This window comes from Cupriavidus phytorum, assembly GCF_003254285.1.
Classification (GTDB): Bacteria; Pseudomonadota; Gammaproteobacteria; order Burkholderiales; family Burkholderiaceae; genus Cupriavidus; species Cupriavidus phytorum.
Genome location: NZ_QKZN01000001.1, coordinates 169,028 through 223,637, shown reverse-complemented (window position 1 = coordinate 223,637; position 54,610 = coordinate 169,028). Strand labels below are relative to the sequence as shown.

General features: G+C 68.9%; 54 protein-coding genes (2 of these 54 cut by a window edge). 34 read left to right on the top strand and 20 right to left on the bottom strand.

Features of this window, described 5'->3' with window-relative positions; translation table 11 throughout:
- On the bottom strand, window positions 1-685 hold the 5' portion of the coding sequence (locus tag C7416_RS01060; RefSeq protein WP_111516716.1) for an IclR family transcriptional regulator. The gene continues 68 nt to the left of window position 1, outside the view; only the first 685 of its 753 coding nucleotides appear in the window; it begins with the start codon at window positions 683-685; its stop codon lies off the left edge, out of view.
- A gap of 418 nt (window positions 686-1,103) precedes the next feature.
- Here C7416_RS01060 and C7416_RS01055 point away from each other — a divergent pair, with 418 nt between their 5' ends.
- The gene (locus tag C7416_RS01055; protein ID WP_231942684.1) at window positions 1,104-1,337 is read left to right on the top strand and encodes an IclR family transcriptional regulator; all 234 of its coding nucleotides are present in this window, start codon (window positions 1,104-1,106) and stop codon (window positions 1,335-1,337) included.
- 162 nt (window positions 1,338-1,499) lie between these two features.
- Entirely contained in the window at window positions 1,500-1,865 is a 366-nt protein-coding gene (locus C7416_RS01050; protein WP_111517445.1) for a helix-turn-helix domain-containing protein, read from the top strand.
- A gap of 1 nt (window position 1,866) precedes the next feature.
- Here C7416_RS01050 and C7416_RS01045 read toward each other — a convergent pair whose 3' ends face one another.
- The 7 genes from C7416_RS01045 to soxC form a co-directional block, all read right to left on the bottom strand.
- The gene (locus C7416_RS01045; RefSeq protein WP_111516714.1) at window positions 1,867-2,637 is read right to left on the bottom strand and encodes a class I SAM-dependent methyltransferase; all 771 of its coding nucleotides are present in this window, start codon (window positions 2,635-2,637) and stop codon (window positions 1,867-1,869) included.
- A gap of 61 nt (window positions 2,638-2,698) precedes the next feature.
- Complete coding sequence (locus C7416_RS01040; protein ID WP_111516713.1) at window positions 2,699-3,580, bottom strand: ABC transporter permease; 882 nt, start codon at window positions 3,578-3,580, stop codon at window positions 2,699-2,701.
- 15 nt (window positions 3,581-3,595) lie between these two features.
- The gene (locus C7416_RS01035) at window positions 3,596-4,432 is read right to left on the bottom strand and encodes an ABC transporter ATP-binding protein (RefSeq protein ID WP_111516712.1); all 837 of its coding nucleotides are present in this window, start codon (window positions 4,430-4,432) and stop codon (window positions 3,596-3,598) included.
- Window positions 4,433-4,434: 2 nt separating this feature from the next.
- Entirely contained in the window at window positions 4,435-5,445 is a 1,011-nt protein-coding gene (locus tag C7416_RS01030) for an ABC transporter substrate-binding protein (protein WP_111516711.1), read from the bottom strand.
- Between the two features lie 81 nt (window positions 5,446-5,526).
- Window positions 5,527-6,456 (bottom strand): TauD/TfdA dioxygenase family protein, encoded by a 930-nt coding sequence (locus C7416_RS01025; protein ID WP_181461116.1) that lies wholly within the window; start codon window positions 6,454-6,456, stop codon window positions 5,527-5,529.
- A 153-nt stretch (window positions 6,457-6,609) separates the two neighbouring features.
- Window positions 6,610-7,197: a c-type cytochrome gene (locus C7416_RS01020; protein ID WP_111516709.1), complete on the bottom strand. Its 588-nt coding sequence runs from the start codon at window positions 7,195-7,197 to the stop codon at window positions 6,610-6,612.
- On the bottom strand, window positions 7,184-8,425 hold the full coding sequence (gene soxC, locus C7416_RS01015; RefSeq protein WP_111516708.1) for a sulfite dehydrogenase: 1,242 nt from the start codon (window positions 8,423-8,425) through the stop codon (window positions 7,184-7,186). The genes C7416_RS01020 and soxC overlap by 14 nt, the downstream gene beginning before the upstream one ends.
- A 215-nt stretch (window positions 8,426-8,640) precedes the next feature.
- Here soxC and C7416_RS01010 point away from each other — a divergent pair, with 215 nt between their 5' ends.
- From C7416_RS01010 to C7416_RS00980, 7 genes are all read left to right on the top strand, one after another.
- Complete coding sequence (locus C7416_RS01010) at window positions 8,641-9,771, top strand: ABC transporter substrate-binding protein (protein ID WP_111516707.1); 1,131 nt, start codon at window positions 8,641-8,643, stop codon at window positions 9,769-9,771.
- A gap of 4 nt (window positions 9,772-9,775) precedes the next feature.
- The gene (locus tag C7416_RS01005; protein ID WP_111516706.1) at window positions 9,776-10,612 is read left to right on the top strand and encodes an ABC transporter permease; all 837 of its coding nucleotides are present in this window, start codon (window positions 9,776-9,778) and stop codon (window positions 10,610-10,612) included.
- Between the two features lie 12 nt (window positions 10,613-10,624).
- Complete coding sequence (locus C7416_RS01000; RefSeq protein WP_111516705.1) at window positions 10,625-11,422, top strand: ABC transporter permease; 798 nt, start codon at window positions 10,625-10,627, stop codon at window positions 11,420-11,422.
- 33 nt (window positions 11,423-11,455) lie between these two features.
- A complete protein-coding gene (locus tag C7416_RS00995) occupies window positions 11,456-12,250 on the top strand; it encodes an ABC transporter ATP-binding protein (RefSeq protein ID WP_111516704.1) in 795 nt (264 codons plus the stop codon).
- A gap of 30 nt (window positions 12,251-12,280) precedes the next feature.
- On the top strand, window positions 12,281-13,243 hold the full coding sequence (locus C7416_RS00990) for a TauD/TfdA dioxygenase family protein (protein ID WP_111516703.1): 963 nt from the start codon (window positions 12,281-12,283) through the stop codon (window positions 13,241-13,243).
- A gap of 31 nt (window positions 13,244-13,274) precedes the next feature.
- Entirely contained in the window at window positions 13,275-14,648 is a 1,374-nt protein-coding gene (locus tag C7416_RS00985; protein WP_111516702.1) for an LLM class flavin-dependent oxidoreductase, read from the top strand.
- Window positions 14,649-14,864: 216 nt separating this feature from the next.
- Window positions 14,865-16,139 carry an O-acetylhomoserine aminocarboxypropyltransferase/cysteine synthase family protein gene (locus tag C7416_RS00980; RefSeq protein WP_111516701.1) on the top strand — a complete coding sequence of 425 codons (1,275 nt, stop codon included), beginning with the start codon at window positions 14,865-14,867 and terminating at the stop codon, window positions 16,137-16,139.
- 92 nt (window positions 16,140-16,231) lie between these two features.
- Here the strand turns inward: C7416_RS00980 and C7416_RS00975 are convergent, their stop codons facing one another.
- Genes C7416_RS00975 through C7416_RS00965 form a run of 3 tightly spaced genes read right to left on the bottom strand, consistent with a single transcriptional unit; the run spans window position 16,232 to window position 18,846 of the window.
- The gene (locus C7416_RS00975) at window positions 16,232-17,203 is read right to left on the bottom strand and encodes a lysylphosphatidylglycerol synthase domain-containing protein (protein ID WP_111516700.1); all 972 of its coding nucleotides are present in this window, start codon (window positions 17,201-17,203) and stop codon (window positions 16,232-16,234) included.
- The gene (gene clsB / locus C7416_RS00970; protein ID WP_111516699.1) at window positions 17,200-18,435 is read right to left on the bottom strand and encodes a cardiolipin synthase ClsB; all 1,236 of its coding nucleotides are present in this window, start codon (window positions 18,433-18,435) and stop codon (window positions 17,200-17,202) included. The genes C7416_RS00975 and clsB overlap by 4 nt, the downstream gene beginning before the upstream one ends.
- 54 nt (window positions 18,436-18,489) lie before the next feature.
- Window positions 18,490-18,846, bottom strand: a complete 357-nt coding sequence (locus tag C7416_RS00965; RefSeq protein ID WP_111516698.1) for a hypothetical protein — start codon at window positions 18,844-18,846, stop codon at window positions 18,490-18,492.
- A gap of 184 nt (window positions 18,847-19,030) precedes the next feature.
- On the opposite strand from C7416_RS00965, the gene C7416_RS00960 reads away from it, so the two are divergent.
- The 7 genes from C7416_RS00960 (at window position 19,031) to C7416_RS00930 (ending at window position 25,568) form a co-directional block, all read left to right on the top strand.
- Window positions 19,031-19,852, top strand: a complete 822-nt coding sequence (locus tag C7416_RS00960) for a MetQ/NlpA family ABC transporter substrate-binding protein (protein ID WP_111516697.1) — start codon at window positions 19,031-19,033, stop codon at window positions 19,850-19,852.
- A 116-nt stretch (window positions 19,853-19,968) separates the two neighbouring features.
- Window positions 19,969-20,742 carry an SDR family oxidoreductase gene (locus C7416_RS00955; RefSeq protein WP_111516696.1) on the top strand — a complete coding sequence of 258 codons (774 nt, stop codon included), beginning with the start codon at window positions 19,969-19,971 and terminating at the stop codon, window positions 20,740-20,742.
- A 66-nt stretch (window positions 20,743-20,808) separates the two neighbouring features.
- A complete protein-coding gene (locus tag C7416_RS00950) occupies window positions 20,809-21,717 on the top strand; it encodes a LysR family transcriptional regulator (protein ID WP_111516695.1) in 909 nt (302 codons plus the stop codon).
- 210 nt (window positions 21,718-21,927) lie between these two features.
- A complete protein-coding gene (gene pdhA / locus C7416_RS00945; protein WP_111516694.1) occupies window positions 21,928-23,013 on the top strand; it encodes a pyruvate dehydrogenase (acetyl-transferring) E1 component subunit alpha in 1,086 nt (361 codons plus the stop codon).
- 58 nt (window positions 23,014-23,071) lie between these two features.
- On the top strand, window positions 23,072-24,049 hold the full coding sequence (locus C7416_RS00940; protein WP_012356802.1) for an alpha-ketoacid dehydrogenase subunit beta: 978 nt from the start codon (window positions 23,072-23,074) through the stop codon (window positions 24,047-24,049).
- A 45-nt stretch (window positions 24,050-24,094) separates the two neighbouring features.
- Window positions 24,095-25,213, top strand: a complete 1,119-nt coding sequence (locus C7416_RS00935) for a dihydrolipoamide acetyltransferase family protein (RefSeq protein WP_111516693.1) — start codon at window positions 24,095-24,097, stop codon at window positions 25,211-25,213.
- A gap of 160 nt (window positions 25,214-25,373) precedes the next feature.
- Window positions 25,374-25,568, top strand: coding sequence for a ribbon-helix-helix domain-containing protein (locus tag C7416_RS00930; RefSeq protein ID WP_012356804.1), 195 nt, complete (start codon window positions 25,374-25,376; stop codon window positions 25,566-25,568).
- A 1-nt stretch (window position 25,569) separates the two neighbouring features.
- Here C7416_RS00930 and C7416_RS00925 read toward each other — a convergent pair whose 3' ends face one another.
- On the bottom strand, window positions 25,570-27,255 hold the full coding sequence (locus tag C7416_RS00925; RefSeq protein ID WP_111516692.1) for a SulP family inorganic anion transporter: 1,686 nt from the start codon (window positions 27,253-27,255) through the stop codon (window positions 25,570-25,572).
- 216 nt (window positions 27,256-27,471) lie between these two features.
- On the opposite strand from C7416_RS00925, the gene C7416_RS00920 reads away from it, so the two are divergent.
- On the top strand, window positions 27,472-27,909 hold the full coding sequence (locus C7416_RS00920; protein ID WP_012356807.1) for a universal stress protein: 438 nt from the start codon (window positions 27,472-27,474) through the stop codon (window positions 27,907-27,909).
- A 95-nt stretch (window positions 27,910-28,004) separates the two neighbouring features.
- The gene (locus C7416_RS00915; RefSeq protein WP_012356808.1) at window positions 28,005-28,661 is read left to right on the top strand and encodes a peroxiredoxin; all 657 of its coding nucleotides are present in this window, start codon (window positions 28,005-28,007) and stop codon (window positions 28,659-28,661) included.
- 328 nt (window positions 28,662-28,989) lie between these two features.
- Here the strand turns inward: C7416_RS00915 and C7416_RS00910 are convergent, their stop codons facing one another.
- A complete protein-coding gene (locus C7416_RS00910; protein WP_012356809.1) occupies window positions 28,990-29,958 on the bottom strand; it encodes a chemotaxis protein in 969 nt (322 codons plus the stop codon).
- A gap of 294 nt (window positions 29,959-30,252) precedes the next feature.
- Between C7416_RS00910 and C7416_RS00905 the strand changes: the two genes are divergently transcribed.
- From C7416_RS00905 to C7416_RS00870, 8 genes are read left to right on the top strand one after another with little or no spacing between them, the layout of a single operon-like run.
- The gene (locus tag C7416_RS00905; RefSeq protein ID WP_111517444.1) at window positions 30,253-31,056 is read left to right on the top strand and encodes a GntR family transcriptional regulator; all 804 of its coding nucleotides are present in this window, start codon (window positions 30,253-30,255) and stop codon (window positions 31,054-31,056) included.
- On the top strand, window positions 31,053-32,855 hold the full coding sequence (locus C7416_RS00900; protein WP_111516691.1) for a fumarate reductase/succinate dehydrogenase flavoprotein subunit: 1,803 nt from the start codon (window positions 31,053-31,055) through the stop codon (window positions 32,853-32,855). The genes C7416_RS00905 and C7416_RS00900 overlap by 4 nt, the downstream gene beginning before the upstream one ends.
- Before the next feature lie 13 nt (window positions 32,856-32,868).
- The gene (locus C7416_RS00895; protein WP_025584240.1) at window positions 32,869-33,114 is read left to right on the top strand and encodes a 4Fe-4S dicluster domain-containing protein; all 246 of its coding nucleotides are present in this window, start codon (window positions 32,869-32,871) and stop codon (window positions 33,112-33,114) included.
- A gap of 40 nt (window positions 33,115-33,154) precedes the next feature.
- On the top strand, window positions 33,155-34,576 hold the full coding sequence (locus C7416_RS00890; protein ID WP_111516690.1) for an ABC transporter substrate-binding protein: 1,422 nt from the start codon (window positions 33,155-33,157) through the stop codon (window positions 34,574-34,576).
- A gap of 16 nt (window positions 34,577-34,592) precedes the next feature.
- Complete coding sequence (locus C7416_RS00885; protein WP_012356814.1) at window positions 34,593-35,438, top strand: ABC transporter permease; 846 nt, start codon at window positions 34,593-34,595, stop codon at window positions 35,436-35,438.
- Window positions 35,435-36,241, top strand: coding sequence for an ABC transporter ATP-binding protein (locus tag C7416_RS00880; protein WP_111516689.1), 807 nt, complete (start codon window positions 35,435-35,437; stop codon window positions 36,239-36,241). The genes C7416_RS00885 and C7416_RS00880 overlap by 4 nt, the downstream gene beginning before the upstream one ends.
- Window positions 36,242-36,267: 26 nt before the next feature.
- On the top strand, window positions 36,268-37,266 hold the full coding sequence (locus C7416_RS00875) for a HEAT repeat domain-containing protein (protein ID WP_111516688.1): 999 nt from the start codon (window positions 36,268-36,270) through the stop codon (window positions 37,264-37,266).
- Between the two features lie 2 nt (window positions 37,267-37,268).
- Window positions 37,269-37,535, top strand: coding sequence for a DUF971 domain-containing protein (locus tag C7416_RS00870; RefSeq protein WP_050976530.1), 267 nt, complete (start codon window positions 37,269-37,271; stop codon window positions 37,533-37,535).
- A gap of 69 nt (window positions 37,536-37,604) precedes the next feature.
- Here the strand turns inward: C7416_RS00870 and C7416_RS00865 are convergent, their stop codons facing one another.
- Complete coding sequence (locus C7416_RS00865; RefSeq protein WP_012356818.1) at window positions 37,605-37,865, bottom strand: MoaD/ThiS family protein; 261 nt, start codon at window positions 37,863-37,865, stop codon at window positions 37,605-37,607.
- Window positions 37,866-37,894: 29 nt separating this feature from the next.
- The gene (locus C7416_RS00860) at window positions 37,895-39,052 is read right to left on the bottom strand and encodes a beta propeller repeat protein (protein WP_111516687.1); all 1,158 of its coding nucleotides are present in this window, start codon (window positions 39,050-39,052) and stop codon (window positions 37,895-37,897) included.
- A gap of 597 nt (window positions 39,053-39,649) precedes the next feature.
- Here C7416_RS00860 and C7416_RS00850 point away from each other — a divergent pair.
- Window positions 39,650-40,273 (top strand): N-acetyltransferase, encoded by a 624-nt coding sequence (locus tag C7416_RS00850; RefSeq protein WP_111516685.1) that lies wholly within the window; start codon window positions 39,650-39,652, stop codon window positions 40,271-40,273.
- Window positions 40,274-40,289: 16 nt separating this feature from the next.
- Here the strand turns inward: C7416_RS00850 and C7416_RS00845 are convergent, their stop codons facing one another.
- Window positions 40,290-40,499, bottom strand: coding sequence for a hypothetical protein (locus tag C7416_RS00845; RefSeq protein WP_111516684.1), 210 nt, complete (start codon window positions 40,497-40,499; stop codon window positions 40,290-40,292).
- 467 nt (window positions 40,500-40,966) lie between these two features.
- On the opposite strand from C7416_RS00845, the gene C7416_RS00840 reads away from it, so the two are divergent.
- Window positions 40,967-42,379, top strand: a complete 1,413-nt coding sequence (locus tag C7416_RS00840; protein ID WP_111516683.1) for an NCS2 family permease — start codon at window positions 40,967-40,969, stop codon at window positions 42,377-42,379.
- Window positions 42,380-42,525: 146 nt separating this feature from the next.
- On the opposite strand, the gene C7416_RS00835 is transcribed toward C7416_RS00840, so the two are convergent.
- Entirely contained in the window at window positions 42,526-42,936 is a 411-nt protein-coding gene (locus C7416_RS00835; RefSeq protein ID WP_111516682.1) for a VOC family protein, read from the bottom strand.
- Between the two features lie 339 nt (window positions 42,937-43,275).
- Here C7416_RS00835 and C7416_RS00830 point away from each other — a divergent pair, with 339 nt between their 5' ends.
- Window positions 43,276-43,584 carry an H-NS histone family protein gene (locus tag C7416_RS00830; protein WP_111516681.1) on the top strand — a complete coding sequence of 103 codons (309 nt, stop codon included), beginning with the start codon at window positions 43,276-43,278 and terminating at the stop codon, window positions 43,582-43,584.
- 88 nt (window positions 43,585-43,672) lie between these two features.
- On the opposite strand, the gene C7416_RS00825 is transcribed toward C7416_RS00830, so the two are convergent.
- Entirely contained in the window at window positions 43,673-44,158 is a 486-nt protein-coding gene (locus C7416_RS00825; protein ID WP_240988221.1) for a hypothetical protein, read from the bottom strand.
- Window positions 44,159-44,789: 631 nt separating this feature from the next.
- On the opposite strand from C7416_RS00825, the gene C7416_RS00820 reads away from it, so the two are divergent.
- Window positions 44,790-45,818: an AraC family transcriptional regulator gene (locus C7416_RS00820; RefSeq protein ID WP_240988222.1), complete on the top strand. Its 1,029-nt coding sequence runs from the start codon at window positions 44,790-44,792 to the stop codon at window positions 45,816-45,818.
- Between the two features lie 12 nt (window positions 45,819-45,830).
- Here the strand turns inward: C7416_RS00820 and C7416_RS00815 are convergent, their stop codons facing one another.
- A complete protein-coding gene (locus C7416_RS00815; protein WP_111516678.1) occupies window positions 45,831-46,751 on the bottom strand; it encodes a LysR family transcriptional regulator in 921 nt (306 codons plus the stop codon).
- A gap of 106 nt (window positions 46,752-46,857) precedes the next feature.
- Here C7416_RS00815 and C7416_RS00810 point away from each other — a divergent pair, with 106 nt between their 5' ends.
- The gene (locus C7416_RS00810) at window positions 46,858-48,087 is read left to right on the top strand and encodes an MFS transporter (RefSeq protein WP_111516677.1); all 1,230 of its coding nucleotides are present in this window, start codon (window positions 46,858-46,860) and stop codon (window positions 48,085-48,087) included.
- A 31-nt stretch (window positions 48,088-48,118) separates the two neighbouring features.
- On the opposite strand, the gene C7416_RS00805 is transcribed toward C7416_RS00810, so the two are convergent.
- The gene (locus C7416_RS00805) at window positions 48,119-49,345 is read right to left on the bottom strand and encodes an NnrS family protein (protein ID WP_111516676.1); all 1,227 of its coding nucleotides are present in this window, start codon (window positions 49,343-49,345) and stop codon (window positions 48,119-48,121) included.
- A 242-nt stretch (window positions 49,346-49,587) separates the two neighbouring features.
- Here C7416_RS00805 and C7416_RS00800 point away from each other — a divergent pair, with 242 nt between their 5' ends.
- The 3 genes from C7416_RS00800 to C7416_RS00790 form a co-directional block, all read left to right on the top strand.
- Entirely contained in the window at window positions 49,588-50,868 is a 1,281-nt protein-coding gene (locus C7416_RS00800; protein ID WP_111516675.1) for an MFS transporter, read from the top strand.
- A gap of 62 nt (window positions 50,869-50,930) precedes the next feature.
- Window positions 50,931-52,316 carry a NarK family nitrate/nitrite MFS transporter gene (locus C7416_RS00795; protein ID WP_111516674.1) on the top strand — a complete coding sequence of 462 codons (1,386 nt, stop codon included), beginning with the start codon at window positions 50,931-50,933 and terminating at the stop codon, window positions 52,314-52,316.
- A 189-nt stretch (window positions 52,317-52,505) separates the two neighbouring features.
- A protein-coding gene (locus C7416_RS00790; RefSeq protein WP_111516673.1) for a nitrate reductase subunit alpha crosses the window boundary here: on the top strand, window positions 52,506-54,610 show its 5' portion. 1,645 nt of this gene lie beyond the right edge of the window; only the first 2,105 of its 3,750 coding nucleotides appear in the window; it begins with the start codon at window positions 52,506-52,508; the stop codon falls past the right edge of the window.

Here is a 54,610-nt window from a genome sequence, read left to right as displayed (position 1 = left end):
AGCGCGCTGCCCGCAGCACATCGTCGCGGAAAGCGTCGCGGTAACGCGCCGCCGGGCAGGTCAGCGTCAGCGCGCCGGCCAGTACGCCGCCCGGGCCGAATACCGGCGCCGACACCCCGGCCAGATCGGGGCTGCGGTCGCCGACCAGCGCCGCCACGCCGTCTTGCCGGATCCGGTCATAGAGGTCGCCGGGCTCGCCGGCAAAGGCACGCAGCACGCGCGCCCCGGCGCCGCGGTCGCGCGGCAGCAGCTCGCCCGCGCGCACGTGGTCGCGCACCGGCTGTGGCGAATCGACGCGGTACAGGCACATCCGGTGCTCGCCCTGCTCGACATGAAAGGCCGCGCTCTCCCGCGTCACGTTGACCAGTTCGCGCAGCGCCGGCATCACCACCGCCTCGAGCGAGAACGACGCCGCGTAGACCGCGTGCAGCCGCGCCACCTCCGGCCCCAGCCCATAGCGGCCGTCGGCGTGGCGCAGCACAAGCCCGGCGTGTTCGAGCGATGCCAGCAGGCGCAGCAGCGTGCTCTTGTAGAGGCCGCTGCGCTGCGCCAGTTCGGCCAGCGCCAGCGCGCCATCGCCCAGCCGGAACACCGACAGCACGAACAGGGCGCGGTCCACGGCAATGGCGCCGCCGGCGGCGGCGTGCTTGTCGGCTTCGGAAACCTGTGCGGCTTTGCGTGGCATGGCGGGCGGCGGGCGATGAACCCGGAAGGCGTTGGGTCGAAACGATGCGCCACCGTATAGAACGGTCGGGGGGTTGTCAATCCGCGCTGCCGGACCGGGCCGTGTGCGGTGGAGTCAACGCCCGCACGCTGGCATGGTGGCGTTTTTCTGCAACACACATTCGCGGTGCCTGGCTCGATTGCGCGGTTGCGCAAGCGCGTTCTGCGCCCTTTGGACACCGCATGCGCCACATCGCGCGCCCCGCGCTTAGCCTATTCGCCACTCCTGGCTTTGCAAGCGGAATCAGCGGGGTAAATCGCCCCGGCTTTTGCTTTAGCGGCCGCTGCAGCGGATGGATAGAATCATGCGTTGCTCAACTCCGCACCATCCTGCTGTTTCCGCCGCAATGTCTCATCGCCGTGCTATTCCCGACCTTGGTATGACCGTTCCCGCACTCTCGCTTGGTGCCATCCTGGACGACCTGCGCAGCGCTCCGCGCCCGCTGACCTCCGCGGAATATGCATACCTGGCCCAGCTGCGGCAACGCATCGTCACCGGCGACGCCGACCTCTGGACCACGCTCGAAACCGCGGGGGTGCCGTGCAGCGAACGCCGCCTGTCGCCGGACGTGGTGCTGGCACTGACCGCGATCGGCCAGTTGCCGATGCACTGACTGCGGCGCTGCCGCACGCCTCGCCGGAAGATTCCGCGCTGCATTTCTGAATCCGGCTGCTCACCTGCCCCGTGCCGCCCCGCTACGATCGATCCACTTCGATCCGCCGGGGACCCGTAGCAGCGCGCGAGCGCAACACCGCCCCCCGGCCATGACATGGGCATGGCTTACCGACTCATCAACCGGCGCGTCTCTTTTCTCTCCCTGCGTGTCTTTGTCGCGCTGATGCAGCATCGCGACGCCGGCCGCGCCGCCCAGGCGCTCGGCATCCAGCCGCAACGGCTCCATTACCAGCTGCGCCAGCTCGAAGCCGCGCTCGGCATGCCGCTGTTCCAGCCTTGCGGCACGCGCTGGCTGCCGACCGCGGCCGGATTCAATGCCTTGCCCAAGATCCGCGCCATGCTCGAGATCTGGGAGCAGGTCCAGGCCAGCACCCGCGCGCACCGCCGTGCGGAAGCGGAGCGGCAGCGCGAGCGCTGCCCGGTGCGCGTCGGCGCGGCATTCTGGGTGCGGCAGGCGACCATGTAGCTCAGGCGAGCCGTTCGCAGTGATAGGCCTCGGTGCGGTACGGGAAGGCGACCTCGGTGCGGTCCGACAGCGCCGGATGCTGGTCGATGAGCGCGTGCAGGCGTGCGCGCACGCGCTCCTGTTCCGGCTCGGGCAGCGACGCAATGAAGCTGACCGACATCACGCGATCCACGATCACCTGCCGTGGCGACCCCACATGCGCGTAGGGCAGGCTGTGCAGCGCCAGCGGCCCGAAGCCCGCGGCGGGAAACACCCGCTTCCAGTCACCCTTGTAGAAGCGCGGCGCGTCGCCTTCATACTGCGCCATGATGGCAGTCAGCTGCGCCACCCAGTCCACGCTTTCATCCCGGACGTTCCATACCAGTCCGAGCCGGCCGCCGGGGCGCAGCACGCGCCGAATCTCCGCCAGCGCGCGCGCGTTGGCAAACCAGTGGAACGCCTGTGCGCAGACCACGGCGTCGACGCTGGCGTCTGGCAGCGGGATCGCCTCGGCGCTGCCCTCCAGGGCTTGCACCGGCGCCACCGCGTCCGCCAGCTGCGCACGCATCTGCGCCACCGGCTCCACCGCGATCACCGTGGCGCCGGTCTGCACCAGCCGGCGCGTGAACTTGCCGGTGCCAGCCCCGAGATCGAGCACGACGCGGCCGGCATGCAAACCCAGCGCATCGCGCAGCCAGGTGTCGATCTCGGCGGGGTAGTCGGGGCGTCCGCGCGCGTAGGTATCGGCCTGGCTGGCGAATCCCTGGGCGGCGGCTTGATGGATGGCGGTCATGGGCAGGCTCCGGTGCGTTACCGGAGCCGTAGCCTACGCGCCTGCGCGGCATCGGACAAGGCTAATGCTGCATGCCCCAGCGGCGCACCGTCAGCCGCTCCAGCGTGGTGAACACCAGTCCCTCGACCAGCAGCCCGATCAGGATTACCGCGGCCAGCCCGGCGAACACGCGGTCGGTATAGAGCTCATTGCGGTTCTGGAAGATGAACCAGCCCAGTCCGCCCTGCCCCGACGACGCGCCGAACACCAGTTCGGCGGCGATCAGCGTGCGCCAGGCAAAGGCCCAGCCGATCTTCAGGCCCGACAGGATCGCGGGCAGCGCCGCCGGCACCAGCACCAGCGCGACATAGCGCAGGCCCCGCAGGCCGTAGTTGCGCCCGGCCATGCGCAGCGTGGGCGGTACCGCGCGGAAGCCGGCGTACATGTTCAGCGCGAGCGGCCACAGCACCGAATGGATCAGCACGAACACCAGGCTGCCGGTGCCAAGCCCGAACCACAGCAGCGCCAGCGGCAACAGCGCAATCGCCGGCAGCGGGTTGAACATGGCGGTAAGCGTGTCCAGCAGGTCGCGTCCGACGCGCGTCGATACCGCCAGCGAGGTCAGCACGAACGCCAGCACGATGCCGGCGGCATAGCCGCGCAGCAGCACCGACAGGGAGCTTGCCGCCTTGCCCGGCAGCTCGCCGCTGGCCACCGCCTCGGCAAAGGCTCGCATCGTGGCCAGGCACGACGGCAGCAGCAGGTCGTTGTCCTGCACGCGCGCCACCGCTTCCCAGATCAGTCCCAGCGCCAGCAGGATCAGCGCCTTGCGCAGCCAGTCCTGCTGCCACGCGCGCTGGTGCCACGGCAACGCGCGCGCCAGCGGGGCATCGGTGAACGGCTCGGGCTCGCGCTCGTATTCGGGCCGCAGCGGGTCGGCGAGGGTCAGCGTCGTTTGCGTCATGATGCGATGTCGGTTTCAGCGTGCCGCCGCGCTGCGCGCCGGCGGCGGGTCGATGGTGGCCGGCGCGTCGAACAGCAGGCCGTGGATGCGTTGCGCGGCGGCCTGGAATTCGGCGCCGCCCTGGCTGGCCAGGCTGAACTGGTGGCTGTTGAGCTCCGCGCGCACGCGGCCCGGGTGCGGCGACAGCAGCAGGATGCGGCTGCCCACCACCAGCGCCTCTTCGATCGAATGCGTAACGAACATCAAGGTGAAGGCCGCGTCGTCCCACAGCGCCAGCAGCTCTTCCTGCATGCGCCGGCGCGTGAGCGCGTCCAGCGCGGCAAAGGGCTCGTCCATCAGCAGCACCTTGGGGCGCATGGCCAGCGCGCGCGCGATCGCCACGCGCTGCTTCATGCCGCCCGACAGCGTATGCGGGTAGGCATCGGCAAAATCGGCCAGCCCAACCTTGTGCAGGCTGTCCAGCGCCAGCTCGCGCGCCTCCGCCCGCGACAGCTTGCGCGCCTGCCGCAGCGGAAACATCACGTTCTGCACCACCGTTTTCCACGGCGGCAGCTGGTCGAACTCCTGGAACACCACGATGCGGTCCGGGCCGGGCTGCAGCACCCGCCGGCCTTCGAGCCGGATCTCGCCCTCGCTGGGCGGAACGAATCCGGCAACCGCCTTCAGTAGCGTGGACTTGCCGCAGCCGGACGGGCCCAGCAGCACGAAGCGGTCGCCGGCATGCACATCGAAGCTGACGCGATGGGTGGCGCGCACGATGCGCTCTGGCGTGCGGTACTCCAGCGACACGCCGTCGACCTGCAGCAACGGCGTGGCGCGCTCCGACACCACGCGCAGGTTATGCGTGGCCATGCTCAGCTCCCCTGCGCGGTGACCGGGTCCTGGAAGAAGTAGTCCTGCCAGGACTTGGGCTGGTTGCGGATCGCGCCCACGCGGTGCATGAAAGCGGCCAGCGCAAAGGTGTTCTGCGGCGCCACGCGGAACTGCACCTGCGGGTTCTTCAGCACGCGCAGCAGCAGCGCGCGGTCGGTCCTGGCCTTGCTCTGGCGCAGGTAGATGTCGGCGGCCGCTTCCGGATTGGCGGTGGCAAAGGCCGCGGCCTCGGCCAGCGCGTCGACGAAGGCGCGATAGGTCTTGGGGTTGTCGCTGCGGAACTTCTCGGTCGCGTACAGCACCGTGGAAGAACTCGGACCGCCCAGCACGTCATACGAATTCAGCACGATGCGCGCGTTGGGGTTGCCCGCCAGTTCCTGCTCCTGGAACGGCGGATTGCCGAAGTGCCCGGTGATCTCGGTGCCGCCGGAAATGATCGCCGCGGCCGCATCCGGGTGCGGCACCGCCACGGTCCACTTGTCGAGGCGGTTGTATTCCTTGTCGCCCCACTGCTTTGCCGCAGCCAGTTGCAGCACGCGCGACTGCACCGATACGCCCACCGCCGGCAGCGCAATGCGGTCCTTCTCGGTGAAATCGGCAATCGACTTCACCTTGGGGTTGTTGCTGACCAGGTAGTACGGGAAGTTGCCCAGCGACGCCACGCCGCGCACATTCTGCTTGCCGTGGGTGCGGTCCCACAGCGTCAGCAGCGGGCCCACGCCGGCGCCGGCGATATCGATGGCACCGGACAGCAGCGCGTCATTGACCGCGGCGCCGCCCGACAGTTGCGTCCATTCGACCTTGATGTCGACGCCCTGCTGCTTGCCGTGCTTTTCAATCAGCTGCTGGTCGCGCGCCACGTTGAGCAACAGGTAGACCACGCCGAACTGCTCGGCGATGCGCAGCTTGCCTTCGGCGTGCGCGCTGCCCGTGATGGCCAGGCCGGCGCTCAGCGCCAGCAGGCCGAGCTTGCGGGAAAAACGAGAAAACATGATCAGGACTCCGGAGGATACGGTGGATTGGCGCTCGCCGCTGCGAGCGCCCTGGGGTGACTTGCGCTACCGCTGCCGCCTTCAGCGCGGCACGTCGCCTTCGATGGTGGTGCGGTACATCACGCGCCGCAGCTCCGGCGGACAGCCCGCGGCAAGATGCAGCAGCGAGCGGTTGTCCCAGAACACCAGGTCATGTGGCTGCCACTGGTGGCGGTAGATATGGGCGGGCTTGACGCTGTGCGCGAACAACTGCTCCAGCAGGTCGCGGCCTTCATCCTCGGGCAGGCCGACGATGCGGGTGGTGAAGTGCTCGCTGACAAAGAGCGCCTTGCGTCCCGTTTCCGGATGGGTGCGCACCACCGGCTGCAACACCGGCCTGACCTGCGCGATCTGCTCCGGCGTCAGGTTGGGCCGCCACGGGCTGCGCTGCTGCAGCTCGGCGTAACGCGCCAGGTAGGTGTGCTCGGCCTGCAGGCCATCGACGGCGCGCTGCAGCGCCGCCGGCAGCGTGTCCCAGGCCAGGTGCATGTTGGCGAACAGCGTGTCGCCTCCCTCGGCAGGCAGTTCGCGCGCATGCAGCAGCGAACCGAGGCTGGGCTTTTCCTTGTACGACAGGTCCGAATGCCAGAAGTGGCCGGCATCGCCCAGGCCGATCGGCTTGCCGTTCTCGACCACGTTGGACACCACCAGCACTTCCGCATGGCCCGGCAGCTGGAACTGGTGCAGCACGTGTATCTGCAGCGGGCCGAAGCGACGGCTGAAGCCGATCTGCTGCGCGGGCGTGATCTGCTGGTCGCGGAACACCACCACGTGGTAGTCGAGGTGGGCGCGGTGGATGCGGACAAAATCCGCGTCGGACAGCGGCTGCGACAAGTCGAGCCCGATCACTTCCGCGCCCAGCGGCGCGTCCAGCGGACGGATCTCGAAGTTGCCCGCGTCTGCGGACAATGCGGTGGAAAGCGGCGCGCTCTGCTGGCGCGAAACACTGGCGTGGGCGGTTGCGGTCGTCATGGCAAGCTCTGGCATACGGGGGAAGCCGATGCGACATCCGGGATGCCGCGTACAAGCTTGCACTGTAGAGAGCCGGCCATTGCACGGTCAACGAATCATATCGCTGGCCCTTATCCGCTTATCGCATATCCATGTCTCGACATTGGCGGGCCATCAGGGCTTGCCGGGGCAACCGCTGCGGCACGGCACGTTGGCCGTATCCGGGCGCGCGTCGGCGACAAAGCCATCGCGGTTCGGCATCTTCACCTGCGGCAACGTGCGCGCGTCCAGCACGGCATCTGCGGGCAGGATGCCGTTCTTGTGCAGCAGCCACGCGGTGACGGCATAGACCTCGTCCGGCGCCAGGCTCTGCGGCGCGTTGTAGGGCATGGCGCGGTTGATGAAGTCGAATACCGTGGTGGCGTAGGGCCAGAAGCTCCCGATGGTCTTGACGGGGTTCTTGCCGCTGGCGGCGTCCTTCAGCGTGCCCTGCCCGCCCACCAGCGCATCGGCCGGCTTGCCTTCGCCATTGACGCCGTGACATGCGGCACAGTGCTGCGCATAGACCTGCTGGCCCCGCGCGACCGTGCCGCTGCCTGGCGGCAGGCCCGTGCCGTCCGGGGCCACATCGATATTCCACGCGGCAAGGTCGCGCTCGCTGGCGGGGCGGCCGATGCCGTAGGTCTGCGCAAGGACCGTTTGGGCAGCGCAAGCCAGCGCCAACACGGCGGCGGCACCACTGATTCGTTCAAGCGCGCGCATTGGCAATGCTCCCGTCCGCGGCCACGCGCCAGCGCTGGATCGCGTTGTAGTGATAGGTGGAAGCCACGCCGCGCGCGGCCACCAGCTGGTCCGGCGTGGGCTGGACGTTGCCGGCTTCGTCGATGGCGCGGCTCTCCAGCGAAGCTGGCCCGCCATCCCAGCGCCACGGCAGGCGGAAACGCACCAGGGCGCGGTCCAGCACCGGCTCCTGCAGCTGCGCCTCGCGCCAGCTGCGGCCGCCATCGACCGACACCTCGACGCGGCGGATGCGCCCGTGGCCCGACCACGCCAGGCCCGAGATCTCATAGAACCCGCGCTCACGCAGTCTGTGGTCCGGCGCGGGAAAGGTGATCACGGACTTCACGTCCATCAGGAAGGTGAACTGCCGCGCGCTGCCGTCGGGCAAGGAGTCCGTGTACTTCGACGTCTCTTCGCGCGACATGAACGGCGCGCGCCCCAGCTTCAGGCGCCGCAGCCACTTGATGGACATGTTGCCCTCATAGCCCGGCAGGAACAGCCGCAGCGGATAGCCATGCTCGGGCCGCAGCATCTCGCCGTTCTGCGCATAGACCAGCAGTGCATCTTCCAGAGCCTTGGCCAGCGGCACGCTGCGCGTCATGGCTGCGCCATCGGCGCCTTCGGCCAGCACCCAGGCCGCATCCGGCGCCACGCCGACTTCGTCGAGCACCACGGACAACGGCACGCCGGTCCACTCACAGCAAGACAGCAGGCCGTGGCTGATCTGCACGGACTTGGCGCCGGGCGCCTTCCACTCGCGTCCGGTGTTGCCCGAGCACTCCAGGAAATGGATGCGCGATACCGACGGCAGGCGCACCAGGTCGTCCATGGTGAAGATGCGCGGGCGCGCCACCAGCCCGTGCACCGCCAGCCGGTGCTGCGCCGGGTCGATCAGCGGGATGCCGGCGTGATGGCGCTCGAACACCAGCCCGGTCGGCGTGATGATGCCGCGCAGGTCCTGCAGCGGCGTCATCGACGAGTTGGCGCCGGGCAGCGGCGCCGCGCTGCGGCTGCGCCGCACCACGTCTTTCTCGAACGGGGACGGCTGGCCGTAGGCATGCCACAGCACGGGCTCGCCCGGCGCGCGCGTCCACGGCGCAACCGTCAGGGGTTCAGCGCGCGCCGCCGTGGCGGCGCCGGCCGCGGCGGCGCCCAGCAACGCCCCGCGCTGCAGGAAGCGCCGGCGGCCGGAAGTCAGGTCATTGCTCATCGTGAGGGCGTGGTCAGTCTGGTAGGAATCAAAATGCGCAGACTGTAGGGCAGCACCGGCACTTGGCCAACGAAGAAGAATGCATGCCGATATGCCAACGCCGCGCTGCGCGCCATATGCGGGGGGCCGATAACCAAAGCCGGAATCATTCGTTCTGGTCCGCGCGCAGCGCCGCTTATCGTGGAGCCGTCCTCCACTTCAAGAAGGTCTGCACGATGACGACCCCGCGCCCCGATGCCACCGCTGCACCCACGCTGACCCGCCGCGAGCTGCTGCGCTGCGCGGCCTGGTCTGGTCTGGGCATGGCGGCTTCGCTGTCGCCGCTGTCCGCGTTCAGCGCCAGCCCGGCCGCGCGGCCCGACGTGATCCGCGTCGGCGTGGCCCAGCCCGCCACCGGCACCCCGCCCAGCTTTGCCGGCAGCTCGCTGGCGATTGCCCATGCACGCGGCTGGCTGGAGGAGTCGTTCAAGCCGACCGGCACGCGCGTGGAGTGGTTCTTCTTCAAGGGCGCCGGCCCCGCCGTCAACGAGGCGCTGGCCAACCGTCAGCTCGACTTTGCGCTGCAAGGAGACCTGCCGTCCATCGTGGCACGCTCCGCTGGCCTGAAGACGCGGCTGGTGCTGGCCACCGGCGTGCGCGCCAACATCTACGTGGGAGTGCCGCCCGATTCGCCGCTGAAGACGGTCAGCGACCTGCGCGGCAAGCGCGTGTCGCTGTTCAAGGGCACCAACATGCATCTGCCCGCGCTGCGCCTGCTGGAAGCGAACGGGCTGTCGGACAAGGACCTGCGCCTGCTGAACCTGGACACGGCGGGCTACCTGGCGGCGCTGTCCACGCGCGACATCGACGCCGCCATCGGTGCGATGGACATCCTGCGCCTGCGCGACAAGGGCGCGGTGCGCATCCTGTACTCCAGCAAGAACCAGTCGCCGATCTACACACGTCAAAGCCACGTACTGGTGAGCGACGAATTCGCCGGGCGCTATCCGGAGGCCACGCAGCACCTGGTGAAGGCCGCGGTCGAGGCGGCGCGGTGGGCCTCGGACGAGAGCCATCGCGAGGAGGTGCTGCGCACCTGGGCGCGTGCGGGCACGCCTTATGACCACTGGAAGGAGGACTTCGACGGCGAGCCGCTGCGGGTGCGGCTGAACCCGAATTTCGATCCCTTCCTGGTCAGCCGCTACAAGGACGCGGTCGAGCAGGCCTATCGCTTCAAGCTGAGCCGTGCGCGCTTTGACGTGGACCAGTGGATCGACCAGCGCTTCCTGAAGGCTGCGCTCAACGACCTGAGCCTGCAGAGCTACTGGCCCGTCTACCAACCCAACGGCAAGATCCTGGGAGCCTGACATCATGTCTGCCGCCGAATCGCTTTCACTGTCCGCCGCAGCAGCGCCGCGCGCGCCTTCCCCGCGCAAGCCATTGCGCTGGCAGGACGCCACATGCTGGCTGCTGGCCTGGCCGGTGCCGCTGGCGCTGCTGCTGGTCTGGTACGTGGCCGCCCGCAATGCCTGGATTCCGCCGCAGGTGCTGCCCGCACCCGAGGACGTCGCACGCACGCTGGCCGACCTCTGGCAAAGCGGGGAACTGCAGGCCAACCTCGCCATCAGCGCGCTGCGCGTGGCCGGCGGCTTCGCCGTGGGGCTGGCCGGCGGCCTGGCGCTGGGCGCGGCCATGGGTCTGTCACCGACGTTGCGCGACTACGTCTACCCGACCTTCAAGGCCTTCAGCCAGGTGCCGGTGCTGGGCTGGCTGCCGCTGCTGATGCTGCTGGTCGGCATCGACGAAGCGCTCAAGGTGATCCTGATCGCCAAGGCCGCCTTCGTGCCGGTGGCGCTGAACACGTACAAGGGCATCGGCAGCGTGCCGACCCGCTACCTGGAAGTGGCGCGGGTGCTGCAGCTCACGCGCTGGCAGACGCTGTCGCGCGTGGTCCTGCCCGCCGCGGCCGCGCCGGTGTGGAACGGCGTGCGCTACGGCCTGACGCACGCGTGGCTGGCGCTGGTGGTGGTGGAGCTGCTGGCCTCGTCCGAGGGGCTGGGCTACATGATCGTCTACGGGCGCCAGCTGTTCCAGCTCGACATGGTGCTGGCCGCCGTGGTGGTGGTGGGCGTGGTTGGCTTTGCGCTGGACAAGACGCTGGCGCTGGCCGAAGGCGCGGTGCTGCGCTGGCGCAAGCCGGGCTTCTGAGGCGAGGCCGCGATGACTACTTCTGCTATCCGCCCCCGTGTTCGCCTGCCCCGCGCCTTGCGCGGCTGGGTGCTGCCGCTCGCGCTGCTCGCGCTGTGGTGGGCCGCCGTGCGCTTTGGCTGGACCACGTCGCCGCTGCTGGTGCCGGTATCCAGCGTCTGGGACACCGCGGTGCGCCAGGTGCAAAGCGGCGCGCTGGCCACGGCATTGGCCGCCAGCCTCTGGCGCGACCTGGCCGGCTTCGCCATCGGCGCCAGCGCTGGGCTGGTGTTCGGCACGGCGCTGGGCCTGTCGCGCCTGTTCGAACGCCTGGTCGGTCCGAGCTTTCACACGGTCAAGCAGATCTCGCTGTTTGCATGGATCCCGCTGATCTCGGTCTGGTTCGGGCTGGGCGATGCCGCCAAGGTGGTGTTCCTGTCGCTGGCCGCATTCTTCCCGGTGGTGCTGAACACCTTCGAAGGCATCCGCGCCGTGCCGGCCGACCTGCTCGAGGTGGCGCGTGTCCTGCGCTTCAACCGCACCCAGGTACTGTGGCGCGTGGTGCTGCCGTCGGCGGCCCCGTCGATCTTCGCCGGCATCCACCTGGCGCTGATCTATGCGTGGCTGGCGACGCTCGGCGCGGAGTACCTGCTGGTATCCGGCAAGGGCATCGGCAACACCATGACCGACGGCCGCGAAAACTTCTGGATGGACCTGGTGATCTTCGGCGTGATCGTGGTCGGCCTGGTCGGCTTCACGCTGAACTGGATTGCCAGCCGCATCGAATCCCGCCTGCTCGCCTGGCGCGGGCGCTCGGTGGCCGCGGGCTGAGCCGCGCTGCCCCTTATTGAACGGAGACCACAAATGCCACATGCCGGCACGCTAAGCATCGCGCACCTGCACAAGCAGTACGAAGTCGAGGGCCGGGGGCTGCCCGTGCTCGAGGACATCACCCTGACCATCGCCCCGGGCGAGTTCGTCAGCATCGTCGGCGCCAGCGGCTGCGGCAAGTCCACCCTGCTGCGGCTGGTGGTGGGGCTGGAACAGGATTATCGCGGCGAGATCCTGCTGGACGGCAAGCGCGTATCGGGCACCAGCCTGCAGCGCGGCATCGTGTTCCAGGAGCATCGCTTGTTCCCGTGGCTGACAGTCGAGCAGAACATCCGGCTGGCGCTGCTCAACACCCCAGGCAGCGACGCGGAGAAAGACCGCAACGTTGGCGAGCATATCGCGCTGGTTGGCCTGCGCGGCTTCGAGCAGGCCTATCCGCACCAGCTCTCCGGCGGCATGTCGCAGCGCGTGGCGATTGCGCGGGCACTGGTGACGCGGCCCGAGATCCTGCTGCTCGACGAGCCCTTCGGCGCGCTCGATGCGATGACGCGGGCCTACCTGCAGCAGGAGCTGCAGCGCATCTGGCAGGCCGAGGGCATCACCATGATCCTGGTCACCCACGACGTCGAGGAAGCCGTCTTCCTGGGCGACCGCGTGGTGGTGATGGAACCCCGGCCCGGCCGCATCCGCCGCATCCTGCCGGTGGACCTGCCGCATCCGCGCGAACGCGCCGGACTTCCCTTCGCGCGGGCGCGCGATGCCGTGCTGCGCGAATTCGCCGGGCAGGAGCCTGTCGTGCAGCGGGCCCCCGAACCTGAACTCGCCTGACCCAACCCTGATCCCCTCCGGAGCTTAAAGATGACCCAAGCCAACGCCACGCAAGACCAGCCCGTCCAGCTCGACATCCACCCGGTTGCCGGCCGCATCGGCGCCGAGATCCGCGGCGTCGCGCTGCACGGCGACCTGCCGCCCGCCACCTTCGCCGCGATCCGCGCAGCCTTGCTCAGGCACAAGGTGCTGTTCTTCCGCGACCAGGTCCATCTTGACGATGCCGCACAGCAGGGCTTTGCGCGCCTGTTCGGCGACACCGTGCCGCACCCGACCGTGCCTTCGCGCGACGGCACGCAGCTGCTTGAGCTTGACTCGCAGCATGGCGGCCGCGCCAACTCCTGGCATACCGACGTGACCTTCGACCTGGCCTATCCCGCGGTCTCGGTGCTGCGCGCCGTGACCGTTCCCGCCACCGGCGGCGATACGGTGTGGGCCAACACCGCCGCCGCTTACCAGGACCTGCCCGAGCCGCTGCGCGAACTGGCCGACAAGCTGTGGGCGCTGCACACCAACGACTACGACTACGCGGCCACGCGCGTCAATCCGAGCGACGAAGGACTGAAGCGCTACCGCGAGGTATTCACCTCGGCGCTCTACGAGACCGAGCACCCGGTGGTGCGCGTGCACCCGGAAACCGGTGAACGCACGCTGGTGCTGGGCCACTTCGTCAAGAAGCTGCTGGACTACGCGTCGGCCGATTCGGCACACCTGATTGCCGTGCTGCAGGGCCATGTGCACCGGCTGGAGAACACCGTGCGCTGGCGCTGGCGCGCGGGCGACGTCGCGATCTGGGACAACCGCGCCACCCAGCACTACGCCATCAACGACTATGGCGACGCGCACCGCGTGGTGCGCCGCGCCACCGTGGCCGGCGACATCCCGGTCGGCGTGGATGGCCGCCGCAGCAAGGCGGTGAAGGCGGGCGTGCGCGGCGAGGGCGCGGCGCCGGCCAACCAGTCCGCCGGTGCCGCGCAACGGCAAGCGGCCTGATCCAGCCAGCTTCTTCCGGAGAGCACGATCGATGTCATCGCAAAAGCCGCCGCGCCAGCTGCATCTGGGCGCCTTTCTCCAGGCCACCGGGCACCATGTCGCCGGGTGGCGCCATCCCGGCGCGCAGGCCGATGCCGGCCGCAACCTGGCGCACTACATCGCACTGGCGCAGCGCGCCGAGGCCGCGGGGTTCGATGCGCTGTTCCTGGCGGACGGCGTCGCGATCCGCGGCATGCACGATGCCACCCTGCCGCGCACCGCGCGCGCCGCCACCTTCGAGCCGCTGACGCTGCTGTCGGCACTGGCGGCGGTGACGCAGCGCATCGGCCTGGTGGCGACCGTCTCCACCACCTACAACGAGCCCTTTCATGTGGCGCGCAAGTTCGCCTCGCTCGACCATCTCAGCGGCGGCCGCGCGGGCTGGAACGTGGTGACATCGTGGTCGGATGCCGAGGCGCGCAACTTCAGCCTCGAGCGTCATCCCGCGCACGCTGACCGCTACGCCCGTGCCGAGGAGTTCGTCGACGTGGTCACCGGGCTGTGGGACACCTGGGAGGATGATGCCTTCCTGTACGACAAGGACAGCGGCCGGCATTTCGATGCGGACAAGCTGCACACGCTGGACCATCGCGGCGCGCACTTCCAGGTGCGCGGGCCGCTCAACGTCGCGCGCCCGCCGCAGGGCCATCCGGTGATCGTGCAGGCCGGCTCGTCCGAGGCCGGGCAGGAGCTGGCCGCACGCACCGCCGAGGTCATCTTCACCGCGCAGCAGTCGCTGGCGGATGCGCAGGCCTTCTATCGCGGCCTGAAAGCGCGGCTCGCGCGCTATGGCCGCACGCCCGACCAGCTCAAGATCCTGCCGGGCGTGTTCCCGGTGGTGGGCCGCAGCGAGGCCGAGGCGCACGAGAAATTCGAAGCACTGCAAAACCTGATCCATCCGTCGGTGGGGCTGGCCCTGCTGTCGCAGCACCTGGGCGGGATCGACCTGAGCGGCTATCCGCTGGACGGTCCGCTGCCCGACAACCTGGCCGAACCGAACGGCGCCAAGAGCCGCTTCCAGCTGGTTACCGGCCTGGCCCGGCGCGAGGGGCTCACCATCCGCCAGCTGTGCCTGCGCGTGGCCACCGCGCGCGGCCACTGGTCGATCCACGGCACGCCGCAGTCCATCGCCGACCAGCTGCAGGCGTGGTTCGAGGGCGAGGCCGCCGATGGCTTCAATGTCATGCCGCCCTGGCTGCCGGGCGGGCTCGATGACTTCATCGAACTGGTGCTGCCGGAACTGCGCCGGCGCGGGCTGTTCCGCGAGCGCTATACGGGCACCACGCTGCGCGAGCACCTGGGGCTGCGCCGGCCGGAGAACCTGCGCTGGCAGCAGCTCGGACCGCCGCTCGCGGTCGGGGCATGAGCGCGGCGCCGCGCATATCCAAATGCAATAAGTTTCCTTGCCTCTCGCGAGCGCCGTCGGCAACCATAGCAGCCACGCCGCAGGGCGTGCGCGGGCCGGCTGGTACCATCGCACGGCCTGGTGCGCCCGTGCGGCGCACTGCTCGGCATGCCCGGCGCGCGGCAGGCACTGCCCCCGCGCGCCGGTCACCCAACAGCGAGAAGAAGAGAGAAGAAGATGAGACTCGAAACCCTGGCCGTCCACGGCGGCTATTCGCCCGATCCCACCACGCGCGCGGTGGCCGTGCCCATCTACCAGACGGTGGCGTACGCCTTCGACAACGCCCAGCACGGCGCCGACCTGTTCGACCTGAAGGTGGCCGGCAACATCTACAGCCGCATCATGAACCCGACCAACGACGTGCTCGAGCAGCGCCTGGCCGCGCTCGAGGGCGGCGTGGGCGCGCTGGCGCTGGCGTCGGGCATGGCCGCGATCACCTATGCGATCCAGACCATTGCCGAGGCCGGCGACAACATCGTCTCGTCCAGCCAGCTCTATGGCGGCACCTACAACCTGCTGGCGCATACGCTGCCGCAGTCGGGCATCGAGACCCGCTTTGCCGACGGCCGCAATCCGTCCAGCTTCGGCGACCTGATCGATGCGCGCACCAAGGCCGTGTTCGTCGAGTCGGTGGGCAACCCGCTTGGCAACGTGGTCGATATCGCCGCGATAGCGCGCGTCGCGCACAACCACGGCGTGCCGCTGATCGTCGATAACACGGTGCCATCGCCCTACCTGTGCCGGCCGTTCGAGCACGGCGCCGATATCGTCGTGCATTCGCTGACGAAGTATCTGGGCGGCCACGGCAACAGCGTCGGCGGCGCCATCGTCGACAGCGGCAAGTTCCCGTGGGCGCAGCACAAGGCGCGCTTCCGCCGCCTGAACGAGCCGGACGTGTCGTACCACGGCGTGGTCTATACGGAAGCGCTGGGGCCCGCCGCCTATATCGGCCGCGCGCGCGTGGTGCCGCTGCGCAATACCGGCGCCGCGCTGTCACCGTTCAACGCGTTCCTGATCCTGCAGGGCATCGAGACCCTGGCGCTGCGGCTGGACCGCATCACCGACAATGCGCTGGCGATCGCCCGCCACCTGCAGCAGCACGCCAAGGTGGCGTGGGTCAATTTTGCCGGCCTGCCGGATCACCCCGACCACGCGCTGGTGCAGCAATACCTGGGCGGCCGCGGGCCCGGCATCCTGTCGTTCGGGCTGAAGCAAGGTGGCCGCGAGGGCGGCGCGCGCTTCCTCGATGCGCTGCAGCTGTTCACGCGGCTGGTCAATATCGGCGATGCCAAGTCGCTGGCCACCCACCCGGCATCGACCACGCACCGCCAGCTCAACGCCGAAGAACTGCAGGCGGCCGGCGTCAGCGAGGACATGGTGCGGCTGTCGATCGGCATCGAGCATATCGACGACCTGATCGAAGACCTGGACCGCGCGCTGGCAGCGGCCTGACCCTCCCGCCAGACCCGCTACCACTGGTTTGCTCCCCTCTCCCGCCCCCGGGAGAGGGGCCGGGGGAGAGGGCAGGCGCTCGCACTAGCCGATCACTTCACCGCTTCCTCGTCACCACGCTTGCCCCGCGCCTCCAGCACGAAATAGCTCACCGCCCCAATCATCAACGGAATCAGGTAATACAGCGCCCGATACGCGATCAGCGCCGCGAGCAGCAGCCCGTGCGGCACCTGGTCTCCCAGCATGGTCAGGAACACGGTCTCGATCACGCCCAGCCCGCCGGGGATGCGCACTACCACGCCCGCCAGCCCGGACGCCAGCAGCACGCCAAGCACCGTGAAGTACGTCGCATGCGTATGCAGCAGCGCGTACAGGATCGCGCCCATCGACATCCAGTGGGCCGCCGACAGCGCGCATTGCAACGCCGCGAAGCGCACCGTGGGCACATAGATGTCGTGGTCGCGCACGGTGCGGTGGCGGCCGTGCCAGAGCGCGCACGCCGCCAGGTAAGCGGCCGGGATCGCCAGCATCAGCATGCCCAGCACCCGTGTCAGCGCCGCGGGAATGCCCCACTCCGGCGGCAGCACCACCAGTTCGCCGGCGAGGATGGCGCCCGCCAGCACCGCATAGCCGAGCCAGTTGGTGGTAACCACCACCACGAACAGGCTCCAGATCTGCGGGGCGCTCAGCCCCGCGCGCGAGTACAGCCGGTAGCGCACGCCCGCGCCGCCCAGCGTGGCGCCCAGGTTGAGGCTGAGCGTGTAGCTGACATAGGAGATCGCCATCACCCGGCGCAGCGGCAGCGGGTGCCCGGCATAGCGGCAGCCGAGCACGTCGAACTGGCTGTACAGCAGCCCGCTCAGTGCCACGAAGCCGGCCGCCGGCAGCAGCGTGCGCGCGTTAAAGCCGCGCAGCGCTTCCAGCACCGCGTTCCAGTCGATGGTGCCCAGCTTGCGCGCGATCAGCGCCAGCACGGCAGCAATGAAGAGGATGCCGATGGCACGGCGCCAGGCCGGCCAGTGCGCATGCTGGCGGATGGCGGACAGGGCCTCGGCGCCCGTCATTCCGCGCCTCCGCGCAGCACCACCACGCGCCGCGCGTTGCGGCGCCCGCCCGGCATCGGCTGCACCAGCCGCGGCGCATGCGCCGGCAGCCAGCCCGCCCACGCCGGGAAGCGCCGCAGAAAGTGGAACATCAGCGTCGCGCCCAGCGCATCGAGGCGGTTGCGCGGCGACTTAAGCCCCGGCGGCACTGCGCGGCAGCGCGCGCCGATCAGCGCTTCGAGCCGGCCGCGCAGGTGGCACGCGAAGGCTTCATCGCGGATCACGAGATTGGCCTCGAGGTTCAGCGACAGGCTCAGCGGGTCGAGGTTGCTGGAGCCGACCGTGGCCCAGTTGTCGTCGACCACCGCGACCTTGCCGTGGAAGGGCCGCTCGACGTATTCGAGGATTTGCACCCCGGCGTCCTGCAGATGCGCATAGAGCAGGCCGCCGGCGCGCGCCACCCACGGCATGTCGGGCTTGCCCTGCAGCAGCAGCCGCACCCGCACGCCGCGCGCGGCGGCCTCGCACAGCGCATGCAGCAGCCGGTAGCCCGGCAGGAAGTAAGCGTTGGCGATGATGACCTCGCGCCGCGCCGCGCGGATCGCGTCCAGGTAGGCAAATTCGATGTCGTTGCGGTGGCGGTGGTTGTCGCGCGTGACCAGGTTCACGCGTGCGTCGTAAGTGCGCGGATCCGGCCCCTCGCGATCTGGCGCGTGCTCGGACGAGCGCGGCAGCGGCGGACACGCGCCAGGCATCGCGCGCACCAGGAAGTCGTGCACCTGGCGCGCGAAGGGCCCGCGGATTTCCACCGCATAGTCCTGCTTGGCGAGCGGCCCGAACTGGTACAGGTGCTGCGCCGAGAAATTGAGGCCGCCGACGAACGCCACCTCGGCATCGACCGCGATCAGCTTGCGGTGCATGCGCCGGAAGATGTGGGTGCGCACGCCGAACAGCCGCGGCCGCGGCGAGAATGTGCAGAACTGCACGCCTGCATCGACCAGCTCCGCGATAAAGGCCGGCGACAGGTCATGCGAGCCGAAGCCGTCCACCGTCAGCGCCACGCGCACGCCGCGGCGCGCGGCCGCCAGCAGTGCCGCGTGCAATTTATGGCCTACCTCGTCTTCAAACAGGATAAAAGTTTCCAGCAGTACGCTTTCACGCGCGCGCGCAATGGCGTCGAACACGCACGGAAAATACTCCTCGCCGTTCTCCAGCAGGCGGAAGTGGTCGGAAGCGGGCGGCAGCGGTGTCATGGCCGGGGAATCGCCGCAAACACCATGCCAGCGGAAACCACGCGCCGGCCGCTGCTATCCCCGGTGACGGCCGCGCCGCCAGCGCGCCAGCACTGCGGCGGCCAGCGCACCGGCCACCAACCCTGCAATGAACACCGCCACCGCCATGCCAGTCCATGCGCCCGCGCCAACATCGTCGGCGCCGCCGCGCGCCAGCGGCGCGAGCGACTGCCAGTCGGCGGCGGTGAACTGCGTCATCGTGGGCGCGCCATCCAGGCCATACACGCAGACCTCGCCGCCCGGCAGCTTGCAAAAGCGCGCCGGCGGACAGCTGCGCAGGATGGCCTGGGTCTCGCCCTCGCCGCAGCGGGCGCCGGCGCTGCGCAGCACCTGGATCGTGACATCGGGATGCTTGGTCAGTTGTTCGGGCATGGCGGCCTCCCATGGCTTGCAGACGCAGTGACGCGTGACGCGTTCCTACAGCGTAGGCCTTATTCCGCCCGGGCATATCGCCATGCGTAAACGCTCGTTCGTCCATTGGCTGCTTTTCCATACAATGGCCCGATGCCACGGCGCGACGCCGCGGCCACACCACCACCTCAAAGGGGAGCATCCGATGCAATACGGGAAATTCGGCCTGGCCACGCGACTGGCGGCAGCCGTGCTGGCGCTGGGCGTGATGCAAGGCGCCGGCGCGGCCGATCCGGACAAGAAGGAAATCCGCTTCGGCGCCACCGCCGGCCCGTATGCCGACCAGATCCGCTATGGCGTCAAGCCGGTGCTGGAACAGCGCGGCTACAAGGTCACCATCGTCGAGTTCAGCGACTACGTGCAGCCCAACCTGGCGCTGGCCGACGGTGCCATCGACGCCAACGCCTTCCAGCACGTCGCCTACCTGAAGAAGTTCTCGGCCGACCGCAAGCTCGCGCTGAGCGACGTGATCCAGGTACCGACCGCGCCGATCGGCATCTACAGCCGCAAGCACAAGGCACTGGCCGAGGTGAAGCCGGGCAACACGGTATCGCTGCCGAACGATCCGACCAACCTGGCGCGCGCCATCGCCATCCTGCAGCAGATCGGCTGGGTCACGCTCAAGCCCGGCACCGACCCGATCCGCGCCAGCGAACGCGATATCGACACCAACCCGCACAAGCTCAAGCTGGTCCAGCTGGAAGCCGCGCAGCTGCCGCGCTCGCTCGACGATGTCGACTATGCCTTCGTCAACGGCAACTATGCGCTGGCCTCGGGCCTGAAGCTGACCTCGGCGCTGGCGCTGGAGAAGATTCCGGACTACTACATGAACCTGGTCGCGGTGAAGACCGCCGACCTGAACAAGCCCTTCGTCAGGGACATCCGCGAGGCCTACCAGTCGGCCCAGTTCAAGGCGGTGACGCAACAGCGCTTCGCCGGCTTCGTGCCGCCGCCGTACCAGCGCTGAGCCCCACGCCCATTGTTCTGGTTTCCTGGATGATCTATCCAGGCGCCGCCGATTTATTCCGCAGCCCCCGCCGCCTAAGCTGAAGCCTCCTTCGACGCATCCACAGGAGAGTTTCCATGGCTGACCATTCCATCCGCGGCAAGGTCGCGCTGATCGCCGGCGGCGCCAAGAACCTGGGCGGGCTGATCGCGCGCGACCTGGCTGCCCAGGGCGCGCGGGCCATCGCCATCCACTACCACAGCGCGGGCTCGCGCGCCGACGCCGAGGCCACGGTGCGGGCGCTCCAGGCAAGCGGTGCCCAGGCGGTGGCACTGCGGGCCGACCTGAGCAGCGCGGGCGCGGTCGAGCGCTTGTTCGCCGAAGCCGTGGCCGCGGTGGGCCGTCCCGATATCGCCATCAACACGGTGGGCAAGGTACTGAAGAAGCCGTTCGCCGAGATCAGCGAGGCCGAGTACGACGAGATGTCGGCCGTCAACGCCAAGAGCGCCTTCTTCTTCCTGAAGGAAGCCGGCCGCCACGTCAACGACCACGGCAAGATCGTGACGCTGGTGACCTCGCTGCTGGGCGCGTTCACGCCCTTCTATGCCGCCTATGCCGGCACCAAGGCGCCGGTCGAACACTTTACCCGCGCCGCGGCCAAGGAGTTCGGCGCACGCGGTATCTCGGTGACCGCGGTAGGACCCGGCCCGATGGACACGCCGTTCTTCTACGGCCAGGAAGGCGACGACGCCGTGGCCTATCACAAGAGCGCGGCCGCGCTGTCGCCGTTCTCGCCGACGGGACTGACGCATATCGAGGATGTGGTGCCCTTTATCCGCCATCTGGTCAGCGACGGCTGGTGGATCACCGGCCAGACCATGCTGATCAACGGCGGCTACACGACCAAATAAGCCGCCGCGCCGCTCCGGAGCGTGCACGCATTGCAGGTATGCTTGCGCCATCGACGGGCGAGGCGTATGGACAGATTCGACCAGTACCGCGTATTCCTGCAGGTGGCCGAGATGGGCAGCTTCATCAAGGCCGCGCATGCGCTCGGCTTGCCGCGCGCGTCGGTATCGGCGGCGGTGCAGGACCTGGAGGCCCAGGTCGGCACGCGCCTGCTGCACCGGACCACGCGGCAGGTGCGGCTGAGCGCCGACGGCGCCCAATTGCTGGAGCGATTGCGTCCGCTGCTGGCCGAGGTCGAGGATATCGACCAGCTGTTCCAGGCCGGCCAGCGCCAGGCCAGCGGCCGTCTTAACGTCGATATGCCGAGCCGCATCGCGCGCCGGCTGGTGGCACCTGCGTTGCCCGCCTTGCTGCGACGCCATCCGCGGCTGCATCTGTCGCTCGGTTCCAGTGACCGCGCCATCGACCTGGTGCAGGAGGGCGTCGACTGCGCGGTGCGCTTCGGCGTGCTGGCCGACAGCAGCCTGGTGGTGCGGCCGCTGGGCCGGATCGCGCTGGTGAACTGCGCCAGCCCGGCCTATCTGCGCGAACACGGCGAGCCCCATGATCCGGCCGATCTGCGCCGCGGCCACCTCGCGGTGGGATACGCCAGTCCGCGCACCGGCCGGGAACTGCCGTGGGAATTCCTGGACGCCGATGGCAGCGCGCGCGAGGCCGACGTGGCAACGCGCGTCTCCGTCAACAATGCCGAAAGCTATATCGCCTGCTGCCTCGCCGGCATCGGAATGATCCAGATCCCGCGCTTCGACGTGCAGCACCTGCTCGACACCGGACAGTTGCTGGAAATCATGCCCGACTGGCGCCCGCCGAGCATGCCGGTGTCGCTGCTCTATCCGCACCGCCGCCAGCGCTCGGCACGGCTTGCGGTGTTCCTGGAGTGGTTCCGCGCGCTGATGCAGCCGCACCTGGAAGCCTGAGCGGCGGCCAGCGCGGCATCGCCGCATTGTGCGCAGCAAGACAATTTCGCGCCGCGCCGGCCGCGCAAATGCCCTACACTCAAGCTCAAGTCCCCCGCGCCCAAAAAGCACGGCAGGGATCACAACGCGATCATTGCCGCGGAGGGCTGCGAAGATCCTCGCCCCGGTCCGCGCGGATCCTGTCGAGACAACCGCATCGAGAGACCCGCCATGTCCACGGTTGCGCGCTTTGAGATCGGCTATACCCGCTACCTTGCCCCACCGGGCGACACCACTCCCACCACTGTTCCCCTTCCACCGTTCGGCAGCGACCCTGACGCGCTGGTGCCCCTGTACCAGGCGATGGTGCTGACGCGTCAGTTCGACCTGAAGGCGATCGCACTGCAGCGCACCGGCAAGATCGGCACCTTCGCGTCGGCGCTGGGGCAGGAGGCGATCGGCGTGGGCGTGGCCTACGCCATGCGGCCGGAAGATGTGCTGGTGCCCTCGTACCGCGACCACGCGGCGCAGTTTGTGCGCGGCGTGACGATGACCGAGAGCCTGCTCTACTGGGGCGGCGACGAGCGCGGCAGCGGCTTTGCCGCGGCGCCGCATGACTTTGCCAACTGCGTGCCGATCGGCACCCAGGTGTGCCACGCGGCCGGCGCCGCGTACGCGTTCCAGCTGCGCGGCGAGCCGCGCGTGGCGGTCTGCCTGCTGGGCGACGGCGGCACCTCCAAGGGCGACTTCTATGAAGGCATGAACATGGCCGGCGCCTGGCGCGCGCCGCTGGTGATCGTGATCAACAACAACCAGTGGGCGATCTCGATGCCGCGCAGCGGCCAGACCGCGGCGCAGACGCTGGCGCAGAAGGCCATTGCCGCGGGCATCCCGGGCGAGCAGGTCGACGGCAACGACGTGGTCGCGGTGCGCCATCGCGTCGGCGAAGCGGTCGCGCGCGCGCGCGACGGCGGCGGTCCCGCGCTGATCGAGGCCATCACCTACCGGCTGGGCGACCACACTACCGCCGACGATGCCTCGCGCTACCGCGACGAGGCCAGCGTCAAGGCACACTGGCAGCACGAACCGCTGTTGCGCCTGCGCACCCACCTGCTGGCCCTGCATGCCTGGGATGCGGCGCGCGAAGAGGCGCTGGTCAGGGCGTGCTCGCAGCAGGTAGCGCAGGCGGTCGAGACCTACCTCGCCATGCCGCCGCCAGACCCGGCCGCGATGTTCGACTGCCTGTACGCGGCCATGCCGGCCGAACTGCAGGCGCAGCTGGAGATCGCGCGGCGCTTCCCGGCGCAGCACGGCTAGCCGCTGGCGGCGCCGCGCGCGCACTCCTACCTCGACCCGGTCCCACAGCGAGCGAACCATGGCGGAAATCAATCTGGTCGAAGCAGTCAACCTGGCGCTGGCCCATGCGCTGGAGCACGATCCCGATGTGCTGCTGCTGGGCGAGGACATCGGCGTCAACGGCGGCGTGTTCCGCGCCACCGTGGGCCTGCAGGCGCGCTTCGGCGCCGCGCGCGTCATGGATACGCCGCTGGCCGAAGGCGGCATCGTCGGCGCGGCGATCGGCATGGCGGCGATGGGGCTCAAGCCCGTGGCCGAGATTCAGTTCACCGGCTTTATCTACCCGGCGGTGGATCACATCATCAACCACGCCGGGCGCATGCGCCACCGCACGCGCGGGCGGCTGACCTGCCCGCTGGTGGTGCGCTCGCCGTGCGGCGCGGGCATCCACGCACCCGAGCACCACTCCGAAAGCCCGGAGGCGATGTTCGCCCACATGCCTGGCATCCGCGTGGTCGTGCCGTCATCGCCGGCGCGCGCGTACGGGCTGCTGCTGGCGGCGATCGCCGACCCCGACCCGGTCATCTTCCTCGAGCCCACGCGGCTGTACCGCCTGTTCCGCCAGGAAGTGGCCGACGACGGCGCGGCGCTGCCGCTCGATACCTGCTTCACCTTGCGCGAAGGCAGCGACATCACGCTGGTGAGCTGGGGCGCGATGGTGCAGGAGACGCTCGCCGCCGCAGACGCGCTGGCCGCGGAAGGCGTTACTGCGACTGTGATCGACGTGGCCACGCTCAAGCCGCTGGACATGCAGACCATCCTGGATGCGGTTTCGCGCACCGGCCGCTGCGTGATCGTGCACGAGGCGCCGCGCACCGCCGGCTTCGGCGCCGAGATCGCGGCGCAGCTGGCCGATGCGGGGTTGTACTCGCTGGCCGCGCCGGTGCAGCGCGTGACCGGCTTCGATACCGTGGTGCCGCTGGCGCGGCTGGAGTACACCTACCTGCCCGGTGTCGCGCGCATCGTCGATGCCGCGCGCAGGGCGCTGGCGGCGTAGGGCCCCGGCGGCAACCGGACCGTTCAAGCTAGCCAAGGAGGACCGATGCGAGTCTTCAAGCTGCCCGACCTGGGCGAAGGCCTGCAGGAGGCCGAGATCGTGGCCTGGCACGTCAAGACCGGCGACACGGTCGCGGCGGACCAGCCGCTGCTGTCGGTGGAGACCGCCAAGGCGATCGTCGAAATCCCGTCGCCTTATGCCGGCAGCATCGGCAAGCTGTTTGCGCAGCCGGGCGACATCGTGCACCTGGGCGCGCCGCTGGTGGGTTTCGAGGGCGCTGGCGAAGATGCCGACGCCGGCACCGTGGTGGGCTCGGTCCAGGTCGGCACGCACGTGGCCAGCGAAGCCGCGCCGCCCGGCACCGCCGCGCCCGCTGCGGGGATGGCCGCGCGCGTCAAGGCGACGCCGGCGGTCCGTGCGCTGGCGCGCCGGCTCGGCGTGGACCTGGCCATGGCCACCGCCTCGGGTCCCGAGGGCGTGGTCACCGCCGCCGACGTGGAACGGGTCGCCGCCACGCTGAAGGACCTCGGCGCGCCCGAAGAACTGCGCGGCGTGCGCCGCGCGATGGCGCAGAACATGGCGCGTGCGCAGGCCGAAGTCGCCGCCGCCACCGTGATGGACGACGCCGACATCCACGCCTGGCCGGCCGGCGCCGATGTCACCATCCGGCTGGTGCGCGCGCTGGTGGCCGGCTGCCGCGCCGAACCGGGGCTCAATGCGTGGTATGAAGGACAGACCGGACGCCGCCACGTGATGAAGAAGATCGACGTCGGCATTGCCGCCGACCTGCCCGAGGGCCTGTTCGTGCCGGTGCTGCGCGATGTCGGCAACCGCGACGCCGCCGACCTGCGCCACGGGCTCGACCGCATGCGCGCCGACATCCGCGCGCGCACCATCGCCCCCGAGGAGATGCGCGGCAACACCATCACGCTGTCCAACTTCGGCATGATCGCCGGGCGCTATGCGGCGCCGATCGTGGTGCCGCCCACCGTGGCGATCCTGGGTGCCGGGCGCGTGCGCGACGCAGTGGTCGCGGCCGGCGGCGTGCCCGCGGTGCACCGGGTCATGCCGCTGAGCCTGACCTTCGACCACCGCGTGGTGACGGGCGGAGAGGCCGCGCGCTTCCTGGCGGCGGTGATCGCGGATCTGGAGATGGCGGAGTAAGTAAGACTACTGGTTTTGCCAGCACCCGCTGTGTGCTCCCCCTCCCGCAGCCGGGAGCGGGGCGCAAACCGCCGGTGTACCGAATGCCTGCGGCAGCGCTGTATATAATGCCCATCCAATCGCCGCCGCCATCTCCGGCCCCGGACCGCCGCACACCCTCATGGAATCCAAGACCGCCCGCCTGACCATCCTGATCGATCCGGTGAAGAAGAAGGCCTTTGAAACGCTGTGCGCCGCGCAGGACCTGACGCCGTCGCAGGTGGTGCGCCAGCTGATCCGCGATTACCTGGCGCAGCATGGCGTGGATTACGCCACCAAGCCCAGGCCGGCGGGCGGCACGCGCCAGAAGAAGTAACTCAGCGCGGGGCGTTGGCCTCGCCTTGCCCTTCCCCGGCGAGCGCGGCGCAGCGTTGCGCCGCCTGCGCCAGCGAATCCGCGTAGTTGCCTTCTCCCAGCGCCGCCAGCACGCCGGCGCGCGCCAGCTTTTCCCTGACCCTCGCGTTGGCCTCGGCCAGCACTACCGCGACGCCGCGCTTCTGCAGCGTGACGATCACCGCCTCCAGCGTCTGCAGCCCGGTCATGTCCATGAAGGGCACGCGGCCCAGGCGGATCAGCAGCACGCGCGGCTCGGTATGGGTCTGCACCAGCGCTCGCTCGCAGGCCTCAACGGCACCGAAGAAGAACGGGCCGTCGATGACATAGACCAGCACGCCCGGCGGTATCGGCGCCACCGCGCCGGTGCCCGCGTCGTCCAGTTCGCGCGCAACGGCCTCGGCGGCCTGGGGTGCCACTTCCACCGCTGCCGACATGCGCCGCAGGAACTGCAGCATGGCCAGGATCACGCCGATATTGACCGCCACCACCAGGTCGGTCAGCACCGTCAGCGTAAAGGTGATCAGCAGGATCGCGACATCGGCGCGCGGCGCGCGCCGGACCATGCGGGCGAACTGGCGCATCTCGCTCATGTTGTAGGCCACCACGAACAGGATCGCGGCCAGCGCGGCCAGCGGCACGCTGGCCGCGAGCGGCGCCAGGAACAGCAGCACCAGCACCAGCGTGAGCGCATGCACCACGCCCGCCAGCGGGCTGTTGCCGCCGTTGCGGATATTGGTGGCGGTGCGCGCGATCGCGCCGGTGGCGGCAAACCCGCCGAACAGCGGCGCCACCACATTGGCGATGCCCTGCCCCACCAGTTCCTGGTTCGAGTCATGCCGGGTGCCCGCCATGCCGTCGGCTACCACGGCCGACAGCAAGGACTCGATCGCGCCAAGCATGGCAATGGTGAAGGCAGGCCCGGCCAGCTCCAGCACGCGCGCCAGCGTGACCTCCGGCAGCGACGGCACCGGCAGGCCGCGCGGCAGGCCGCCGAAGGCCGTACCGATGGTCGCCACGCCGTCGAAGCGGAACAGCGCCTGCACCGCGGTGGCCACCACCAGCGCCACCAGCGGGCCCGGCACGCGCCGCAGCCAGCGCACGCGCGGCGCGCCCACCACCAGCGCCAGGCTGCCCAGCGCCAGCGCGGTGGTGGCGGGGTGCCATTGCGGCAGCGCCTGCAGCAGGTGCCAGAGTTTTTCATGGAAATGCGTGCCGGCCACTGGCGGCAGCCCGAAGAAATCGCGCCACTGGCCGACGAAGATGATCACGCCGATGCCCGCGGTAAAGCCGACGATCACCGGCGCCGGAATGTAGCGGATCACGCCGCCCAGCCGCGTCAGCCCCATCGCCAGCAGGATCAGACCGGCCATCAGCGTGGCGATCTGCAGGCCATCGATGCCGTGGCGCGCCGTTACCGCGGACAGCACCACGATAAAGGCGCCGGTGGGCCCGGCGATCTGCACGCGGCTGCCGCCGAACAGCGACACCGCCAGCCCGGCGACGATGGCCGTGTACAGGCCCTGCTCGGGCTTGGCGCCCGAGGCAATCGCGAACGCCATTGCCAGCGGCAGCGCCACTACCCCCACGATCACGCCCGACACCACATTCGGCAGCCAGTTGCCGCGTTGGAACAATCCGGCCAGCCGGGCTTCGCGTAGCGCAATCATGCTTCAGTCCCTTCCATCGGTGCGGGGGCACAGGTGAATCGAATGATAACAGCATGTTAATGCTTGCCTCCGGGCACCACCCTGTTCGCGGCCGTGCTCCGGAGGCCCTGGCGTCCTGTTCCTTATGCCGCGCAATTCCTATACTGGATTGGCTCGCCCGCCAGTGCGCGGACGCGCCAGGCTGGCGCGGTATCTCTTTGCAAGCGGAGGCTCATCATGTACAGGCACCTCCTAGTACCGACCGACGGCTCCGCGCGCGCCGATGCCATGGTGAGCCGCGCGATGGCATTCGCCAGCCGCATCGGCGCCCGCGTGACCGGGCTGCATGTGCTTCCCGAGTACCACGTGCTGACCTACCGGCTCACCAGCCTGCAAGACACCAAGAGCAACTTCGCCGCCGAAGCCGCGCGCCACGCCGACACCTTCCTTGCCGCGCTCAGCCACACCGCGGCGCAGGCCGGCGTGCCGTGCGACACCATCACCGCCACCGACGACCATCCCTGGCAGGCCATCATCGCGTGCGCGCAGCAGCGCGAGTGCGACCTGATCGTGATGTCGTCGCATGGCAAGCGCGGGCTGCAGGCCATGCTGATCGGCAGCGAGACGCACAAGGTGCTGACCCACAGCACGATCCCGGTGCTGGTTTTCCGCTAGCGGGACACGGCGCCACGGCGGGATAGCGGGGATAGCGGGCAACAGTGCGCGGCAACGCGCGATTCCAAACCATGCCAACTGCAAGGAGCGCAACCATGGCGATTCGACTGGGCGAGCAAGCCCCTGATTTCACCGCCGACACCACGGAAGGCCGGATCAGCTTCCATGAGTGGATCGGCGACGGCTGGGCCATCCTGTTCTCGCATCCCAAGGACTTCACGCCGGTGTGCACCACCGAGCTGGGCTACATGGCCCGGCTCAAGCCCGAGTTCGACAAGCGCAATACCAAGATCATCGGCCTGAGCATCGATCCGGTGGATGACCACCAGCGCTGGGTCAAGGACATCGAGGAAACCCAGGGCTGCACGGTCAACTATCCGATGATCGGCGATGCCGACCTGAAGGTGGCCAAGCTTTACGACATGATCCACCCCGAGGCCAGCGGCAGCGGCCCGCGCACCGCGGTGGACAACGCCACCATCCGCTCGGTGTTCATCATCGGCCCGGACAAGAAGGTGAAGGCGATGCTGGTGTACCCGATGAGCGCGGGACGCAATTTCGACGAGGTGCTGCGGCTGCTGGACTCGCTGCAGCTCAATGCGAAGCACACCGTGGCCACGCCGGTGAACTGGAAGCCGGGCGAGGACGTCATCATCCCGACCTCGGTCTCGGACGAGGAAGCCAGCAAGAAATACCCGCAGGGCTTCAAGACGCTGAAGCCCTACCTGCGTACGGTGGCACAGCCCAAGTAGCGCCACGGCGCAGGACGGACGAAAAGAAGGGGAGAGCGAGGAGCGGCGGCGCCAGGGAGCGCGGCGGCGCGGAGCCCGCGCCAGGCCGCGGTCGGGGCTTCCCGGCCGGCATCGGCTGATGCCGGCCGGGAGCGCACCGGCGGTGCCCGACTTGTCCACAAAAAATATCCACAGGAACAGTGGATATCCCCCCTCTTGACAACCGCGAAGGGCGCGCCCGCGCTGGAACGCGCTGGAGTGCCCGTTTTATAGGCAACCGACCGGCGTACGGGAATGGTTGCGGGCGCTTGCATTTTGTGCCTGCCGCTCCAGCCCCGTGGCGGCGCGCTTAACGGGTCAGCACCGCGCGGATGGTATCGGCCAGTTCCTTGGCGACAAACTTGGCGACATAGGCATCGGCGCCCACCTTGCGCACGTGCTCCTCGCTGGCCTCGCCCGACAGTGATGAGTGAATCACCACCGGCAATGACTTCAGCCGGCTGTCGGCCTTGATCTTGCGGGTCAGCGTAAAGCCGTCCATCTCCGGCATCTCGAGGTCGGTCAGCACCAGCGCCACGTCATCCTGGACCGGCCTGCCCTGGCTGGCGGCCTCGGCCGCGATGCGGTCCAGCAACTCCCACGCTTCCTTGCCGGACTTGGTCATCACCACCGGTGCGCCCAGCGCCTTCAGGCCCTGCTCGATCAGCCCGCGCGCCAGTGCCGAATCGTCCGCCGCAACCACCCTGGCGCCAGGGCGCAGCTGTAGCTGGGGTCCGACTTCGCCGGGGTCCACGTCCGGCTGGCGCGTGGGCAGCACATCACGCAGGATCTGCTCCACATCGAGCACCTGCACCAGCCGCGCGCCTTGCTCTTCCCCCTCGCCGCCGCCGTCCAGCTTGGCGATGCTCGTCACATGGCCGCTGCGCACACTGGCTTCGGCGGAATGCACCTGGTTCCACTCCAGCCGCACGATTTCCTCGACCGCCTCGACCGCAAAGCCCTGGGTCGAGCGCGCGTACTCGGTCACCAGCAGGATGCCCAGTCCGGCCCGCGGCTTGCAGCCGACCAGCCGGGGCAGGTCGATCACCGGAATCACCTGCCCGCGGATATCGGCCATGCCCAGGATCGACGGATCGGCGCCGACCACGGTTGTCACCGGCGGCATGACCAGGATCTCGCGCACCTTGAAGACGTTGATGCCGAACAGCTCCGACTGGCCGGAATGCTCGGCCTCGCCGAGCCGGAACAGCAGCAGCTCGAACTGGTTGTTGTTGGTGAGGTTAGTCCGTTCGTCGATGTCCCTCATGGAACTGCTCATGCGTTGCTCCCGTGCCGTGCGTATGGTGTGTTGCCGCCATGGTTGTTCTGCCTGCCCGCGGCGGTTGGCGGACGGCAGGCGTCATGACCGGATATCGGCGCGCGCCCGCGGGAATTGAGCGGCGCGCGCACCGCATGTGCGGATTTCATCGTTCCATATCCGGATTGCTTCGTTCCTTCGGCACAGCGTGGTCCATATAGTGACTCCCAACTTGTCATAACACGCTATGTCGATCCGATGACCTTCCGGACCAACGCCTTGCCCGCCGACAGCGCCGCGGCAGCGCCGGCCTCCATGCCGACCCCGTTGCCGCTCTACACGCAGATCAAGGACGCCTTGCGCGCCCGCATCCTGGACGGCACCTATCCGCCGCACCACCAGATGCCGTCGGAGAGCGAACTTGGCGCAAGCTTCCGCGCCAGCCGCATCACCGTGCGCCAGGCGCTGGGCGACTTGCAGAAGGAGGGCCTGATCTTCAGGATCCCCGGCAAGGGCTCCTTCGTCTCCAGGCCGCGCGCTTTCCAGAACGTGACCTCGCTGCAAGGCTTTGCCGAGGCGATGTCCGGCATGGGGTACGAGATCCTGAACCAGGTGCGCAGCCTCAAGCGCGTGCCTGCCAGCAGCCACGTTGCCGCGCAGCTGCGTCTGCGCGAAGGCGATCCGGTGGTGGAGATCCGGCGCGTGCGCCTGCTCAACCGCGAACCGGTGTCGCTGGAACTCACCTGGGTGCCCGAGTCCGTCGGCCGCCGCCTGCTCAATGCTGACCTCGCCACGCGCGACATCTTCCTGATCCTGGAAAACGACTGTGGCGTAAGGCTCGGCCATGCCGACCTGAGCGTCGACGCCATACTTGCCGACGACGAACTGACCCAGGCGCTGCGCATCGAGGAAGGCGCGCCGGTGCTGCGCATCGAACGCCTGACCCACGACGCGCAAGGCACGCCGATCGACTACGAGTTCCTCTACTTCCGCGGCGACGCGTTCCAGTACCGGCTGCGCGCAGACCGGCACAAGGCCGCGCCCGCCACCAGCGCCAACCACACGGCAGGCCGCGCCCGGCCCCGCAAACCAGCCAGCAAGGGGAAGACCTCCGCATGAATACCCTGACTCACGAATACGACATCGTTGTCGTCGGCGGCGGCACCGCCGGCCCGATGGCCGCGATCAAGGCCAAGGAACGCAACCCGGCGCTGCGCGTGCTGCTGCTCGACAAGGCGCATGTCAAGCGCAGCGGCGCCATCTCGATGGGCATGGACGGCCTGAACAATGCCGTGATCCCCGGCCACGCCACGCCCGAACAGTACACGCGCGAAATCACCGTGGCCAACGACGGCATCGTCGACCAGTCCACCGTCTACGCCTACGCGCGCCACAGCTTCACCACCATCGAGCAGCTGGACCGCTGGGGCGTGCGTTTCGAGAAAGACGAGACCGGCGACTACGCCGTGAAGAAGGTCCATCACATGGGCTCTTATGTACTGCCGATGCCCGAAGGACATAACGTCAAGAAGGTGCTGTACCGCCAGCTCAAGCGCGCCCGCGTGGAGATCACCAACCGCATCGTTGCCACACGCGTGCTGACCGACGCCTCCGGCGCCGCCAGCGGCGTGATGGGCTTCGACTGCCGCACCGCGGACTTCCACGTGATCCGCGCGCGCGCCGTGATCCTGTGCTGCGGCGCGGCCGGCCGGCTGGGCCTGCCCGCCTCCGGCTACCTGATGGGCACCTACGAGAACCCCACCAATGCCGGCGACGGCTACGCCATGGCTTATCACGCCGGCGCGGCGCTGGCCAACCTGGAGTGCTTCCAGATCAATCCGCTGATCAAGGACTACAACGGGCCCGCCTGCGCCTACGTGACCGGTCCGCTGGGCGGCTATACCGCCAACGGCAAGGGCGAGCGCTTTATCGAATGCGATTACTGGAGCGGCCAGATGATGTGGGAGTTCTACCAGGAACTGCAGGGCGGCAACGGCCCGGTGTTCCTCAAGCTGGACCACCTGGCCGAAGAGACCATCCAGACCATCGAGACCATCCTGCACACCAACGAGCGCCCCAGCCGCGGCCAGTTCCATGCCGGGCGCGGCACCGACTACCGCAGGCAGATGGTGGAGATGCATATCTCGGAGATCGGTTTCTGCAGCGGCCACAGTGCGTCAGGCGTGCATGTGAACGAGCGCGCCGAGACCACGGTGCCGGGCCTCTATGCCGCCGGCGACATGGCCGCGGTGCCGCACAACTACATGCTGGGCGCCTTCACTTATGGCTGGTTTGCCGGACAGAACGCCGCCGACTACGTGGCGGGCCGCGAGCTGCCCGAGGCAGATGCGGCGCAGGTCGCGGCGGAACGCGCGCGCGTGCTGGCACCGCTGGCCCGCGCCGGCGGCCTGCCGCCCGCGCAGGTGGAATACAAGCTGCGGCGCATGGTCAACGACTACCTGCAGCCGCCCAAGGTCACGCGCAAGATGGAAATCGGCCTGCAGCGCTTCGATGCCATCGCCGAAGACATCGGCCAGATCCGCGCCGCCAACCCGCATGAACTGATGCGCGCGGTCGAGGTCATGGCCATTCGCGACTGCGCCGAAATGGCGGCGCGCGCCTCGCTGTTCCGCACCGAGAGCCGATGGGGCCTCTACCACCATCGCGTCGACTATCCGCAGCGCAATGACGCGGACTGGTTCTGCCATACACACCTGAGCAAGGATGCCGCCGGACGCATGGTCAGCCACAAGCACGCGATCGAACCGTACATCGTGCCAGTGGCGGGCGACGACGCCACCGCCTACCAGCGGCTGCGCGTTGGCCGTGGCCAGGCTGTCCATCCCGGCACCGAAGCCCGCCCCGAAGCCCACACCGAATCCCGCACCGGACTTGCCACCGGCCTCGCTGCCGCCTGAAGGAAACATCGCCATGGCCTACACCCCGCACGAAATCACCCAGCGCACCAGCGCGCCGGTGACCATCGACGAAGACAAGTGCATCGCCGACAAGGGCTGCACGGTGTGCGTCGATGTCTGCCCGATGGACCTGCTGGCCATCGACCTGGCCAAGGGCAAGGCCTATATGCAGTTCGACGAATGCTGGTACTGCATGCCCTGCGAAAAGGACTGCCCGACGGGCGCGGTGCGGGTCGAGATTCCGTACCTGCTGCGTTGATTGCCCAGCTTCATGACCACAGCCCCACAGAGATAGCCCCATGAGATCCTTTTCCAGCATCCCTCTGCTGCTGGCGCTGGCCGCCGCCAGCGTGGCCGGCACAGCCAGCGCCGAAACCATCCGCGTCGCCATCGGCACGCAGGACACCACCATCAACTGCGCCACCGGCGGCCTGCTGATCCGCGAGCTGAAGCTGCTCGACAAATACCTGCCGCGCACCGGCAAGTACAAGGACGTCAGCTACGACGTGCAATGGAAGAACTTCACCTCCGGCCCGCCGCTGACCAACGAGATGGTGGCCGACAAGCTCGATATCGGCGCGATGGCGGATTTCCCCGGCTCGCTCAACGCCGCGGCGTTCCAGAAGGCCGGCAAGAAGAGCCTGTTTATCGCGCCGCTGTCAGGCAACGCCATCGGCACCGGCAACGGCATCGTGGTGCCCGCCGATTCCCCGGTCCAGTCGCTGGCGGAGCTCAAGGGCAAGACCATCTCGGTGCCGTTCGGCTCGACCGCGCACGGCATGCTGCTGCGCGCGATCAAGCGCCAGGGCTGGGACCCGGACAAGGACGTGACGCTGGTGTCGCAGTCGCCCGAGGTCGGCGGCTCGGCGCTGCAGGCGCACAAGGTGGACGGCCACGCCAACTTCGTGCCGTTCCCCGAGTTGTTCGCGTTCCGCGGCTTCGCGCGCAAGATCTATGACGGCTCCCAGGCCGAGGCGCCCACCTTCCATGGCGCGCTGGTGAGCGCGGATTATGCGCAGAAGTATCCCGAGATCGTGGTGGCCTACCTGCGCGCCGCCATCGAGGCCGACCGCCTGATGGCCGCGGAGCCCGAGAAATACAGCGAACTGATTGCCAGGGTGACCGGCATCGACGCCGAGGTGGACTACCTGTTCCATGGCCCGCTCGGCCTGCAGAACCGCGACTACACCTGGAAGCCGGAATACCGGCAGGCGCTGCAGACCTCGATCGAAACGCTGAAGCTGCTCAAGCGTACCGATGCCGACCTGAGCGCCGACAGCGTGATCGACGACCGCTACATCCGCGAAGCGTTCCGGCTCGAAGGCCTGGACTATGAGGCACGCCTGAAGGCCTACGACAAGCAGCCCCTCGCGGCCCGGGACGCGGACACCGGCAAACCCATCGCCGAGCCAAGGCTGGCCGCGCAGCTGTGGCTGCGGGGCGAGCCCAGGGTGCGCGCCTATGCCTCGCCGGCGGCAGCGTTCGCCGCGCTCAGGCAGGCGGCAAAGGCCGGCACGCCGGCGCGCGTGCTGTATGTGCATGACCGCAATACCGGCCTGAAGCTGCTGGCCAACAAGGCGTGGTATGTGCAAGACGGCAAGGGACAGGTCAGCGCCTTCCTGCTCAAGGGGTCCGCCGACGGCTGGGCCAGGGCCAATGGCGGCAAGGTGCGCGATTTCGCCGCAGTCAGCGGCGCGACCGTTGCCGTGGCCAGCAACTGATACCTGGAGCACAACGATGAGCGCAATCACGCTTGAAGCCGGGCCGCCCCCGGTGGCGCCCGCCACGGCCGGCGCGGCACGCGCCCGGCTGGCGCGCTGGCTGGTGCGCCTGGCCGCGCTGGCGAGCTGCATCGTGCTGTGGCAGCTGGCTTCGTCGCAGCGGGCCCACCTTGGCCTCGTCACCTTCGCCAACGTGCCCGCGCCCAGTGACGTCGTGCCGGCGGCCTGGCAGCTGCTGCAGTCGCCCAAGCTGGTGCTGCACCTGGGCAACAGCCTCTACCGCGTGTTTGCCGGCTTCGGCGCGGCGGCCGCGGCAGGCATCGTGCTCGGCATGGCCATCGGCCGCTCGCGCTGGCTGGAAGACCTGCTGCTGCCGCCGCTGGAGGTGCTGCGCCCGATCCCCGGCGTGGCGTGGATTCCGCTGGCCATCCTGATGTTCCCGTCTTCGGAACTGAGCATGATCTTCATCACCTTCATCGGGGCGCTGTTCCCGATCCTGCTCAATACCATCCACGGCGTGGAACGCACGGATCCGCGGCTGATCGCCACGGCGCGCAGCCTGGGCGCGCGCCGCTGGACCGTCTTCCCGGAAGTGCTGTTGCCCGCTGCCCTGCCCAGCATCGTCACGGGCCTGGCGATCGGCATGGGCACGTCCTGGTTCTGCCTGGTCACTGCCGAGATGATCGCGGGCCAGTACGGCATCGGCTACTACACGTGGGAGGCCTACAACCTGCAGAACTATGCGGATATCGTTGTCGGCATGCTGCTCATCGGCGCCTTCGGCATGGGCAGCAGCGCGCTGATCAAGCGCACCGGGGCGTGGCTGATGCCATGGACCCGCCTGCAGCAGGAGCGCGCATGACCAGCCCACCGATCCGCGCGGGCCACCTGCAGGTGCGCGGCCTGGATGTGGCGCTGGGCCAGGGCGATACCGGCTTTACCGCCGTACAACAGCTTTCCGTCGACATTCCCGCCGGGCAGTTCGTCTGCATCCTGGGCCCATCGGGCTGCGGCAAGTCCACGCTGCTGGGGGCCATCGCCGGCCACTTGCGGCCGGCGGCGGGCGAGATCCTGCTCGATGGGGCACCCGTGCGCGGCCCGGCGCCGGAGCGCGGGCTGGTATTCCAGCAGCACTCGCTGTTCCCATGGAAGCGCGTGCTCGACAACGTCGGCTTCGGCCTGAAGATGCAGGGCATGCCCGCCGCCGAACGCAGACGCGAGGCGCAGGCCCTGCTGGACCTAGTTGGCCTGGGCAGCTTCGCGCAGCGCTATCCCGCCCAGCTCTCCGGCGGCATGCAGCAGCGCGTGGAGATCGCGCGCGTGCTGATCAACCGGCCGCGCGTGCTGCTGATGGACGAGCCCTTCGGTGCGCTCGACGCGCAGACCCGCGCTCATATGCAGGCACTGCTGCTAGACGTCTGGACGCAGATGCGCACCACCGTGGTCTTTGTCACCCATGACATCGACGAGGCGCTGTTCCTGGCCGACCGCGTGCTGGTGATGTCTCAGCGGCCCGGACGCATCCTCGCGGATATCGCCGTCCCCTTCGAACGGCCGCGCCGCGCCGAACGGATGACCGATGACGATTTCATCGGGCTCAAGCGCCGCTGCCGTGGCCTACTGCATGACCACTCCCACGCCGGCGCACTCGCGGCTGGCGCCTGACTCCCATATCGACACGACTGCCCTCCATGCCACACGCTCGCGCTTTGCCTGACCATTCCCTGTCGGAACCCGATCCCGCCATCGGCGCACTGGCGCTGCGCCTCTCCGACCCCGACCCTGCCGTGCGCCGCGTGGCGGTGCTGCAACTGGCCGACCTGGAAGACGAAGACGGCGTGCCGCTGCTGCTGCAGCGGCTGCAATCCGACCCGGCGCAGACCGTGCGCGCCGAGGCCGCGCGCACGCTGGCCAGCTGGGAACAGCATGCGGTGGTGCAGGCCCTGGCCGCCGCCCTGGCCGATCCCGTGCGCGAGGTCGCGCACGCCGCTGCGCAAGCGCTGTCAGAACTGAAAGACCCGGCTTCCGGCGCCGCCCTGCTGCCCTGGGTGACGCACGCCGACCCCTTTGTGCGCGCCTCCGCCTGGCGCGGCCTGCGCGAACTGCGCCATGCGGGCGGTTTCGACGCGGCCATGGCTGCCCTGTCCGACCCCGCCGCGCCGGTGCGGCGCGAAGCCGTGGGCGTGCTGGGCTGGCTCAGGCGCAGCGAAGCGCTGCCTGCGCTGGCCCGGGCCGCCACCGGCGACACGGATACCGAAGTGCGGCGCGCCGCCGCCGGCGCGCTCGGCCTGGCCGCCGATCCGGCAGCGCGCGAGGCCTTGCTCGCGGCCTTGCGCGACGACGCCTGGCAGGTACGCGAAGAAGCCGCGCAGACGCTTGGAAAGCTGAAGTTCGCCGAGGCCGTGCAGCCTCTGATCCGCGCACTGGAAGACCCCTACTGGCAGGTGCGCCTGCAGGCCGCCAGGGCGCTGGGCAAGCTGCGCGACCGCGCCGCGCTGCAGCCGCTGGCGCTGCAGCTCGGCCACGCCATCAGCAACCTGCGCAAGGAGGCCGCGCTGTCGCTGGGGAGCTTGCAGGATCCCGCAGCGCTGGCGGCGCTGAGCGCCGTGGCCAACGATGCCGATCCGGAGGTACGCAAGGCCGTGCGCATCGCGCTGGCGCAGATCGGTACCCCACATGAGGCAGCGTGAGCATGCTGGTCCCGTTGCGGCTTGAGCTGGCGCCTGCCGAAGGGATGTTGCGCATCGACTGGCCGGATGGACGGCGCCAGTCACTGGATCATGCACGGCTGCGCCAGGCATGCCGTTGCGCCGGGTGCCGCAGCGGGCCGGTCGGGGCAGCCGTCGAGCCAGCGGTCCGCATCGTTGCGGTGCAGGACATGGGCTACGGCATCCAGCTCATCTTCAATGACGGACATGACCGCGGCATCTATCCATGGCGCTATCTCGAAGCGCTTTAGCTTGATCCCTGCTTCAGCCCGAAGCTGTCGCCGCCGGAAAATGGCACGCAAGCGCCATGCAAGCGGCCGCTACCCGCCCGCCAGCGCCTGCAGGATATGCACTTCGTCGGTGTCCTGCAGCGGCGCATCCAGCCGCATCAGCTGGGTGCGGTTGACGAAGACACGGATATACGGCCGCAGCTTGCCCTGCTCGTCGACGATGCGAAAACGCATGCCGGGAAACTGGCGGTCGAGGTCGTCGAGCAGCTCGGCAATGCTGGCGCCGCGGGCCTCGACATATTCGCGCTGTCCGGTATAGGAGAAGAGCGGCGTCGCGATACGGACCTGCATGGGGAGTCCTCCGGAGCGGCGGCTGGCGCTCAGGCCGGGCGCGCCACGCTGACCGCGTAGATCTGCGGCAGGTTGCGGGCGATGCATTGCCAGGCCTCGCCTTCGTCCGCGCTGGCCCACAGTTCGCCGCCGGTGGTGCCGAAGTACACGCCCACCGGAGCGTGCCCGTCGGTGGCCATGGCCTGCCGCTTGACCGTGAACCAGCCCTGTTCGGCGGGCAGGCCGCGGTCCTGCCGCTGCCAGCTCTCGCCGCCATCGCGCGTGACGTAGGAGGCGGGCCGGCCGCCCGGGCTGACGCGCGGCCACACATCGCTGCCGTCCATCGGGAACACCCACACCGTGCGCGGATCGCGGCGGTGCGCGACGATCGGGAAGCCGATGTCGCCGACTTCCGCCGGCATCGCCTCGCCGATCCGCTTCCACACGCCTTCGCGGCGGTCCATCCGGTAGATGCCGCAATGGTTCTGCTGGTACAGGATGTCCGGGTTGGCGGGATGCTGCAGCATGCAGTGCGGATCCTGGCCGTATTCCGGGTTGGGGTCCGGCAGGAAGTTGGCGATGCTGCCGCGGTTCAGCGGCTTCCAGTCGGCGCCGGCGTCGGTGCTCTCGAACACGCCGCCGCTGGACATGCCGATATACAGGTGGCGCGCGTCGCGCGGATCCACCAGCACGGAATGCAGCTTGGGACCATCGGGGGTGCCGTCCTGCTCGCCGCCGGTCCAGGCGCGCCACATCGGGTGGTCGTTGAAGCCGCGCACCGGCTCCCAGGTCGCACCATGGTCGGCACTGCGGAACAGGCCCTGCGGCGAGGTGCCGGCGTACCAGGTGCCGGACTCGCTGGCATGGCCGGGCGTGAGCCAGAACACGTGGTCGACGACGCGGCCGGTCTCGCCCTCGGGCACCTTGTCGAACGCGGGCGGGCGCGCCGCCTCGGTCCAGTTGCGGCCGCCGTCGGTGGAGCGGAACACGGTCGGGCCCAGGTGGCCCGTGCGGGCCGCCATCAGCAGGCGCGACGGCTCGCGCGGGTCCTGCACGATGTGGTGGATGGTATGGCCGAGGAAGGTCGGGCCGTCGATCTGCCAGCTGCGGCGCGCGGCGTCGCTGGTCAGGAACCAGGCGCCCTTGGTGGTGGCGACCAGCAGCCGGACCGGGCCGGTATCCGTTTCGGGGGTGGGGGAAGTCGTCATCTTGGCTCCTGCAAGAAGGCCGGGTGAACGATGTTTCCGAGTCTAGTACATGTAGACAGTGTTCACAATGAACGATGACGATGGCTGCTGCCGGCCCCCTCGCACCCGGCCGCGAGCACCCGAAGTAAAACGACGTTCACCGCGGAAGCCGGCAACTTGACTGGACATTCCCGATGAAGTGTGGCATAAGCAATGTTCCTTCGCACCCTTGCGCCCCCAGCCTCGATGCCTTGCTTCGCCCGTTTCGCCACCCTGAACCGCCCGGCCCAGCCGGCGGCAGGCGTGCGCGTACGCGCCGCGCAGCAAGGCCTTGCCCTTGCGTTTGCGTTTGCCCTTGACCTGGCCAGGCACTTCCCCGCCTGCAACCCGGTCCGCCGCGCCGTGCTTTTCCTGGCCGTGCGGGCAGTTCGGGGCGCCGCCCTCCAGCCCTGAGCTTTCCCGCACGGCCCATGTCGCGGATGCCATCCGGCACCCGCTCGATCATGCAGCCAGGAGAAAGCCAGACATGTCACCGCTCTACCGCCACACCTTCTGCGCCATGGTGGCGCTCGCCGCCCTCTACCTGCTCCTCAATTCCTGAGCGGGCGGGAGACTGCCATGGCGAATTTCCATGCCCTGCGCCTGCCGGCGCCGGCGCTGCCGCGCGCGCTCGAGCTGCGCATCGACGTCGAGCTGGCGCCCGCCGAGATCGAGCGCGAACTCGACGCCCTGCACGGCCGCATCGGCCGGCCGGGCGACCGCCTCCATGCGATGCCCGCCCTGCCGGCGGGCGCGCCAGGCCTGCGCCTGCGCTACCGCGAGGCGGACGGCGAGTACTACGTGTATGTGGAAGACGTGATGCAGCGCCGGCTGGCCGGCTATACCGTCTTCAACCGGCTGATCGAAGTCGGTCGCCGGGCCGATCCGTGGGTGCGGGCGCCGCATAGCAAGTTTGCGCCCGCTTACCAGCGCCGCGGCCTGGCGCGGGCGCTCTATCGCTGGGCGCTGGACGGCGGCCTATGCCTGCTGAGCGGCGCGCGGCAGTCGGCGGGTGCCCACGCGCTATGGCAGGCGCTGGCCCCCGACTACGCCATGAGCTATGTGGATTTACGCAGCAAGACGCTGACGTGGCTCGGCGATGCCGTCGATGCCGCCACGCGCGACGGCCTGCATACGCGCATGCTGCTGCTCGGGCGCGGCTGGACGCTGGAGGCGTTCATGGCCCGCACCGGCATGTACTGACGCAGCGCGCGGGGCGTTACAGCCAGCGGATCGGCGCGGCCTCGCGCGCATTGGCCGCGTACAGCGTCCAGCCCTGCGCGAAGTAGGCGCGTACACGCGCGGCCAGCGACTGGCCGCCGCCCATGCGGGCGTAATAGGCGACATCACGCGCCCCCTCGGCCGTGGCGGGCTTGGCCGACTTGGCTTGGGCGGGCTGGCGATAAAGGGTGTCGACGAGTGCTTGCATGGCGATTCTTCCTTTCCGGTGGGAAACAGGTTTAGTGTCTCGTGAAGCACTTCCGGCCGGGATTCGGCCCGTATCGCGAGACGATTCAGGGTTATCCCTAGTATAGAGAAGTCGACCCCCGGGCATCCGGGGTCATTCCCTATAGGCCGTATATGTATCGCCTGATAATGGCAGCCGCCGAAAACGCCACCTGGAGCGGCTTCACTGGCAAGAGATACTCAGGCATCACATTCGATATTCTCCCTTGCACATGCCGCGCATTGAGCGCCGGTGATGATGGCTGGCGCCGCCTCACCTAGCCTTCAGCCTTGCCCGGATCACGCCCACAGAAGGCACCGACAAGCGGCACACCGATAACAGCGGGGTTGGCCAGGATTCCGCCTCCAGCCCAGACCAGAACCACGTGAGACCGCCTGACGACGTTCCGCACGACGGACGTTGCAGCGCCCGCAAGGAGACAGCGCATCATGATCGAACAACCCTATCCGTCGTCCGCGGCGGAGGCCGATCCCGCACGCCCGCAAGCCCACCACGCCCCCCATGTTCCGGAAGTCAAAGGCCGGCTCGACGCGTTCTTCGAAATCACCGCGCGCGGCAGCACCCAGCGCCAGGAAGTGGTGGCCGGGGTCACCACCTTCATGGCGATGGTCTACGCCGTCTTTGTCGTGCCCGGCATGCTGGGCAAGGCAGGCTTCGATACCAGCGCGGTCTTTGTCGCGGTGTGCCTGACCACGGCCTTCGGCTCGCTGCTGATGGGCCTGTGGGCCAAGCTGCCGATCGCCATCGGCTGCGCCATCTCGCTGACCGCGTTCATGGCCTTCGGCCTGGTGCTGGGCCAGGGCCTGTCGCCGGCGGTTGCGCTCGGCGCGGTGTTCCTGATGGGCCTGATCTTCACCGCGATCTCGGTCACCGGCGTGCGCAGCTGGATCCTGCGCAACCTGCCGGCCGGTGTGGCGCACGGCACCGGCATCGGCATCGGCCTGTTCCTGCTGCTGATCGCCTCGAATGAAGTCGGGCTGGTGGTCAAGAACACCCATGCCGGCCTGCCGGTGGCGCTGGGCAAGATCACCTCGTTCCCGGTGGTGATGTCGGTGCTGGGCCTGGCCGCGATCTTCGGGCTCGAGCGCCGCAAGGTGCCGGGCGGGATCCTGCTGGTGATCATCGCGATCTCGGCGCTGGGGCTGGCCTTCGATCCGGCGGTGAAGTTCACCGGCGTGTTCGCGCTGCCGTCGCTGAGCGCACCGGGCCACGAGTCGCTGATCGGCGCCATGGACGTGCGCGGCGCGCTGACGGCCGCGGTGCTGCCGAGCGTGCTGGCGCTGGTAATGACCGCGGTGTTCGACGCCACCGGCACCATCCGCGCCGTCGCCGGACAGGCCGGGCAGCTCAATGCCGCCGGCCATATCCACAACGGCGGGCGCGCGCTGACCGCGGACTCGGTCAGCTCGATCTTCTCGGGCATGTTCGGCGGCGCCCCGGCCGCGGCCTATATCGAGTCGACCGTCGGCGTCGCCGCCGGCGCCAAGACCGGCCTGACCGCGGTGGTGGTGGGCCTGCTGTTCGTGGCGGTGATGTTCTTCTCGCCGCTGGCGGCGCTGGTGCCGTCGTACGCCACCGCGCCGGCGCTGATGTACGTCGGCCTGCTGATGCTGTCGAGCGTCAGCCGCCTGCACATGGATGACCTGGTCGATGCACTGGCCGGCCTGGTCTGCGCCGTGTTCATCGTGCTGACCTGCAATATCGTCACCGGCATCATGCTCGGCTTCTGCACCCTGGTGGTGGGCCGCATCGTGGCCGGCGAATGGCGCAAGCTCAATCTCGGCACCGTGGCGATCGCGGTAGTGCTGGCGGCGTTCTACGCCGGCGGCTGGGCGATCTGACACCACCCTGCATGACCGCGTCCCGGATGCTGCCGGGACGCTGACAACCAGATGTCTCCTCCACCGCGATCCAGGTGGATTTCAAGCCCGGGCTTCCTGCTTTCCCGGGCTGTTTTTTTTGGCGCCGGCCCGGCGCGATGGCGCGTTCACTGCGACGCCTGCATTGCCGCCATATCCATGTACACCAGCTCCCAGACATGGCCGTCGAGGTCCTGGAAACCATGGCCATACATAAAGCCCAGGTCCATTGGCGGCTTGTAGGTATTGCCACCCGCCAGCACCGCGGCATTGACCATTTCATCGACGCGGGCCCGGCTTTCCATCGACAGGCAAACCAGCACTTCGGTGGCCTTGCGCGCATCGCAGATGTCATTGGGCGAGAAGCTGCGGAACTTGGCTTCAGTGAGCAGCATCACAAAAATGTTCTCGCCGACGATCATGCAGGTCGCGGTATCGTCGGTAAATTGCGGATTGAAGGAAAAGCCCAGCTGGGTAAAGAAGGCAATCGACTTTTGCAGGTCGCGCACGGGTAAATTGACAAAGATCTGCTGACTCATAAGGGGCTCCGGTAGTCATGACGTGGCACTGCGCGGGGCGCAGACAAACAGTCTAGGCGCTAAAGCCGGACGCCGCGCGTATTTCGATTGGCCCTGAATGAGGGCAAGAAAATGGAAACCCGGCACAGCAAAACGACCATTGAGCGGGACAATGTCGCGGCCATGGCTGCGACATTGGTTCCCGCGTTCGGCGAGACAATGACGCCGACAAACGCCCCGACAAACGCCCCGACAATCTGTCCGTGCAATCTGCGTTATTTTTTGTAAAATTTTTTCAGGTGCTCTGTCACCTGAATTTCTAGTACCATGCAGCGGCCTAATTGCAGAAAGGGGATATAAATGGCGACATACAAGCAACTCCTGGCTGAGAAGGAAGCGCTGGAAGCCAAGCTGAATGAAGTGCGCGCGAACGAAGTGGCGGGCGTGATCGATAAAATCCGCGAACTGATGACCGAATATGGCCTGACCGCGGAAGACATCCTGCCCCGGCGCAAGCGCGGCCGTCCCGCCGGCAGCAGCGCGCGCAAGACTGCCGCCGCCCTGCCCCCGAAGTACATGGACCCCAAGACCGGCAAGACCTGGTCGGGCCGCGGACGTGCGCCGGCCTGGCTGGGCAAGCGTCCGGAGCGCTTCCTGATCGAGCAGTAAACCAGTCCTGCCGCCGGGGGCTCAGCGGGCCGAGCCGGTTGCCCGCTGCCCCGCCAACCCGTCCGCAGCCGGGGGGCCCGGACGGGTTTCACAGCGCCTGGCAGACATAATCCTTTCGTAGCGCCCGGAAACCCTGCTGCGTCGGCTCGGCCGTCAGGCGCGCGCCGCCGTCGGCCAGCGGCTGCAGGCGCAGGATGCGCGCCGAACACTGGCTGGCGGTCTCGTCGCGCTGGTAGCGGATCTCATACTGCGCGCCGGCCACCGGCACGAACGACACGCCCGCGGCGCAGCGCATCTCGGGCAGCGGCGGCGCGGCCGACGACGTCACCGCCACATAGATGCGCCGGCCCGCCTCGACCAGCCGTTCACGCGTGCGCGCCGCCGGCTCGGGCGAACGCCCGGCCATGTCGAGGCTGCGCTCCCTTCCCATCGCCGACAACTGCCTGCCCATCCCCGCCAGCACCAGCGGCCGGGCCGGATCCGGGCACCTGGCCGGATCGACGACGGTGAACGAGGTGTTTTCATCGGTGCTGGTCACCAGCCGCACGCTGGCGGACGGGGCACCGGCAGGCACCCGGTACTGCGCCACGCACCCGGACGTCGCTACGGCGGCGGCAAGCAGCGGCAACACGGCAAGGCGGGGCGGGAAGGCGGACGACCAGTCATGGCACATGGCGGCGGGCAGGTTGAATCGCGAAAGTGGGATGCCGGGACCTGGTGCTGCGTTGGCGGCACGATGATGCGAAATGGCGCATGGATGCGGCCTGATCGCGACGGGACCGGGACCCATCGTCGGAGGCCAATGGTGCCCGGAGGCGCCCCGCCATGCGGTCAAACCGGCCCAGCATACCCGCTTCCGACGCCCGCCGGCAGCCGCACAAACCCATGTTGAAAACTCCGACGTGATATCCACAGAATCTGTGGATATCCTGCCGTGCGCTGTCCGAAAACCCCGGTCTGTGCGCCACCGCACCGGACTGCCCAAAATTTAAGCAACGGGTTGCAGCGACCCGCCAAGCCAGCAGCGACGCGGCCCTTCCTGTCGCCTGGCATCCAAGGGTGCCTCCGCGAGCGTCCGTTAAGCTGCCTGGCACACACTTCCCGCCGCCCCGCGCCCTTGAAGGGGCCATCGTCACCGCGTAATCTCTTTCGTACCGGGGGCTGCACGGGCGCATTTGCGCCACCTTGCCAGCCAGAAAACGACGATGCCACAACAAGAGCCTATCCAGGCCGGGCCGTTGCCTCGTGACCTGCTGCACGCGCTGCGTGAAGGCGGTTACGACGTATCGGCACTCGCGCCTGCCCCGGAATCCGACACCGACTCCGACTCCTGCGACCACCAACCCGCCGCGCATGCGGCCGACCCGCAACAGGCCATCCACCTGCTGCTGGCCGTCTATCACGCCACCGGCGACCCCGCCATCGGCTTGTGGCTGGGCAGCCGGATGCCGCCCGACCTGCTCGGCCTGGCCGGCCTGCCGGCGATGGCCGGCCCGTCGCTGGGGACCGCCCTGCGGCGCATCGCGCGCTACCAGAAGCTGCTGGCCGGCGACCGCGTCGAGCTGCGCCGCCAGGGCGACGAAGCCTGGGTCTGCATCCGCCCGAGCGATCCCGAGGCGCCCGACAGCCGGCCGCGCATCGATATGGAGCTGTGCTCGCTGCTGGCCTTCGGCCGGCGCTTCACGCGCAAGCCGCTGCATCCGCTGCGGGTCTCGCTGCGCATCGGCCGGCCCGCCTGGCACCTGCGCTATACCGAGGCCTTCGACTGCCCGGTGCGCTTTGGCGAGCCCGAAGACGCGATCGTGTTCGGCCGCCGCGACCTGGCGCTGCGGCTGATGGCGCGAGACCGCTCCAGCCCGGCGGCGCCCCCCGCCAGCCGCGACCTGCGGCCGGCAGCGGCCTCGCTCTACGATGTCCGCAGTGCCCTGCAGCAGCTGGCCGGCGACCGCGCCCTGAGCCTGGCCGCGGTGGCGCGCCATCTCGACATCAGCGAGCGCACGCTGCAGCGGAGGCTGATGGCGGCCGGCACCAGCTTCCGCACGCTGTGCGAAGACGCGCGGCGCGAGCTGGCCGGCCACTACCTGAGTGAAGGCGCGCTGTCGCTGGGCGAGATCGCGTTCCGGCTCGGCTTCGACGATGCCAACTCGTTCTTCCGCGCGTTCCGCCGCTGGACCGGCATGACGCCGGGCGACTACCGGCGCCACGCCGCGCCCGCGCCGCAGCCGCCGGCGTAGCCGGGGCCGGGCTCACCCGCCGCGGAGTTGTTCCCACGGCGGGTCGTCGCCAAGGCGCTCGGCCAGGAAATCGACGAAGGCGCGCACGCGCGGCGGCACCAGGCGCCGCTGCGGCATCACCGCGTAGATGCCGGTGTCGGCCACCGGGTAATCGGGCAGCACCTGCACCAGCCGGCCGGCGCGCAGGTCGGCGCAGACATGCCAGGCCGAATGCAGCGCGATGCCGAAGCCCGCCAGCGCCGCGTCGGACAGCAGCTCGCCGGTATTGGCCTCGATCCGGCCGCGCACGCGCACGGCAATCTCGCCGCTGGCGCCATCGCCCAGCCGCCACACATCCTGCCGCCCCTGGCTGCCCACCAGCAGCAGGCAATCGTGCCGCGCCAGGTCCTGCGGCGTGCGCGGCGTGCCGCGCCGGCGCAGGTAGTCGGGCGACGCGCACAGCAGCCGCCGGTTGTTGGCCAGCCGGCGCGCGACCAGCGCCGAGTCGTCGAGCGCGCCGATCCGGATCGCCAGGTCGAAGCCCGCGCTGACCAGGTCCAGCACGTGGTCGCTCAGGTTGACGCTGAGCGATACCCCGGGATGGCGGACCAGGAATTCCGGCAGCAGCGGCGAGACGTAAAGCCGCCCGAACGACGACGACGTGGTCACCCGCAAGGTGCCGGTGATGCCGGTGCCGGCCTGCCGCAGCGACGCCCCCAGCGCCTCCAGGTCGTCCACCAGCGCGCGCCCCTGCTCGGCCAGCACCGCGCCCTCGGGGGTCGCGTGCAGCCGCCGCGTGGTGCGATGCAGCAGGCGCACGCCCAGCTCGCGCTCCAGCCGCTGCAGGCGCTGGCTGGCCACTGCCACCGACAGGTCCAGGCTGCGCGCCGCGGCGCTGATCGAGCCCAGGTCGAGCACGCGCAGAAACAGGCCGATATCGCCGATCCGGTCCATGATTCTCAACAATTTATTGAAACTGATTATGGATCATGCCGGTTTTTACTGAAGCCGGAAAGGGCCAGACTGCGGGCTTCGTCCTCCCTTGCGTCCCTCTCCGACCATGGCTTCCTCCCCTTCCACCCTCGCCGCGCCCGCCCGGGGCCGGCTGCCGATGGCGTTGTACGCGCTGACGGCCGGCTCGTTCGGCATCGGCTGCGCCGAATTCGTGATCATGGGCCTGCTGCTGCAGGTCGCTGCCGACCTGCAGGTGACCATCGCCGCGGCCGGCATGCTGGTGTCCGGCTACGCGCTGGGCGTGTTCGCCGGCGCGCCGGTGCTGACGCTGCTGACGCGCCGCATGCCGCGCAAGGCGGTGCTCCTGGCGCTGATGGTGATCTATACCGTCGGCAACGCCGCCTGCGCGCTGGCGCCCGACTACACCACGCTGATGATCGCGCGCGTGCTGACCTCGCTCACGCACGGCACCTTCTTCGGCGTCGGCGCCGTGGTCGCCACCGGGCTGGTGCCGGAAGACCGCCGTGCCTCGGCGATTTCCGTGATGTTCTCGGGCCTGACCCTGGCCACGCTGCTGGGCATGCCCGCCGGCGCCTGGCTGGGCCTGCACCTGGGCTGGCGCTCGACCTTCTGGGCCATGACGCTGGTCGGGCTGCTGTCGCTGGCGGTGATCGCGCTGCTGGTGCAGAAGAGCCAGGACCACGGCGCACGCGTCGCGCTGCGCGACGAGCTGGCCACCATCGGCCGCCCGCAGGTGCTGCTGGGGCTGTTGATGACGGTGCTGCAGTCGATGGGGATCTTCGCCGTGATCACCTACGTGCAGCCGCTGCTGACGCGCGTGTCCGGCTTTGGCGAGGCGGCGGTATCGCCAATCCTGCTGCTGTTCGGCGCCGGCATGATCGTCGGCAACGTGCTGGGCGGCCGCTTTGCCGACCGCGCCCCCACACGCGCGGTGCTGGCCACGCTGACGGCGCTGACGGTGGTGCTGGCGGCGATGACGCTGGCCATCCACAGCCAGGTGCTGGTGGTGGCCTTCGTCGGCATCCTCGGCGTCGCGGCCTTTGCCACGGTGTCGCCGCTGCAGTTGCGCGTGCTGCGCCACGCCCATGGCGCCGGCGAGAACCTGGCCTCGAGCTTCAATATCGCCGCGTTCAACCTGGGCAACGGCCTGGGCGCGTGGATGGGCGGAGTGGTGGTCGATCACGGGCCGGGGCTAACGGCGTTGCCTTGGATTGCGGCACTGGCGCCGATGGCGGCGCTGGCGGTGGCGTGGCTGAGCGTGAAGCTGGAACAAGGCACGCGCGCCCGCGCGCCGATGGCGCAGGCTTGCCCCTGAGCGCCCGCGCGACTTTCTTGCGCCCTGCGATTCAGCCCGGCTTGCCGTCCACTCGCGGACGCGCCAGCCGCGGCGCATACGTCAGCGCATAGAGCCCGAAGCCCGCCACCCAGCACGCGCCTGCGCCCCACACCCAGTGCAGGTAGCCGGCGGGCCAGGCCATCGGCCCGAACACCCGCAACACCGCCGCCGCGGCCACCAGCCAGTACGCCGCGGTCTCGGCGCGGCCGGCCACCAGCATGCGGCCGGTGTGGCCCAGCGCGGTGCGGGTGATCATGGCGATGATGGCGACGCCGAGCACACCCACGGTGAACGCGTGCGTCGCCAGCCCGGCCATCACCAGTCCGAGCGCACCGAGCGCCTGCAGCAGCAGCGCCAGCGGCAGCCACGCGTAGGCCAGGTGCAGCACCCACAGGATCGGCCGGTTGCCGACCGCATGGCCGCGCCACCCCGCCACGCGCGCGCCCAGCACCAGCGCCGCCAGCAATGACAGCGCCGCCACCAGCCATGCCGGCACGGGCAGCAGCCCGGCCGCCAGGCCGAGCACCGCAGCGGGAATCACCAGCCGATCCACCTGCCGGTACTGGCGCAAGCGGAAGCCGGGAATCGCATTGGTGGTGAACATCGGAATCACGCGCCCGCCGATCACCACCACGAACAGCGTCACCAGCGCCACGCCGGCGCGGCAGGCTAGCATCGCACCGGCGTCATGGCCGCGCGTCTGCAGCCACAGGCTGGCGATATCGGCCAGCGCCAGCAGCCATAGCGCGAGCGCCAGCGGATAGTTGCGGCGATTGCCGCCGCGCACCAGCGTGCGCGTAAAGGCCAGCGCCGCCAGCGGCAGGAACGCGGCTTCGACCACAAAGGCCGCGATACCGGGCGCCACCCACAGGCCCACGCGCCCGGCCAGCCACAGCCCGAACAGCATGGCCAGCGCCGCACCGGTCGGCGTGGGCTGTCCGGTCCAGGCACGTCCCGCCGTGAACAGGAATCCCACCACGATGGCCGCGGCAAAGCCGAACACCATCTCGTGCGCATGCCAGAACATCCCGGGCAGCACGGGTGCCGGACCGACCGATTGCATGCCCGCCAGCATTGCCGACCAGGCCGCGATCGCCAGCGCGGCAAACACCGCGCCGCCCAGATAGAACGGCCGGAACCCCAGCGCAAACAAGGCAAAGCCACGTGGCGGCGGGCCCGACGGGGCCTTGCCGGAGGGCGGCGTGCGCCGCGCGGGAAGGATGGGGATGGTGTCCATGTCTGGAGGGCAATGGAGGTGCGGCGCGGGTGCGAAGCGGTGTTGGCCGCCGCGGCGCCAACACTGCGCCGCATGTCGTCGCCACGATAGCACCGCCACCGCGCCGGCGACCTCCCCCGGTAGAACTACTTCCAAAGGCAGTCAGCACCCGCCCGTGCGCTGTGCTGCCGGCGAATAGGCAGCACCAGCGCCCGCCCCTACTCTGGCATCACCCCCGCCAAAGTTGACACAGGAGCATGGCCATGGCCACCCAACCCCGCGCGCCGGAGCCGATCCCGCCCGGCGCCGCAATGACACTGGCGTCCAGTACTTTTGCCTTCACCATCTGTTTTGCCGTGTGGATGCTGTTCGCGGTCCTCGGCATCCCACTCAAGCAACAGCTCGGCCTGAACGACACCGAATTCGGCCTGCTCGCCGCCACCCCGGTGCTGAGCGGCTCGCTGATCCGCGTGCCGCTGGGGCTGTGGACCGACCGCTTCGGCGGCCGCATCGTGTTCTTCGTGCTGATGCTGGCCACCGTGATCCCGATCTGGCTGATCTCGTATGCGACCACCTTGTGGCAGCTGCTGGTGCTGGGCCTGTTCGTCGGCCTGGCGGGCGGCTCGTTCTCGGTCGGCACGCCCTACGTGGCGCGCTGGTTCCCGCGCTCGCGCCAGGGGCTGGCGATGGGCATCTTCGGCGCCGGCAACTCGGGCGCGGCGCTGACCAAGTTCGTCGCGCCGGCGCTGATCCTGGCGGCCGGCACCTGGACCATCGTGCCGCGCGTGTACTCGGTGGCGATGCTGGCCACCGCGCTGCTGTTCTGGGTGTTTTCGCGCAGCGATCCAACGCACATGGTCAAGTCCAGCGTCGGCTGGCGCGAGCAACTGGCGGTGATGCGCGATCCGCGCGTGTGGCGCTACTCGCAGTACTACTCGGTGGTGTTCGGCGGCTATGTCGGCCTGTCGCTGTGGATGACCAAGTACTACATCGGCGAGTACGGCTTCGACATCAAGGTGGCGGCCTTCCTCGCCGCCTGCTTCTCGCTGCCGGGCGGCGTGCTGCGCGCGATCGGCGGCTGGATCTCGGACCGCTACGGTGCCCATCGCACCACCTGGTGGGTGATGTGGGTGAGCTGGGTCGGCTTCTTCCTGCTCAGCTATCCGCAGACCGATTTCATCATCCAGACCACCAGCGGCCCGCAGGCCTTCCGCATCGCACTGACGCCCACGCTCTTCACCGTCCTGCTGTTCGTGGTCGGCATCGCCTTCGCCATCGGCAAGGCCTCGGTGTTCAAGTTCATCTCCAACGACTTCACCCACAACATCGGCGCGGTCTCCGGCGTGGTGGGCCTGGCCGGCGGGCTGGGCGGCTTCGTGCTGCCGATCCTGTTCGGCATGCTGGCCGACCTGACCGGCATCCGCAGCAGCTGCTTCATGCTGATGTACGGCACCGTGTGCGTGAGCCTGGTGTGGATGCACTACAGCCACCGCGCCGAACGCCAGCGCAAGGCCCAGGCCGTCGGCCTGACCCAGCCCGCTTGACACCGCACCGTGGCACCGACCCACGCGCGCCTCCGCGCATTCTTCATCAAGGCACACTGATCATGACCTCATCCGTACTCACCCGCTGGGAGCCCGAGAACGCGGCGTTCTGGCAAAGCGAGGGCGAGCGCATCGCCTACCGCAACCTGTGGATCTCGATCCCGGCGCTGATGCTGGCCTTCGTGGTCTGGATGCTGTGGAGCGTGGTCGCGGTCAACCTCGACCGCGCCGGCTTCCAGTTCACCAAGAACCAGCTGTTCTGGCTGACCGCGCTGCCGGCGCTGTCCGGCGCCACGCTGCGCATCTTCTATTCCTTCCTGGTGCCGGTGTTCGGCGGGCGCCGCTTCACCGCAATCTCCACCGCGCTGCTGCTGATTCCCGCGCTGGGCATGGGCTTCGCGCTGCGCGACCCGTCCACCGGCTATCCCACGCTGCTGGTGCTGGCGCTGCTGTGCGGGCTGGGTGGCGCCAACTTCAGCTCGTCGATGGCCAATATCAGCTTCTTCTTCCCCAAGGCAAAGAAGGGGCTGGCCACCGGACTGAATGCCGGCATCGGCAACCTGGGCGTGTCGGTGGTGCAGTTCGTCACGCCGCTGGTGGTGTCGCTGGCGGTGTTCGGCGCGCTCGGCGGCGAGCCGCAGCAATACCAGGCTAACGGCGCCACGCATGAGCTGTGGCTGCAGAACGCGGGCTTTATCTGGGTGCCGTTCATCGTGGTGTCGGCGTTGGCCGCGTGGTTCGGCATGCATGACATCGCCGATGCCAAGGCGTCGTTCGCCGAGCAGGCCGTGATCTTCAAGCGCAAGCACAACTGGCTGATGTGCTGGCTCTACGTCGGCACCTTCGGCTCGTTCATCGGCTTCTCGGCCGGACTGGCGCTGCTGACCAAGTCGCAGTTCCCGGGCGTGAACCCCACCGCCTATGCCTTCCTCGGGCCCCTGGTCGGCGCGCTGACGCGGCCCGTGGGCGGCTGGATCTCCGACAAGCTCGGCGGTGCGCGCGTCACGCTGTGGACCTTCGTCGGCATGATCGCGGCGGTGTTCGCGGTGCTGGCGGCGCTGCCGCACGACGGCGCCGGCGGCAACTTCACCTGGTTCCTCGCGGCCTTCATCGCGCTGTTCGCGCTGACCGGCATCGGCAATGGCTCAACCTTCCGCATGATCCCGGTGATCTTCCTGACCGAGCGCCAGCGCGCCGCGAAGGGCCACGGCGACGCCGCGCAGCGCCAGGCGCTGCAGGATGCCGGCAAGGAATCCGCCGCGGTGCTGGGCTTCTCCGGCGCGATCGGCGCCTACGGCGGCTTCTTCATCCCCAAGAGCTTCGGCACCTCGCTGGAGCTGACCGGCGCCCCAGACGCCGCGCTGTATTGCTTTATCGCCTTCTATGTCAGCTGCGTGCTGGTGACGTGGTGGTACTACGCGCGCCGCAACGCCCCCATGCCCTGCTGAACGTCTTGCCGGCCGGCCTAGTTCTTCGGAACTAGGCCCGCGCCGCGCACCTCCCCCGATCGCCATCCGGCGGCTGTTCCACCAGCGAATTGGCCGCCGCCCCGCTCCCCCATAAGCTCGAGGTGTCCCTGCAAATGCTCCCGGGCAACCGCCGGAGCCCCGCAGAATAGCCTCGCGGAGAACAAGCAAATGAGTCATTTCCTGGATCGACTGAAGTTCATGTCGCGCGTCAAGTCCACCTATGCGGACGGCCACGGCGCGGTGGTGAACGAAGACCGCAAGTGGGAAGACGGCTACCGCAGCCGCTGGCAGCACGACAAGATCGTGCGCTCCACCCACGGCGTGAACTGCACCGGTTCGTGCTCCTGGAAGGTCTACGTCAAGAACGGCCTGATCACCTGGGAAACGCAGCAGACCGACTATCCGCGCACGCGCCCGGACCTGCCCAACCATGAGCCGCGCGGCTGCCCGCGCGGCGCCTCGTACAGCTGGTACGTCTACTCCGCGCAGCGCGTCAAGTACCCGATGATCCGCGGCCGGCTGATGGAGATGTGGCGCGAGGCGCGCAAGACCATGGACCCGATCGCGGCCTGGGAATCGATCAGCCAGGATCCGAAGAAGGCGGCGCGCTACAAGAGCGTGCGCGGCCAGGGCGGCTTCGTGCGCGCCGACTGGGACACCGCCACCGAGATGATCGCCGCGGCCAACGCCTTCACCGTGAAGAAGTTCGGCCCCGACCGCGTGATCGGCTTCTCGCCGATCCCGGCGATGTCGATGGTGTCGTACGCAGCGGGGGCGCGCTATCTGAGCCTGCTCGGCGGCGCCTGCCTGTCGTTCTACGACTGGTACTGCGACCTGCCGCCGGCCAGCCCGCAGATCTGGGGCGAGCAGACCGACGTGCCCGAATCCGCCGACTGGTACAACTCCACCTACCTGATGGTGTGGGGCTCCAACGTGCCGCAGACGCGCACGCCCGACGCCCACTTCTACACCGAGGTCCGCTACAAGGGCACCAAGACCGTCGCGGTCTCGTCCGACTTCGGCGAGATGGTCAAGTTCGGCGATATCTGGCTGGCCCCCAAGCAAGGCACCGATGCCGCGCTGGCGATGGCGATGGGCCACGTGGTGCTGAAGGAATTCCACGCCAGCGGCAAGTCCGCCTACTTCCGCGACTACATCAGGCAGTACACCGACATGCCGATGCTGGTGCTGCTGCGCCAGAACCAGGACAACGCAGGCACGCTGGTGCCCGACCACTTCCTGCGCGCCTCGCACCTGGCCGACAACCTCGGCGAAGCCAACCATCCCGAGTGGAAGACGCTGCAGATCGACGATGCCACCGGCGAGATCGTCGCGCCCAACGGCTCGATCGGCTTCCGCTGGGGCGAAGGCGCGCACAACGGCGGCGAGAAGGTGGGACGCTGGAACCTGGAAATGAAGGACGGCGGCAGCGGCCGCACAATCGAGCCGCGCCTGTCGCTGCTCGGCCAGCACGATGAGGTAGTGGAAGTCGGCTTCCCCTACTTCGGCGGCGAGCACGACGAACTGCTGCGCCGCCGCGTGCCGGCGCGCCGAATCACGCTGGCCGACGGCAGCACCGCGCTGGTGGCGACCGTCTATGACCTGCAGATGGCCAACTACGGTGTCGACCAGGGCCTGGGCGGCCCCAACGTGGCGTCGTCGTATGAAGACGACGTGCCCTACACCCCGGCCTGGCAGGAAAAGCACACCTCCGTGCCGGCCCGCCTGGTAACCCAGGTGGCGCGCGAGTTCGCCGACAACGCCGACCGCACGCAAGGCAAGAGCATGGTGATCGTCGGTGCCGCGCTGAACCACTGGTACCACAACGACATGATCTACCGCGGCATCATCAACCTGCTGATGATGTGCGGCTGCATCGGCAAGAGCGGCGGCGGCTGGGCCCACTACGTCGGCCAGGAAAAGCTGCGCCCGCAGTTCGGCTGGGCCCCGCTGGCGTTCGGCCTGGACTGGTCGCGCCCGCCGCGCCAGATGAACGGCACCTCGTTCTTCTACAACCACACCAGCCAGTGGCGCCACGAGAAGCTGGCCGTCGACGAAATCCTGTCTCCGACCGCCGACCGCAAGCGCTATGACGGCCTGTCGCTGCTGGACCTGAACGCAAAGTCCGAGCGCATGGGCTGGCTGCCATCGGCGCCGCAGCTCGGCACCAATCCGCTCGACGTGGTCGACGCGGCGGAGCAGGCGGGCAAGGACCCGGTCGCCTATACCGTCGAGCAACTGAAGTCTGGCGCGCTGCAGTTCGCCTGCGACGA

What these genes read in the sequence shown, in the direction of transcription:
- C7416_RS01055 (WP_231942684.1), top strand. Translation starts at nt 1,104, where the DNA reads ATGACCGTTCCCGCACTCTCGCTTGGTGCCATCCTGGACGACCTGCGC.
- C7416_RS01050 (WP_111517445.1), top strand. Translation starts at nt 1,500, where the DNA reads ATGGCTTACCGACTCATCAACCGGCGCGTCTCTTTTCTCTCCCTGCGT.
- C7416_RS01045 (WP_111516714.1), bottom strand. Translation starts at nt 2,637, where the DNA reads ATGACCGCCATCCATCAAGCCGCCGCCCAGGGATTCGCCAGCCAGGCC.
- C7416_RS01040 (WP_111516713.1), bottom strand. Translation starts at nt 3,580, where the DNA reads ATGACGCAAACGACGCTGACCCTCGCCGACCCGCTGCGGCCCGAATAC.
- C7416_RS01035 (WP_111516712.1), bottom strand. Translation starts at nt 4,432, where the DNA reads ATGGCCACGCATAACCTGCGCGTGGTGTCGGAGCGCGCCACGCCGTTG.
- C7416_RS01030 (WP_111516711.1), bottom strand. Translation starts at nt 5,445, where the DNA reads ATGTTTTCTCGTTTTTCCCGCAAGCTCGGCCTGCTGGCGCTGAGCGCC.
- C7416_RS01025 (WP_181461116.1), bottom strand. Translation starts at nt 6,456, where the DNA reads ATGACGACCGCAACCGCCCACGCCAGTGTTTCGCGCCAGCAGAGCGCG.
- C7416_RS01020 (WP_111516709.1), bottom strand. Translation starts at nt 7,197, where the DNA reads ATGCGCGCGCTTGAACGAATCAGTGGTGCCGCCGCCGTGTTGGCGCTG.
- soxC (WP_111516708.1), bottom strand. Translation starts at nt 8,425, where the DNA reads ATGAGCAATGACCTGACTTCCGGCCGCCGGCGCTTCCTGCAGCGCGGG.
- C7416_RS01010 (WP_111516707.1), top strand. Translation starts at nt 8,641, where the DNA reads ATGACGACCCCGCGCCCCGATGCCACCGCTGCACCCACGCTGACCCGC.
- C7416_RS01005 (WP_111516706.1), top strand. Translation starts at nt 9,776, where the DNA reads ATGTCTGCCGCCGAATCGCTTTCACTGTCCGCCGCAGCAGCGCCGCGC.
- C7416_RS01000 (WP_111516705.1), top strand. Translation starts at nt 10,625, where the DNA reads ATGACTACTTCTGCTATCCGCCCCCGTGTTCGCCTGCCCCGCGCCTTG.
- C7416_RS00995 (WP_111516704.1), top strand. Translation starts at nt 11,456, where the DNA reads ATGCCACATGCCGGCACGCTAAGCATCGCGCACCTGCACAAGCAGTAC.
- C7416_RS00990 (WP_111516703.1), top strand. Translation starts at nt 12,281, where the DNA reads ATGACCCAAGCCAACGCCACGCAAGACCAGCCCGTCCAGCTCGACATC.
- C7416_RS00985 (WP_111516702.1), top strand. Translation starts at nt 13,275, where the DNA reads ATGTCATCGCAAAAGCCGCCGCGCCAGCTGCATCTGGGCGCCTTTCTC.
- C7416_RS00980 (WP_111516701.1), top strand. Translation starts at nt 14,865, where the DNA reads ATGAGACTCGAAACCCTGGCCGTCCACGGCGGCTATTCGCCCGATCCC.
- C7416_RS00975 (WP_111516700.1), bottom strand. Translation starts at nt 17,203, where the DNA reads ATGACGGGCGCCGAGGCCCTGTCCGCCATCCGCCAGCATGCGCACTGG.
- clsB (WP_111516699.1), bottom strand. Translation starts at nt 18,435, where the DNA reads ATGACACCGCTGCCGCCCGCTTCCGACCACTTCCGCCTGCTGGAGAAC.
- C7416_RS00965 (WP_111516698.1), bottom strand. Translation starts at nt 18,846, where the DNA reads ATGCCCGAACAACTGACCAAGCATCCCGATGTCACGATCCAGGTGCTG.
- C7416_RS00960 (WP_111516697.1), top strand. Translation starts at nt 19,031, where the DNA reads ATGCAATACGGGAAATTCGGCCTGGCCACGCGACTGGCGGCAGCCGTG.
- C7416_RS00955 (WP_111516696.1), top strand. Translation starts at nt 19,969, where the DNA reads ATGGCTGACCATTCCATCCGCGGCAAGGTCGCGCTGATCGCCGGCGGC.
- C7416_RS00950 (WP_111516695.1), top strand. Translation starts at nt 20,809, where the DNA reads ATGGACAGATTCGACCAGTACCGCGTATTCCTGCAGGTGGCCGAGATG.
- pdhA (WP_111516694.1), top strand. Translation starts at nt 21,928, where the DNA reads ATGTCCACGGTTGCGCGCTTTGAGATCGGCTATACCCGCTACCTTGCC.
- C7416_RS00940 (WP_012356802.1), top strand. Translation starts at nt 23,072, where the DNA reads ATGGCGGAAATCAATCTGGTCGAAGCAGTCAACCTGGCGCTGGCCCAT.
- C7416_RS00935 (WP_111516693.1), top strand. Translation starts at nt 24,095, where the DNA reads ATGCGAGTCTTCAAGCTGCCCGACCTGGGCGAAGGCCTGCAGGAGGCC.
- C7416_RS00930 (WP_012356804.1), top strand. Translation starts at nt 25,374, where the DNA reads ATGGAATCCAAGACCGCCCGCCTGACCATCCTGATCGATCCGGTGAAG.
- C7416_RS00925 (WP_111516692.1), bottom strand. Translation starts at nt 27,255, where the DNA reads ATGATTGCGCTACGCGAAGCCCGGCTGGCCGGATTGTTCCAACGCGGC.
- C7416_RS00920 (WP_012356807.1), top strand. Translation starts at nt 27,472, where the DNA reads ATGTACAGGCACCTCCTAGTACCGACCGACGGCTCCGCGCGCGCCGAT.
- C7416_RS00915 (WP_012356808.1), top strand. Translation starts at nt 28,005, where the DNA reads ATGGCGATTCGACTGGGCGAGCAAGCCCCTGATTTCACCGCCGACACC.
- C7416_RS00910 (WP_012356809.1), bottom strand. Translation starts at nt 29,958, where the DNA reads ATGAGCAGTTCCATGAGGGACATCGACGAACGGACTAACCTCACCAAC.
- C7416_RS00905 (WP_111517444.1), top strand. Translation starts at nt 30,253, where the DNA reads ATGCCGACCCCGTTGCCGCTCTACACGCAGATCAAGGACGCCTTGCGC.
- C7416_RS00900 (WP_111516691.1), top strand. Translation starts at nt 31,053, where the DNA reads ATGAATACCCTGACTCACGAATACGACATCGTTGTCGTCGGCGGCGGC.
- C7416_RS00895 (WP_025584240.1), top strand. Translation starts at nt 32,869, where the DNA reads ATGGCCTACACCCCGCACGAAATCACCCAGCGCACCAGCGCGCCGGTG.
- C7416_RS00890 (WP_111516690.1), top strand. Translation starts at nt 33,155, where the DNA reads ATGAGATCCTTTTCCAGCATCCCTCTGCTGCTGGCGCTGGCCGCCGCC.
- C7416_RS00885 (WP_012356814.1), top strand. Translation starts at nt 34,593, where the DNA reads ATGAGCGCAATCACGCTTGAAGCCGGGCCGCCCCCGGTGGCGCCCGCC.
- C7416_RS00880 (WP_111516689.1), top strand. Translation starts at nt 35,435, where the DNA reads ATGACCAGCCCACCGATCCGCGCGGGCCACCTGCAGGTGCGCGGCCTG.
- C7416_RS00875 (WP_111516688.1), top strand. Translation starts at nt 36,268, where the DNA reads ATGCCACACGCTCGCGCTTTGCCTGACCATTCCCTGTCGGAACCCGAT.
- C7416_RS00870 (WP_050976530.1), top strand. Translation starts at nt 37,269, where the DNA reads ATGCTGGTCCCGTTGCGGCTTGAGCTGGCGCCTGCCGAAGGGATGTTG.
- C7416_RS00865 (WP_012356818.1), bottom strand. Translation starts at nt 37,865, where the DNA reads ATGCAGGTCCGTATCGCGACGCCGCTCTTCTCCTATACCGGACAGCGC.
- C7416_RS00860 (WP_111516687.1), bottom strand. Translation starts at nt 39,052, where the DNA reads ATGACGACTTCCCCCACCCCCGAAACGGATACCGGCCCGGTCCGGCTG.
- C7416_RS00850 (WP_111516685.1), top strand. Translation starts at nt 39,650, where the DNA reads ATGGCGAATTTCCATGCCCTGCGCCTGCCGGCGCCGGCGCTGCCGCGC.
- C7416_RS00845 (WP_111516684.1), bottom strand. Translation starts at nt 40,499, where the DNA reads ATGCAAGCACTCGTCGACACCCTTTATCGCCAGCCCGCCCAAGCCAAG.
- C7416_RS00840 (WP_111516683.1), top strand. Translation starts at nt 40,967, where the DNA reads ATGATCGAACAACCCTATCCGTCGTCCGCGGCGGAGGCCGATCCCGCA.
- C7416_RS00835 (WP_111516682.1), bottom strand. Translation starts at nt 42,936, where the DNA reads ATGAGTCAGCAGATCTTTGTCAATTTACCCGTGCGCGACCTGCAAAAG.
- C7416_RS00830 (WP_111516681.1), top strand. Translation starts at nt 43,276, where the DNA reads ATGGCGACATACAAGCAACTCCTGGCTGAGAAGGAAGCGCTGGAAGCC.
- C7416_RS00820 (WP_240988222.1), top strand. Translation starts at nt 44,790, where the DNA reads ATGCCACAACAAGAGCCTATCCAGGCCGGGCCGTTGCCTCGTGACCTG.
- C7416_RS00815 (WP_111516678.1), bottom strand. Translation starts at nt 46,751, where the DNA reads ATGGACCGGATCGGCGATATCGGCCTGTTTCTGCGCGTGCTCGACCTG.
- C7416_RS00810 (WP_111516677.1), top strand. Translation starts at nt 46,858, where the DNA reads ATGGCTTCCTCCCCTTCCACCCTCGCCGCGCCCGCCCGGGGCCGGCTG.
- C7416_RS00805 (WP_111516676.1), bottom strand. Translation starts at nt 49,345, where the DNA reads ATGGACACCATCCCCATCCTTCCCGCGCGGCGCACGCCGCCCTCCGGC.
- C7416_RS00800 (WP_111516675.1), top strand. Translation starts at nt 49,588, where the DNA reads ATGGCCACCCAACCCCGCGCGCCGGAGCCGATCCCGCCCGGCGCCGCA.
- C7416_RS00795 (WP_111516674.1), top strand. Translation starts at nt 50,931, where the DNA reads ATGACCTCATCCGTACTCACCCGCTGGGAGCCCGAGAACGCGGCGTTC.